The organism is Neorhizobium sp. P1_A6 (assembly GCF_056406795.1).
Genome location: NZ_JBFTZM010000022.1, coordinates 1 through 53,452, shown reverse-complemented (window position 1 = coordinate 53,452; position 53,452 = coordinate 1). Strand labels below are relative to the sequence as shown.

The window sequence follows — 53,452 nt, the reverse complement described above, 5'->3', positions numbered from 1 at the left end:
AGCCTTGCTGCGCGGAAGGCACCCTCGTCCCGTGGGCCACGCCTGTCGCGGCCGTCGAGCAGGCCGAGGTCGCGTTGCCAGGATTGCGGCATTTCCTCGAGATCGAGACTGTTGCGGCGGACAGCCAGGCGGCGGCGTATGGCGGCGGCAATGCCGAGCTTCGGGAGAAACTGCTCGAACGGCCGGTTGAGGATCGAAAACATCTCTTGCCTCCAACGGGATACCCCGTTTTCATTTGATGATTGTGGGGGTAGATTGCGCGCCAAAGCCTCGGTAATCCAATCGAATTACCGTCTGCACGGATCAAGAGACCTTATCCATGAAGATGTCGAAACAGTTTCCTCTGAATGCGCTTCGGGTGTTCGAGGCCGCCGCGCGGCTGATGAGCTTCACCCGGGCCGGCGAGGAGCTCGGGCTGACCCAGACGGCCGTGAGCTACCAGATCAAGCTGCTCGAGGACACGCTCGGTGAGCAGCTCTTCCTGCGCCGGCCCCGGCAGGTTTCGTTGACGGAAGCAGGCGAGCGGCTGGCGCCGAGGATCGCGGAAGCCTTCGCGATCATGGGCGATGCGCTCTCCACCCTGCACGATGCATCGGAGGGCACGCTGACCATCCATTCGACGGCGACCTTCGCCTCGCGCTGGCTGGCGCGCCATCTCGGCACCTTTCAGCTCGAAAATCCCGGCATTGCCGTCAGGCTGGAAACATCGCAGGAGATGATCGATTTTTCGCGCTCCCAGGCGGACATCGCGATCCGCAGCGGCAAGGGCGAATGGCCGGGCTTGCGCCGGCATTTTCTGATGCGAAATCATTTCACGCCGATGCTGAGCCCGGATCTGGCCGCCACGATCGGCGGCGTAAAGACGCCGGAAGACATCCTGAAGCTCAGGATCATCGATCCCGGCGATCCATGGTGGCCGTTCTGGTTTGCCGCAGCCGGGGTGCCGGATGTCAACCTCAGCGGCCGGCCGGTGAGCAGAATGGGCGCGCAGGCCTTCGAAGCCGCCGCCGCGATCGCCAGCCAGGGGGTCGGAATTCTGCAGCCGGAATTTTATGCGGACGACATCGCGCTCGGGCGGCTGGTCCAGCCATTCGACATCCTCGGCTATGACAAGAGCGACTATTGGCTGGTCTATCCGGAGGCTCGCAGGAATTCCAAGAAAATCCGTGCCTTCCGCGACTTCATGCGGAAAACCATGCCGACATTCAGGGACTAGGGTCAGGACCCTTCAGTCGGTTTTCTATCCGCCGCTTTGCTGGACGGAAAACCGGCTGGACATGTTACTTCTGGCCGCTGGCGGCCTCTAGTAGCTCATATCCGGCGCGTAGAAGCAGCGCAGCGTATCTTCAGTCGGATAGAGACAGAGATGGTATTCCTCGTCCTGGCTTCTCCTCGCCTGGCTCTGCGGCAGTTTGAAATCATGCGGGCGCGTGATCAGCCGATGATCGCCCGGACCCAGAATGATCTCGTAGCCGCCATCGATGATCTTGACGTTCTTGGTCGCGATCATCTGGCAGTCGCCTGTATGGTTGTCGCCGTTGCAGCAGAAACCGTCATATTTCCAGGTCACGCCGGTCGAACTGTGCGCCTCGTGGGCACTGGCCGAACCGATCTGGATGCAGGACGCGTACGCAATCATCACACCTGTCAGAATACCACGCATGAGCTTAGTCTCCGTTGATGAATGCCCCCATCACCGGCTCGAACCGCACGCATTACCAAGCTTTCGCCGGCTGACTTGCAACTGTTACAATACGTGAGTCGATCTGACCAATTAACCCTTACTTATCGCGATGCACAATTAAGAACATTCTACTATTGCCAATCCGGGGATCGCGCGAAGGGAACTCGAAGCTGCCGGTCCCGGTTCCGTGGCGGAACAAAAAGTGTTCGCCGCAGCGCCCTCTTCCCTTGGCCAGGTTTTTTCCCCAAAGTGACGAGTCGGGGGGCAAAAAGGGGAAGTCTGAATGTATGAATATGCCGTCGCCTGGGAATGGCTGAGTTTCGCCGCCCGCTGGTTTCATGTCATCACGGCGATCGCCTGGATCGGCTCGTCGTTCTATTTCATCGCGCTCGATCTGGGGCTGACGAAGCGCCCGAACATGCCCGCCGGCGTCTATGGCGAGGAATGGCAGGTGCATGGCGGCGGTTTCTACCACGTCCAGAAATACCTGGTGGCGCCGGCACAGATGCCCGAACACCTGACCTGGTTCAAATACGAGAGCTATTTCACCTGGCTCTCCGGTTTCCTGATGCTCTGCATCGTCTATTACGGCGGCGCCGACCTGTTCCTGATCGATCGCACGGTGATGGCGCTCGCGCCCTGGCAGGCAATCCTGTTGTCGCTCGCATCGCTGTCGATCGGCTGGATCATCTACGACCTGCTCTGCAAGTCACCGCTCGGAAAGAACACCTGGGGGCTGATGGGGCTGCTCTTCCTGGTGCTGATCGCCATGGCCTGGGGGTATACGCAGATATTCTCCGGCCGCGCCGCCTTCCTGCACCTTGGCGCGTTCACCGCGACGATCATGTCCGCCAACGTCTTCTTCATCATCATCCCCAACCAGAAGATCGTCGTCGCCGACCTGATCGCGGGGCGCACGCCCGACCCTAAATACGGCATGATCGCCAAGCAGCGTTCGCTGCACAACAACTACCTGACGCTGCCCGTCATCTTCTTCATGCTCTCCAACCATTATCCGCTGGCGTTTGCGACCCATTTCAACTGGGTGATCGCCGCACTCGTCTTCCTGATGGGCGTGACGGTCAGGCACTGGTTCAACACCACCCACGCCCGCAAGGGCAAGCCGACCTGGACCTGGCTGGTGACGGTTCTGCTCTTCATCGTCATCATGTGGCTCTCGACCGTGCCGAAGGTTCTGACCGGCGAGACCGAGACCTCGATGACCCCGGTCGCCCAGAAATTTGCAGCCAATGCCCATTTCGGTGCAGCAAGGGACGTCGTGCAGGCGCGCTGTTCCATGTGCCACGCGGCTGAACCCGTTTATGAAGGCGTCAATTTCACCCCGAAATCCGTCAGACTGGAGACTGACGCAGAGATTGCCGCCCACGCGCGGGAGATCTATATCCAGGCGGGCCGCAGTCACGCCATGCCGCCCGGCAATGTCACCGCCATCTCGCCGGACGAACGCCGGCTGCTGACGGCCTGGTACGAAAGCACGATATCCCAATGACCCAGATGCTGATCCGCGGACGGCTGCTCTCCTTCAAGCGCGCTCCGCACTCGCTGACCGACACGGACAGTTACGCCTATGAGAGCGACGGCGCATTGCTGATCGACGGGAACAGGATTTCGCTTGCCGGCAGCTACGGAACGGTCAAGGCGATTGCGCCCGAAGGGATAGAGGAGATCGACCACCGCCCGCATCTGATCCTGCCGGGCTTCATCGACATGCACCTGCATTTCCCGCAGATGCAGGTGATCGCCTCCTATGCCGCCAATCTGCTCGAATGGCTGAACACCTACACCTTCCCGGAGGAATGCCGATTCGTCGAGAGCGAGCATGCGGCCCGCATCGCCACGCATTTCTATGACGAGTTGCTGCGCCACGGCACCACCACGGCGGTCGCCTACTGCTCCGTTCACAAGACCTCGGCCGATGCCTTCTTTGCCGAAGCCCTGAAGCGCGGCATGTGCATGGTCGGCGGCAAGGTGATGATGGACCGCAACGCCCCGCAGGGTCTGCTCGACACGCCACAGATGGGGTATGACGAAACGAGAGCTGTGATCGCCGACTGGCATGGCAAGGGCCGCTGCCACGTCGCCATCACCCCGCGCTTCGCGATCACCTCGACGCCCGGCCAGATGAAGGCCGCCCAGGCGCTGGCGCAGGAGTTTCCCGACCTGCATATCCAGACGCACCTCTCCGAGAACCACGAGGAGATCCGCTACACGGGCGAGCTTTATCCGGACGCCAGGGACTATACCGACATCTACGCCCATTACGGCCTTCTCGGGCCCAAGACCTTGCTCGGCCACGCGATCCATCTTTCCGACCGCGAAGCCGATGTGTTGTCGGAGGCAGGCGCCGTCGCAGTCCACTGCCCGACCTCCAACCTCTTCCTCGGCTCCGGCCTGTTTCCGATGAAATCGCTGATGCGGCGGGAAAAGCCGGTCAGGGTGGCAGTCGCCACCGATATCGGCGGCGGATCGAGCTATTCGATGCTGCGGACGATGGACGAGGCCTACAAGATCCAGCAGCTCCTCGGCGAGCGTCTGAACCCGCTCGAAAGCTTCTACCTGATGACCAGAGGCAATGCCGAGGCGCTGTCTATGGCGGAACGTATCGGCACCCTGGAGCCCGGCACCGATGCCGACCTCGTGGTGCTGAACGCCGCCTCGACGCCGGCCATGCGGCTACGGATGGAAACGGTGAAGACGCTGGGGGAAGAACTCTTCCTTCTTCAGACCATGGGCGACGACCGCGCCGTGGTCGAGACCTATGTGGCGGGCAAGGCAATGAAGAGCGAATTCGACGTAAGCCAGGTCAGGACCTAGCCGCCCGCCTTCCGCCGAGCGCCCTCCTTGATCGCGTCCATGACAGCGCGGACAATCGGCACGTCGCGGATATCCGAATGGACGACGAGCCAGATGTCGCGCGTCACGGGTTCGTCCTCCACCAGCGCGACGGCGAGCCCGTCGCCGGCGCTGACGAAGAAATCGGGCAGGATGGCGACCCCGCCGCCCGCCCGGGCCATTGCGCGCTGGAATTCCAGCGTCGAGGCCCTCAGGCCGACACGCCGCCCTCTCGCGATATCGAGAAGCCGCCGATGCTGCGGCGAAGTCTCCATGTCCTCGCCGTAAGCGATAAAGCTCCATTCCTCCTGTGGCGTCTCGGCAAGGTAGGACGGCGACGCATAGAAATCGAACCGAACGCTGCCGATCCGCGTGACTGTAAGATCCCCCTGTTCGGGACGGGCCAGACGCATCGCAATGTCCGCCTCTCGACGGTTGAGGGAAGCGTAGCGCTTTTCGCCGGCAACGACGATTTCGATCTCGGGGTGACGTCGGCGAAGCATAGCGATTGGCTCCGGCAACAGCAGGTCCGAAAGGGCCGGAGGTGCGCTGATGCGCACCGTGCCGGCCAGCCGATCCTGTTTGAGCCTCGCCTGATCGGTGGCGAGAGCCTGTTCCTCCATCCGCCGTGCCAGTTCGGCAATGCGTTCGCCCTCGACAGTCAGTGTGACCTTCCGGCCGCGGCGATCGACCAATCTTGCCTGCAACTGCTCCTCCAGAAGCGCCACGCGGCGGCTGACGGTCGCGTGTTCCACGCCGAGTATCCGGGCGGCGCCGAGCAACGTTCCGCTGTTCGAGAGCGCCAGAAAGTAACGGAGGTTTTCCCAGTCGAGCATTGTCAAATTTTTCCCATCGATTGTCCACGAATAGGGAATTTTCAAACAATAAGCAAAGGCCCATCCTGACCCAGCCTCAAACATGGAGAATGACGATGGCGAATATCCTGGTGAGCCTGACCTCCCCCGGCGGGTTGGAAAACCTGCAGATTCTGGAACAGCCTCAACTAACGCCCAAGGAGGACGAAATTATCGTGCGGCACGACGCGATCGGCATGAACTTCGTCGATATCTATCACCGCAGGGGGATCTACGCGCTGCCATCCTATCCCGCCGTGATCGGTGTCGAGGCGGCCGGCACGGTGGAAGCCGTCGGCTCCGCGATCGCCGGTCTGAAGATCGGCGATCGGATCGCCTATTGTGGCGTCCCGGCCGGAGCCTATGCGACGCGCCGGGCGCTGGCGGCACAGCGGGCCATCCTTCTTCCGCCGCAGATCGACGCGGCGACGGCGGCCTCCTCGCTGCTGAAAGCGATGACGGCCTATATGCTGCTTTACAAGACTTATCCGGTCGGCACCGGCACCACCGTCCTGGTTCACGCGGCCGCAGGCGGTCTCGGTGCGATCCTGGTCAAATGGGCCAAGGAACTCGGTGCGACGGTGATCGGAACCGTAAGCTCGGAGGAAAAGGCGGAACTGGCCCGCAGCTACGGCGCCGATCACTTGATCGTCGGGCGCGATGCGGATCTGGTGGGTGAGGTCAAGTTCCGGACGAACGGACGCGGCGTCGATGTCGGCTATGACGGAATTGGCGGTTCGGTGCTTGCCAAGACGATCGACAGCGTCCGACCGTTCGGCACCGTGGTGACCATAGGCCAGGCCGCCGGCCCGATCCCGCCGGTCAACGTCGATCAGCTAAGGCCGGGCAAGGTCCTGTCGCATCCCAGCATCCTTGCCTTCATCATCGACCAGGCCAATTATCGCGAGGCGGCGAACGCGGCGATTGCCGCAATGGAGAACGGCATCACCGCGGTCGTCGCGGGAAAGTATCCGCTAGAAGAGGCAGCCAGGGCGCAGGAATTCCTGGAAAGCGGCCGTGCAGCCGGCAGCCTGCTGCTTATCCCCGAGTGACGGCAGGCGATATCGCGCAGGACCCCACGCCCAGGAGATAAACTGGGGAGAAACAGCGCGCGATATCGCTCGACATTCCTCTGGCAGTGCGGCGAAGATATGCTACTCGTCTGCTAGCATCCGGAGGAAGAATATCGATGTCCAAACCGCTGACCATCGCAGACCTGAAAATCCTTGCCCGCCGTCGGGTGCCGAAGATGTTCTTCGACTATGCCGACAGCGGCGCCTGGACAGAGGGAACGTATCGGGCGAACGAGGAAGACTATTCCAGGATCAAGCTGCGCCAGCGCGTCCTGGTCGACATGACCAACCGCACGCTCGAAACCACGATGATCGGCGAAAAGGCCGCGATGCCCGTGGCGCTGGCGCCGACCGGCATGACCGGCATGCAGCATGCGGACGGCGAAATGCTGGCCGCCAAGGCGGCGGAAGAATTCGGCGTGCCCTTCACGCTCTCGACCATGAGCATCTGCTCGATCGAGGACGTCGCCTCGGTGACCACGAAACCCTTCTGGTTCCAGCTCTACGTGATGAAGGACCGCGGTTTCGTCGAACGGCTGATCGGCCGCGCCAAGGCGGCGAAATGTTCGGCGCTGGTCGTCACCGCCGACCTGCAGATCCTCGGCCAGCGCCACAAGGACCTGCGCAACGGCCTTGCCGCTCCGCCGAAGCCGACGCTCAACGCGGCCCTGCAACTCGTGACGCGCCCGAGATGGTGCCTGGAAATGCTGGCAACCAAGCGCCGCGGTTTCGGCAATATCGTCGGCCATGCGAGCAATGTTTCGGACCTCTCCTCGCTCGGCGCCTGGACGGCGGAACAATTCGACCCACGGCTGTCCTGGGACGATATCCGCTGGATCAAGGACCTCTGGGGCGGCAAGATGATCATCAAGGGCATCCTCGACGAAGAGGACGCACGCGCCGCCGCCGACACCGGCGCGGATGCGATCATCGTCTCCAACCACGGCGGCCGCCAGCTCGACGGCGCCCCCTCATCGATCAGCATGCTGCCGAAAATCGTCGAGGCGGTCGGCGACCGGATCGAAGTGCATGTGGACGGCGGCATTCGGTCGGGCCAGGACGTGCTCAAGGCCGTGGCGCTCGGCGCCCGCGGCACCTATATCGGCCGGCCTTTCCTCTACGGCCTCGGCGCCATGGGCAAGGAGGGCGTCACCACGACGCTCGAGATCATCCGCAAGGAACTCGACATCACCATGGCGCTTTGCGGCAAGCGGGATATCCAGCATATCGACCGCAACATCCTCGCCAACATGCCGTTCTGACGACCGGGCGAAGGCGGAGGAGCTGCTATCTCAGCACCAGCCGCCCTTGCCGACGCCCGGCCGCTTGGCCAGGCCCTCGTTGACGAGGACATCGGCGAGCGAGCGGCCATTGCGGGTGACTTCGCGCAGCTTGTGGCCTTCGACCTCGTCCTCGTTGCCCTGCCAGGTGACAAGTTCGAACGGACCGGAATCGAGGAAAGCCCTCACCCGCAGCTCCGCATCGCTCGCCTTGATCCGCTCCGCCTCGCAGCGCGGCTTCTTGATGTCGGGCACCTCGATGCCGACGAGGCGGATCTTCTGGCCGTGGAATACGAAACGGTCGGCCGCAGTGACGCAGTCGTCCTGCTTGGCCGATCCGCACAGATAGAATTTCGCCTCATAGGCGCCGGCAAGGTTCTCGTTGCTCTTCGGCGCCTCGGCAGCCTTCTGGATCTCCTCGAGAATCGGCTTGCCGATCGGCGCCGGCGGGATGATCGCGGCAGTGTGGCTCTGGTCGGGAGCGACCGCAGGCTTTGGCGTGACGGGTCGGTGCGACGGGCCGGAACTTGCCGCGACCTGGAGCGGTTTTCCCGAAGTCAGGCCAGCAACAAAACGCCTCGTTGCCGCGGAATTCTCGTAAAGCGCAATCCCGCCGGCCACCAGCGCTAGCACTCCGAGCCAAGGCCAGAGCGACGAACCGGAGCTCGACGACCGCTTGGGCGCGCTCCTGCGCCGAGAACCGGATTTGCCGCGCGTTTGAGCCATGACGATCTCTCCTGTCGAATCGGAGAAAGTATCGTGGGGAAGGATTGCCGAAAGGTTTCGGAAAGAGCGGTCAGTAGTGGAAACGGCATTGGAGGATGATCAGCCGTGGCTGATCGCTGCTGTTCTCCACTCGGTAAACGAGGCGGTGTTCCTGAGTAATCCGGCGCGACCACTGCCCTTTGAGCTGATTGCGCAAAGGCTCAGGCTTACCGATGCCCTCGAAGGGGTGACGCAATATGTCCCTGATCAACTCGTTGATCCGACCGACCATTTTGGGATCGGTCTCCTGCCAGGAAACATACTCGCGCCAGCCCTCCGGCTCCCAGACGAGCAGGTAGGCTTTCCCTGAAGGCATCAATCGACCTTCTTGTTGGGGATATAGTCTTCAGGTTCGATAAGGTCGTGCACGATCAGCTTCGAGCCGTCATTGACGTTGGCGATCGCCTCCATCAGCCGCGTCGCATTGGCGGGCGTCGACATCAGATGCAGCGTCTCCAGCATACCCTCGTATTCATCCTTGTCGATCAGAATGGCCGATGGCTTGTCGCGGCGCATGATCTCGATCGGCGCACGGTCGTTCGAGACCTCGTCCAGGAGGCTGGCCAGTTCTTGTCGGGCTTGGGAAAACATGACGGTGCGCATGAATGGCTCCTCAATTACTTGTACAACAAATAGTACATGTCCCAGTCGAAGTCAATTTGAGCTACCCCGCCCGGCCCGTCGCCAGCGCCACCGCCCAGTCGGCGCGGCCGTTTTCGGCGGCGAGGCGCGACATCGCCAGGTGATCGTAGGACACGTTGCGGAATTGCGGTGTCCAGCCGGCGGAGGTCTTTTCCAGGATCGCGTAGGACGCCATGGTGTGGCCGGTTTCCACCTTGTGGAAATGCGGCGTGTCGTCGTCATAGGCCGGACAGCCGACGCTGCCGGGATTGACGATCAACCGGCCGTCGGACAATTGCACCGCCCGCGGAATATGGCTGTGGCCGCAGAGGATCAAAGGCTGCTCGATGCCCTCCGCCAGCACCTCGATCTCCTCCAGCGGCTTCAGGAAGACATGGCCTTGGCTGGACACTTGCTCCAGCCAATAAACGTTGTCCGACTGCGGCGTCGCGTGGCAAAGGTAGGCCTCATCCCGATAGACGGCGCTGAACGGCAGCTTGCGCAGCCATTGCAGGTGGCGCGGCGCCAGTTGCGAAAAGGCGTGCACTTCCCAGGAAGGCATCGCATCCGCCGGGTTTTCGATCAGGTAGCGATCGTGATTGCCGCGCACCGTCAGCGTCGCCATCGTATCGAGAAGGAGCAGCAGATCAGCGGTGCGCCCGGCTTCGAGGGGGCCGCTCAGGCAATCGCCGAGATTGACGATCTCGGTGATGCCTTGCCCGTGAATATCGGCAAGCACCGCTTCGAGCGCTGCGCAATTCCCGTGGATGTCGGCGATCGCGGCAAAGCGCATCAGCTCCCCCGATAGGTGGAATAACCGTAGGGCGAAAGCAGCAGCGGCACGTGATAGTGCGCCGTCGTGTCGGAAATGCCGAAACGGATCGGGATCACGTCGAGAAAGGGCGGCTCGGTCAAGGCAACGCCGCGGGCTCGAAGGTAGGCGCCGGCATGGAAAACCAGTTCGTATTCGCCGGCAAGAAAGGTCTCGCCGATCAGGATCGGCCCGCCATCGACGCGGCCGTCGCTATTGGTGACGATAGTCTGCAGTTTTTCGCGAGCCTCACCGTTCAGCCGGTAGAGATCGATCGAAAGCCCCTCCGCAGGCGTACCGCTGGCGGTGTCGAGGACATGGGTGGTGAGGCCTGTCATAGGCTTGGCTCCGCGATGAGATACGGGGTCTCGAAGAACGCTTCCTCGTAGTTCGCGGAGGTATTATCCCTGTCCACCACCAGGAAATCGCTGACGGCGCCGATCGCCATCAGCGGATGATGCCACGAATTGGGGAAATAATTGACGCCCTGATGCGGCTGCACGAGAAAGACCTGCGGTTTGCCCGGCCGACCGCCTTCGTCATCCGAAACAGCGATCAGGAACGGCTGGCCGGAGATCGGCGAAAAGCTCTGGCTGGCGAAAGGATGCCGCTCCATCATGGTGATCGCGTAAGGGAACTGCCGCGGCTTGCTGCGGAAGATACTGAAGATCAGCCGCTCCGGCTCGCCGATCACGACTGGCTCGGCGAGCGCATGATAGCGTTCGGTCGTGCCGCCGTTGATCAGCCGCATGGTCGCCGGATCGGCCTCGATGACATCGCCGAAAGGCGCGAAGGCCTGCTTTGTGAGGGGCAGGATTTCCAGATATTCGGTCAATTCATTCGCCTTCGATCATTCTGCTTCAGTCATTCACCCTGAGCACGCCAGTTGCGCAGGGAGTCGAGCTGGGAGAGAAGTTCCGGGATCATCCGATCGACGGTCAACCAGACCGTGCCGATATCCAGGTGAAAATACTGATGTGCGATGCGGTTGCGCATGTCGCGGATGTCTCTCCACGGGATCTCCGGATGCTCGACGACGAAATCCGGAAAACGCTCCATGATCTTGGTCGCGCATTCGCCGATCGCCATGATGTTGGCGATCACCGCATCCTGCTTGATTTCATCAAGCCGAAAGGCCTCGCGATCCAGGCCAGAGACATATCTGACGGCCTTGTTTCCAGTGACGACCATCCGATCAAGATAGGCTTCGAGACGCTCTGCACTCATATCGCCAACGCTTCCGCGACGATGCGTTCGCGGATCTTGGGCGGAAAATCCCCCGGAACCTTGACATCCACCGGAACGCCCAACGCTTCTTCGAGATCTCCCTGAAGTCCGCCGAGCGTGAACAGGGACGTGGTCGGCGACGGGTCGACCAGGATATCGAGATCGCTGTCGGGTCGGTCTTCGCCGCGCAGCACTGAGCCATAGACGCGAGGATTGGAGACCTGCCGGCGGGCAACGATCTCCCGGATGACATCCCGGTTCTTCTCCAGCACTTCCGACGGTCTCATGGCGTCACTCCTGATATCGCCAATATAAGCGACGGAAAGGATCGAGGAAAGAAGCGTCCAAGGCCTCAATGTCCCGGAAGCAGCGATTGCAGACGCAGGAGCGCGATCTTTTCCACCTGGGTGGTGGCGGTGTCGAACTCCTCTTCGGCCGAGTTGTGAATGCGCTTCTCGAAGGCCGCAAGGATATCGTCCTTCGTGAGGCCCTTGACCGCGATGATGAAAGGGAAGCCGAATTTTTGCGTATAGGCGGTATTGAGCTCGGTAAACCGGGCGTGTTCGGCGGCACTCAGGCGGTCCAGCCCGGCGCCGGTCTGTTCTTTTTTGCTGTCCTCGGTCAGTTCGCCGGCGATCGCCAGCTTGCCCGCAAGGTCGGGATGGGCACGCAGCACGCCGAGGCGTTCCTCGCGGCTTGCCCGGCGGAAGATTGAGGTCAGCGCGTCATGCACGCTCTTGGACGTCAGCGGCACCAGCATCAGACCGGCGTCATAGGCGCGTTCGGCGATGAAGGGCGAATGTTCGAACACGCCGCCGAACATCTGGATGAAGTCGCCGCGGGCGGTCATAGGGCGCCAGCCGGCTTGTGATGCTCGTGCCAGTGCCTGGCAATCTCGATACGCTGCGGGATCCAGACCTTGTCGTGGCTGAGCACATATTCGATGAAACGCTTCAACGCGGCGGCGCGGCCGGGCCGCCCGACGAGGCGGCAGTGGAGGCCGACCGACATCATCTTCGGCGCGCCTTCCCTGCCCTCCTGGTAAAGCACGTCGAAGGCATCCTTGAGGTAGGTGAAGAACTGGTCGCCGGTGTTGAAGCCCTGCGGTGTCGCAAACCGCATGTCGTTGGTCTCCAGCGTATATGGGATGATCAGGAAGGGCTTCTGGTCGAGCCCGTTGACCCAGTAAGGCAGATCGTCTGCGTAACTGTCGGAGGAATAGAGAAAACCGCCCTCTTCCATCACCAGTTTCAGCGTGTTGTCGGAGGGCTTGCCCTGGTACATGCCGTAGGGCCGCTCGCCGACGAGTTCGGTGTGCAGCCGCACAGCCTCGAGGATGTGCTCGCGCTCCTTTGCCTCCGGGAAATCCTTATATTCCAGCCAGCGGTAGCCGTGGCTGGCGATCTCCCAGCCGGCTTCCTTCATGGCGGAGACCGCTTCCGGATTGCGGGCCATGGCGAGCGTCACGCCGTAGACGGTGGTCTGCACCTTGAGTTCGGTAAACATCCGAAACAGCCGCCAGAAGCCGGCGCGCGAGCCGTATTCGTAGATCGATTCCATGTTGAGGTTGCGCTGGCCCGGCCAGGGCGCGGCACCGACGATTTCCGACAGCAGGTTCTCCGAGGCCGGATCGCCGTCCATGATCGAGCTCTCGCCACCCTCCTCGTAATTGATCACGAACTGCACGGCGACGTGAGCGCCGCCTGGCCATTTCGGATCGGGGGTGGAACGGCCGTAGCCGACGAGTTCGCGCGGATAGTCTTTTGCCTGCATGGATCACCTTCGACGAATGAGGCCGGACGGTAGCGCACCCTTTCCGGCCATGTCGAGATGGAAATGACGCTTAGAGGCCGAGCGCCCGAAGGATCGCGACTGAGGCGACCCCGAGTGCCACGGAAACGAGCATCGGCAGGCGAAGTGCCGCAAAAGCAGTCACGGCGCAGGCCAAGGTTTCGGCAATCCCGGTCGCAAAAGCGGTCGGCGCGACGACAGCCATCAGAACTGCCGGCGGGATCGATTCGATCGCCTTGCGGCGGCCGCCTTCGAGCGAGACGTGGCGGATGAGCACGAGGCCGCTCAACCGCGTAAGCGCGGTCGCAGCCGCCATGGCGAGGATGGCAATAAGGGTGGCGATATCGACGGTCATGGCGTCACCTCTACCTTACCGTTTTTGCCGGTCACCATGGCGGCCGAAAGGCCGGCGATAGCACCGGCAGCGATATACCAGACGCCCGGCACGAAATGTTGGGTGGCGACGGCGGCCGCGCCGCTCGCGAGCAGCACGGCGCCGGTTTCAGGCCCTTTCCAGAAACCCATGACCAGCACGATGAAGACGGCTGGAAAGGCAAAGTCGAGCCCGAGCACCACCGGGTCGCCGAGAAAGGCGCCGAGGGCGGCACCAGCCAGCCCCGAGAGTACCCAGGCGAGATAGAAGGGCATGGCGAGGCCGGCGAACCAGGCGGGCGTCAGCCGCGCCACCTTGGCCCGGAACTCTGCCATCGCCCAAATCTCGTCGGCGAGGAACAGCATCGAGAGATGGCGCGCCGGTTGGCCGAAACCATCCATTCTGATACCGAGCGAGGCGCTCATCAGCACGTGGCGGATGTTAACGAGCAGGGCTGCAAACCCGACACCGGTCCAGGAGGCCGGATGGGTCCAGATATCCATCGCTACGAACTGCGAGCCGCCGGCGAATACCAGCGCGCTCATCAACCCCGCCTCGGCCGGCGACAGGCCTTTCGTGGCCGCAACCGCGCCGAAAACGAGGCCGATCGGAATGACTGCGGCGATCAGTGGCGAGATCGCCCGCATGCCCCCGAGGAAGTCTTGAAACCTTGCATTGCCATTCACGTCAAAAACCTCCGTTGGAAGCGGAGGTCTTAAAGATCAAGTGGATAGCCGTCTTGAACGAAAGTGATCAGCGAGCCCGGTATTGCCCCGGCGTCAGCCCCGTGCGGGCCTTGAAGTGCCGGGTGAAATGCGCCTGGTCGGCAAAACCGCATTCGAGCGCGATCTCGGCCGGCTGGCCGCCTTCCCTCAAGCGCTTGCGGGCCGCTCGGATGCGGATGTCGGTGAGGAAGGAATGCGGCGTGATGTGGAATTCCTTGCGGAACGCGCGGATGAGGTGAGCGCGGCTGAGACCCGCGACGGTCGCAAGTTCCTCCAGCCCGACATCGGAGGCAAAATTCTCGGTGAGGTAGTCGCGGGCCTGGCGCACGGCGGTGCGCTCCGTCGTATCGGCCGGTACGATGATCGAACCGCCGTGACGGCGGAACATCGCGTCGAGCACTAGGAACATCGCCTGGCTGGTTTCGAGCGCGCCGGAGCCTTCTTCCAGCGTCCGGTGCGCCTGGTGGAAAGCGTCGGCGAGCGCCTGGTCGTGGAGGAGCTGGATGCCGAAGGCGGGCGTGCCCTGGAAGGGTTTGCCGGTGACGTCTTCGAGTATCTCGCGAAGCAGTGCGACATCCGGATAGATCATCCGGTAGCGATACCCGCCGCCCCGCGGCGCACCGTCATGTGTCTCGCCCGGATTGATCAGGTAGAGCCCGCCCGGCCCGGCGCTTTCACGGCTGCCCTTGATGGTGCAAACCTGCATGCCCTGCTCGATCGCACCTATACTGAACGTATCATGCGCATGCGGCGCGAATTCGTGGGTGAGAAACGTCGCGCGCAGGCATTCCATGCCGCCAAAGCGATCGTCCCGCCAAAAACGGGTCACCTCTGCCGGCATGAGCGGCATGTGGTCGGTGGCCTGTTCCTGCGAGATATTCTCCATGGAAAAAGTATAGCAGATCGGCGACCATCGCTCTTGAACAAAAGTGACGCCGGAAGCCAGGCGGCACTTGAACGTCAGGCGATCTTGCGCGCCGCCACGCGGCCCATCGGATGCAGCGAATGCACCAGGAAGGGCGCGCCGGGCTCCTCCTCGATGAACAGCGCCAGATTGGCGATCTCGACCGGCTTTTTCAGATAGGGTTCGAAATAATCGCGCAGCGCCAGGTCGAAACGCGGCATCTCGACCAGCGACAGCGGGCCGGTCAGGGTCATGTGGAAACGGAACTCGTCCATCACATAAGGGTGGCCCCAGCGATGCAGGTTGGCGAATTGCGGCGCCGAGAGATCGCCAGAATCGCTGCGCTCCAGCTCGGCTTCCGACAATGGCGTGCGGAAATTGTCGAACTCCTGGACCACGGAAGCAGCCAGGAACCGGACGGTATCGCAAGGAACGACCGGCGCCAGGCCGAAGAAATTGCCGAGCCGCACGGCTTCGAGCTTCGGCAGTTCGAAAGGGCTGTGGGTGCCGGCAAACCGCATCAGATGGCGCAGCAGCATCGGTTCGGTCACGTCGGGTGCCAAGCGGAACGGCGCCTTCAGCGTCGCGTGGAAACCGTAGCGGCGTGGCAGCGCGGTGTTGAAAGCAATGTCGTGAATGCCGATGCCACGGATTGCCGGCGGCTCCGTCGCTTCGCCTGAAAAGGCGTTGCGGCCGAGCCACTGGGCGGCAGCGACCGTTAGCGGATCATGCGCCGGAGGCGTGAAATGAATGGCATAGCGCATGCGTCACCTTCTGAACGTCCTTTTCAGCAACCCCGTGTTTTACGCATTGCTCAACAATCCCTGCCGTGGGGGTTAAGTGATTTGCATGACAGAATAACGACGCGGAGGACCGAAAACTCGCGTTTAACGCGAGGCGACGGCAAGATGACTGGCGAGCGTAAATGACGTCGGAAGCCGCATTTCCCGGCCATTCACGGCATTGAGCGCCGCATCCGCCAACCTATGCGCGATACCGAAACTCACCTTAAAACCACCTGTGAGCGCGATCACTCGGGCGTGATCGGGATGCGCGCCGACCATCGGATCGCGGCCGATCGCCTTCGGCCGCAATCCCGCCCAGCGCTCGACGACGGGGGCCTGCGCCAGGGCCGGCACGAGCGACCGGGCGCGCAAGACGAGGTCGTCGAGCTGCCTGTCGGTCGACGACGGGTCTTCGAACACATCCTCGCTGGTGCTGCCGACCGCCACGTGACCGCCCTCATGGGCGACCAGATAGAGGCCGTTCAGGAAGATCACCGGCAGAGACGGATCGATATTGGCCTTGAGCAGCGCCGCCTGCCCCTTGACCGGCTGGCCGATCGGATGTTTCAGCGGCGGCGAGACGCCTTGAAGCAGAGAAAAGGATCGGTGGCCGGCCGAGACGATGCAGTGTCCGAAGGCGACGCTTTCGCCGCCGCGGAATATAATCCTATTAGCGGCTGGATCTACCGTTTCGGCCTCCAGGCCTTCGACGATTCGGACATTGCCGGCCCTACGCAGGAAGGCCGCGAGAGCCGATACGAGACCCCGCGGCGAAACCCGGGCGGCAAACGTGTCATGCACCAGTCCGGCAGCTGCGAAGGAGGCATCCGGCCAGCCTTTTTGCGGCGGGCGGTCGAGCACATGCCAATGGAAACGACGGTCACCGCGCCGCCAGCAGGCTTCCGCATCGGCCGAATGGCCGAGCGCGATCTTGCGTAAGTGCGGCTTCGGCAGCGGAATCAGCCGGCCGGAGCGGCGGTAGCCACAGGCCATGCCCGTCTCGGCTTCGAGCTCAGCGATTTCGTCTTCCAGCGACAGAAGCGCATCGAACTGGAACTGCTTCTTGTCGTCCCACTTATCGGGCATATACGGCATCAGGGCGCCCAAGAGCCCGCCGCTTGTCCCCTGCCCCAACGAGCCGGCATCGACAAGCAGGGTGCGGATGCCGAGTCGCTCGGCCTTGACCGCCGCCCAGAGGCCCATGATGCCGCCGCCCAGGATGACGAGATCGGCGGATGCGGGAAGGACATGAGATTGACCGCCGAAGCCGGCAGGATTATCCGCATCTCCCATGAGCGACCGTGATCCTGAAATTCGTGTGACCGAAAGCCAGACCCTGGACTGGCATGACGGCGATATGCCCTATTCGCAAAAGTTTGGCGATCACTTTTATTGCCGCACCGACGGCCGGCTGGAGTGTGGCCACACGTTTCTGGCCGGCAATGGCCTGCCGGAGCGCTGGGGCCTGCCGGAGCGCTGGAAAAGTCACCGGACTTTCCGGATCGGCGAACTCGGTTTCGGCACCGGCCTGAATTTCTGCGAGACCTGGCGGCAATGGAAGCTTTTTCGCCCCGCAGGCGCGAAGCTTCATTTCACCTCTTTCGAACTCTATCCGATGCAGCGCGACGAAATCGACCGGGCGCTCACCCGCTGGCCGGAGATCGCGGCGGAACGGCAGGCAGTGGTCAAAGCTTGGCCGGACGAGCCTGCCGGGCATATCGTGATCGACGCCGACGCCCAGACACGTCTGACAGTCGTCTGCGGCCCGGCACTCGAAGGCGTCTCCGCGGCCAGCGCGGATTTCGACGCGTGGTTCCTCGACGGCTTTGCGCCGTCGCGCAATCCGGACATGTGGTCGCCGGATATCATGCAGGCGCTCCATGACAAGACCTTACCTGGCGGCACGTTCGGCACTTATGCGGCAGCCGGCTTCGTACGGCGAAACCTGCAGGCGGCCGGTTTTACCGTCGAACGGCGGCCGGGATTTGCTGGCAAACGCGAGATGTTGTGCGGCATCAAACCGGCGCCCTGACCCAAGGTCGCCCCAAGACCGCCCAACATAAAACAGCCGGCCCTGAGACCGGCTGCCATCCATCACATCGCATGCCACCTACTGGCAGACGCGCAGGCTTTCCATATGCCATCCGCCGTCATAGGCGTTGCGGACGCGGCGGTCCTCGAACCAGCAGCGCGGCCGAGGCGGCGGTGGCGGATCGATGTAACGCGGCCCGCTGTCATTGGCGAGAGCCCCGCCGATCAGACCGCCGATGACGCCCGCGGCCAAACCTCCGGCAATCAGCGCGCCATCGTTGTTATGACGCCTGCGCGGCGGGTCACGGCGATCGTATCGATCATATCGATCATATCGGTCGTAGTGTCTGTCCCACTGCTGGGCCGAGGCTTCACCGGCCGGCAACAGGACGCTGGTGCAGGTAGCGGCCAGAATCAGCGCCGAGACAATCATCTTCTTCATCACAAGCGTCTCCGTTTCCACCGAGCTGCGCCTGAAAGCGGCAAAAGGGGCTCGGGTATTGCCGGACAATGCCGGTGCCGAGCTTAACGGTCCCTGAACGGAAAACCTGTCGCTCGCACCCTGCCGAAATTACGAAAACCGTATAAGACCGTATTTCTCGCCACTCATTGTTGGTCCCTCCCGCGCGCGTCCCGCTTTCATACTTTTGCGTGAAAATAATTTTCACATACACGGAATCAGAGCATCAGATGAACTTCACGGGCTCCCACCATATCCATATCATTGGCGGCCAATATGCGGTGTCGGCCGATCCCGATACCGTGCTGATGACCGTTCTCGGATCCTGCGTCTCGGCCTGCATCTACGACACCACCACCAACATCGGGGGGATGAACCATTTCATCCTGCCTGCGAGCGGCGGACTGGAGATCACCCAGCACCCGGAACGCTACGGCGATCTGGCCATGCGTGCGCTTGTCGACGACCTGTGCAGTCTCGGCGCGGAACGCCGGAACCTTCGCGCCAAACTGTTTGGCGGCCGCACCCGCAAATGCAGCGGCTACGATCCCGGATTGCTGAACGCCGCGTTCGCCAGGCGCTTCCTTCAGGCGGAAGGCATCAAGCTTGTCGATTCCAGCCTCGGCGATGACCTGGCGCGCTGGATCGCGTTTCACCCGACGACAGGCAGCGTACAGATGCGGATCACTGCGGCCACGGTGCCCGCTCCGTCAACTTCCCGCATCGCCGACGCAACCGCCAGGGCAGCGCGATACTGACCGCCCGCTACGTTCTGCCGCCGCGTCAGCAGTATTGCCAGTTCTTCGGAGCAGGGATGTGCGCCGACATTGCCGAGGTGAGAGCGTTGAGAGCCGGAAACGCCGGCTCAGTTCGACACCGAACTCACGATCGCACCGCCAAGCCAGTTGCGGACTTTGGTTTCCAATGCCTCCGGACTGATCGGCTTGGAGAGGTAATCGTCCATGCCGACCTGGAAGCAGAGTTCGCGGTCGCTTTCGAGCGCATGCGCCGTGACGCCGATGATCGGCGTATGGGTGCCGGTCTCCTGTTCGAGCTCGCGGATTTTCTGGGTCGCCTGATGGCCGTTCATGACCGGCATCGAAACGTCCATGATGATGACCGCCGGATCGTGCTTTTTCCACGCTTCGACCGCTTCCGCACCGTTCTTGACGATCTGGAACAGCCAGCCGGTGGTCTGCAGGATCTGGGTAAAGACGATCTGGTTGACTTCGTTGTCCTCGGCGACCAGCACGTCGAGCGTCGGCGCCGCCTGCATGGGCGGCGTGGAGACCGGGACCACCGGCTGTTCGGCAATCACTGGCGCCGAAGCAACCAGCTTGGGTGCTGCAACCGGCGCCAGGGGCCGCACGGCCGTCTGAGTCCGACCGGCCGCTTGCTCCGCTTCGACTGCCCGGCGCTTGGTGCGGATCGAGCGGACGACGTCGATGATCGTGCTGCGCAGCAGGTTGGCGCGTGCCGGCTTCATCAGATGCGCCTGGATGTTGAGGGCGGCGAACATGCTGTCGTCGCCGGCCATGTCCATCGAGGTCAGGAAAACCACGCCGGTTCCGTCGAAGCGCGGATCACGCCGGAGCTGCTTGGCGAAATCCAGGCCGTTCATCTCCGGCATGTGGTAGTCGAGCACGATAGCATCGACAGTGACGCCGATACGGGCGGCCTCGCTGAGGATCGCCAGACCCTCGGCGCCGCCGTCGGCTGCAACCGTGTCGAACCCCCACATGGTGAGCTGTTCGGTGAGGATGCGGCGGTTGACGGCATTGTCGTCGACGACGAGGATGCGTGCGCCGCTAGTGTTGATCGGCAAGGCCGTCAGGACGTTGCGTTCGCTGACCACCTGGAACGGCAGGTGCACGGTGAAGACCGAGCCGCGACCGACTTCGCTCGTCACGTCGATATAGCCGCCGAAGAGCTCGGTGAGGCCCGCGGTGATCGCCAGTCCGAGACCGGTGCCTTCGTGGCGGCGCGTCGAGGACGTATCGACCTGCGAGAATTTCTCGAACACCGATTTCAGTTTCTCTTCGGGAATGCCGAGGCCGGTATCCTCGATGCGGATCGACAGCAACATCTCGCCGGGGCCCCTCGCCTCCGATCTCAGATCGATGAAGACGTGCCCCTTTTCGGTGAATTTCACCGCATTGCCGACCAGATTCGTTATGATCTGACGGAAACGCCCCGCGTCGCCCATCACCGTCTCGCGGATCGAGACGTCGCCGCGCACGATGAGTTCGATATCCTTCTCGGCAGCGGACGAGGACAAAAGCGTCGCCACGTCCTCGATCGCCTCGACCGGGTCGAACGGCGCCTTGCGCAGCGTCATCTGCCCGGCATCGATCTTGGAAAAGTCGAGGATGTCGTTGATGATCGTCAGGAGCGCATTGCCCGACTTGACGATGATGTCGATGAAGGTCTTCTGGCGGGTGTCGAGATTGGACTTGGCCAGCAGTTCGGCCATGCCGAGCACGCCGTTCATCGGCGTGCGGATCTCGTGGCTCATATTGGCGAGGAATTCAGACTTCGCCCGGTCGGCAGCCTCGGCGCGCTGCAGGAGGCGGGTCAGTTCTTCCTCGCGGCTCTTCATCTCCGTGACGTCTGTGAAGACGGCCAGCCAATGGTCGCTGCCGGTCAGCTTTGCCTCGACCTGGATCCACTTGCGGCCCTCGACGCGGAAGGCGGCAAACACCGGCTTGCCGGCTGCGACGTTGTCTTCCCAGGCCTGCAGCGTCGCCGCCGCTTCCTCGGACGTGCCGAGATCGCCGCGCTCGACGCAATAGCGGAAGAGATCGCGCCACAGGCCTCCGGCACCCACCATCTCGGCCGGCATGTCGAGCATGGCCGGCAGCGCGTCATTGGAGAAGATGATCTCGCCGTCATGCAGGATGAGCAGCCCTTGCGACATGGCGCTCGTCGCGTCGCGCATCAGCGCGCCGTGGGTTTCGAGCGCCGCACGGGCCTCCTGGATCTCCTGCTCGCGCTTGCGGACAGCCGTGATGTCCATGTAGCTCAGCAGGATCTTGCCGCCGGAAAGCTGAGTGCCGGAAATGACGATCACCAGGCCGCTGCGGCTTTTCACCTCGATCGGCGGTCGCTCCTGACCGTCGGTCAAGGCGGCGATGCGCTCCCGGTAGATCTCCTCGAAGCTTTGCGTCGAGCCGCTATAGATGCCGTGGTCGAAATTGACCTTGAGGAAGTCCCGATAGGAACGCCCGGGCAGATCGAACTGCTCACCGGCATCCCAGAAGGAATAGAAGGCCGGGTTGGCGTATTCGAACAGGAACTGCTCGTCGAGGATCGCCACGCCGACGGGCATGGTGTGCAGGATCGTCTGCAGATCCTTGCCCATCTTCTCCGCCTTGTTCTGCGCCTCCTTGATGCGGGAGACGTCCATGCGCGAGCCGACGAGGTTGTGCGCGCCGTCATTGGTGGTCACCCGGCGCAGGTGCGTGATGACCGGGACAACCGATCCGTCGGGAAAGGTAATATCCTCCGATTTCTCGATGTCCTCGCCTGTCATTACCTGGTCGTTTTCAATCCGGAAGCGATCGGCCGCGTCAGGGAACATTTCCGTTTCGGTCTTGCCGAGGAAATGGCTTCTCGGCTTGCCGAGCATCGCCTCGTAGGCGGCATTGGCATAGGTGAGCTGGCGGTCGCTGTTGCGCACGAACACGGGCACCGGCAGGTCTTCGAGGACGGCGCGAAACAGGTCCGTCTCCGAGACATGGGTGCGCAGGAGCATTTCCTGCTCCTTGAAATCGGTCACGTCGTGACGGATGGCGATCAGCAGGCCGTTTTCGAGACGCTTGTTGATGCTCCGCAGCCAGCGTCCGTCGGAAAGCTGGTCGATGCTTTCGGAATAGGGAAGATCGAACGGTTTCATCCGCTCGGCTATCCAAGCGTCCTTGTTCGGCACATCGGAACCAAAGCTCGCCGGCGACACGCGCTGGCGGCGATCATACGCAAATCCGAGAATATCGTTGAGCGTGATCCCCGGCTGGATATCGATCGAGATCGATGAAAAATGATTGATGAGCTGTGAATTGCAGTAGAGCAGAACGTTGTGCTTGTCATAGATGCCGATACCCATTTCGAGCATGTCGAGGGCATCGTCGAGAAGCGCGTTGTTGAAAGGCGAAAACGGCGCGATCGGCTTTGCAGCGTTGGCCGTAGCACCACTGGCCGGGGCACCGGGGGGCGGGACGACGGCGCGTGATGCAACGGCAAGCGGGGCAACGTTGCTCGGCTCTGAAATGGCGGCAACGCCCGGCACCGCCGCAAACGTGCCGAACAGATAGGTATGGTCGTCTTCCGTCAGGAAACGCTCGATATGAATTTCATGGCGGACGACGCCGGAGCGGTCGAAACACAGCGCCGTCTCGTCGGTACCGAAAACGATCGCCCGGCATTCCTTTTCCTTGCGGTCGGCATCGTCCAGCGCGCCTGCAAGGCCACGGCTGGTATTGCCGGCGAATTCGCTCGGATGCATGCCGAAAAGGCGTGCATAGGCAGCATTCACCGCCACGTAGCTAAGGGCGCTGTCCTTGATGAACGCGGGTTCGGCAAGATCATTGATCCGCTCGCACGCCGTTTTCAAGAGTTCGCTTTCCGTGTCCACCTTCCCCGCTCCTCGTGCCGGCCGATATCCGGCTCGATTCGTTTGTCTCCCAATCGACTGATAACACCATAGCGAGTGTTAACATCGTGTTGTTGAAACAGTACGACTTATCATTTCTGGCATTTGTCAACCGGAAGCGCCTATATATGGGCGCCAATACAGCCTGTGATTGATCGTGACGGACATCGACATCCGCAGACATCCAACCGCATGGCGTAAGTGATCCGAGCTAATCCGAAAGCAACTCGGAGAAAGTCCCGATTTCCGCCGCCAAATCTTCTCCATGTTATAGCCACGATCCGGCCATAATCGACATTGGCAATTGCTGAGGCTTGATAAAAATCAACCGCAGGCGGCATGAAGCTGAACGTTCGTTCAGACTATCGGGAAATCGTCTTCATCAATCCGCCGCCTTTGGGCGCGACCATTTCTTCACCCCTTGAGGACAAAAAGGGAAAGGAAAAGAACATGTCGGCACTGAAAAAGACGATATCACTCGGCCTCGCCGCACTGTCCGTAGCGGGCGCCCTGACGGCGACGGCTCCGGCGGCAGAAGCCCGCGACCGCCATCGCAATGTCTGGCCGGGCGTGGCAGCAGGCCTTGCTGGCGGCATCATCGGCGGCGCAATCATCGCAGGGTCGCAGCGGCCGGCTTACGCCGAGCCAGAATATGTGGAGCCGGAATACGACTACGCTCCCCCGCCTCCGCCGCCTGTCTATTACCGCCGCGCCTATTATCGCGATTACCCACCGGTCTGCGAACTCGAATGGCGCCGCAACCGCTATGGCGAGCCCTATCGCGTCGAAGTCTGCTCGCGCTGATCGGCAGAGCAATCGCATTGAGGAGCCTGTTTCCGCCGCCGGCGGATGCAGGCTTTTTGTTGTCCTGCAGGCGCACCGAGCTCTGTTACGGACACGGCCGGGAAGCCACGCCATTTCGCGAGTGCGAAACATCTGCTTGACTTTTGCCCGGAAAACCACCAAATGCGCTTCAGCTTTCACCTTCCGGCCGCCGCGTGAGTTGGCCCCGCGTCATTAAAGACACCGCGAAGAAGGAACAAGGCGCAAAGATAGATCGCCCTCGATCCCGGAGGGTTTAAGCGCTGGAGAGCAATTTCCAACTTGCAAGTTCCCACTTCACGCGGGGTTCTTGACGCCAAAGGCAGACCGGACGGCATGGTGCCAGTCCGGCGATACGCTTTTGGCGCCCCGAAAAGGTATTCGACTTGACGAATTTCCACGAGCTTGGTCTGTCCAAGCAGACCGTAGCCACTCTTTTTGCGCTCGGTTACGAAACACCGACCCCGATCCAGGCCCAGGCGATCCCCCAGCTTCTCGAAGGCCGCGACATGATCGGCCTTGCCCAGACTGGCACCGGCAAGACCGCCGCATTCGGCCTCCCGATCATCGAAATGCTTGCCAAGGATCCGAAGCGTCCTGACAATCGCACCACCCGTACGCTCATCCTCGCTCCGACCCGCGAACTGGTCAACCAGATTGCGGCCAGCCTGAAGAGCTACGTGCGCGGTACCCCGATGAAGATCAACGCCGTTGTCGGCGGCGCCTCGATCAACAAGCAGCAGCTGCAGCTCGAAAAGGGTACCGACATTCTCGTCGCGACCCCGGGCCGCCTGCTCGACCTGATCGCCCGCCGTGCCATCGGCCTGACCGCAGTTCGCTACCTCGTTCTCGACGAAGCCGACCAGATGCTCGATCTCGGCTTCATCCACGATCTGCGCAAGATTTCCAAAATGGTGCCGAACAGGCGTCAGACCCTGCTCTTCTCGGCCACCATGCCGAAGGCGATCGCCGATCTTGCCTCCGACTTCCTCAAGGATCCGGTCCAGGTTTCGGTCACGCCTCCGGGCAAGGCCGCCGACAAGGTCGAACAGTTCGTCCACTTCGTGGTCGGCAAGAACGACAAGACGGACCTTCTCAAGAAGTCGCTCGAAGAAAACCCGACCGGCCGCGCCATGGTTTTCCTGCGCACCAAGCACGGCGCCGAGAAGCTCTCCAAGCATCTCGAGCATATCGGCTTCAAGGTCGCTTCGATCCACGGCAACAAGAGCCAGGGCCAGCGCGAACGCGCCCTCAAGGCCTTCCGTGACAACGAGATCCGTGTTCTGGTCGCCACCGACGTTGCTGCCCGCGGCATCGACATCCCTGGCGTCACCCACGTCTTCAACTACGACCTGCCGGAAGTACCTGACGCCTACGTTCACCGCATCGGCCGTACCGCGCGTGCCGGCCGCGACGGCATTGCGATCGCCTTTTGCGCTCCCGATGAAGCCCGCCTGCTGCGCGACATCGAGCGCCTGATGAACATCGAAATCACCACCGCATCCGGCGAACGCCCCGAAGGCGGCCGCCAGCCACGCGGCGGTGCCGGCAACAACAACCGTGGCGGCGCTGCCAATCGCGGCCGTGGCGGCAACGGCAACGGCCAGGCACGCGGCAACGGCGAAGGCCGTCCCGAGCGCCGCGAACGTCCGGCCCGCAAGCCGTTCTTCGCAGCGGAAGGCGCCGAGGGCGGTGATCGTCCCCAGCGTCCGGCCCGCGCCAATGGCGATCGTCCCCATGGTGACCGCCCACAGCGCGACAATCGTCGCAACGACGATTTCCGCGGCCAGCGTCGCGGCGAGAACACTCCGCGCCCGGACGTCGACAACGACCTCTCGACCACGTCGGATTTCCGCCCGGCCAAAAAGCAGTTCGGTCCCCAGGATGGGATGAAGAACGGCGAAGGCCGTCCGGCGCGCACCGAGCCCCGCAAGGAACACCGCAAGGGCGGCAATGGGGCTCCGAACCCGCATGCTGCACACGGCGCCCATGAACCCGCTGCCCAGCGCAACAACCGCGGCCCGCGCGTCGAAGCCGCCCGGCCGGCCGCTGGCGGCAACGCAGGTCCGGTCAAGTTCGGCAACGACAACCGCTCCGGCCAGCAGGGCCGTACACGCCGCCCGGCGTAAGGACGCCCTGCGTAAGAAAACAAAGCCAAGAGGCCGCTCACGCGGCCTCTTTTTTTGTCATTTGACCGCAGCGTTCCCGCCGTCCGCATAAAGCGCAGACCCTGCCACGAAGCTCGCCATCGGGCTCGCCAGGAAAAGTGCGGCCCGGGCGATTTCCTCGGGCTGGGCGATCCGCTTGAGGGCATGCAGGCCCGCCGCCCATTCCTTTTGCGCCGCGTCGCCGGCCATCGGGGTGTCCGTGCCGCCGGGCAGCAGCGCATTGGCGCGTATGCCGCGCGCTCCGTAGTCGGCCGTAATCCCTTTCACCAAACCCATGATCCCGGCCTTCGATGCGCCATAAGTCCCCATGCCGGGGATGCCGACGCTGGTGCCGACGAAGGTGGAGGTGAAGATGATCGATCCGCCGCCGCGTTCGAGCATCGCCGGGATTTGCGAGCGGGCGCCGAGGAAGGCGCTCGTGAGGTTCATGGCCAGGGTATGCTGCCATTCCTCCAGCATCACCTCGCCGAGCGGCTTGTAAGGTCCGACCGTGCCGGCATTGTTCAAGGCGATGTCGAGACCGCCGAATCGGCCAAGCGCTACTTCGAGCAATGCCCGGTGGGTCTCCTCCTCCGCGACATCGCCTGCCACGGCAACCGCACGGCCGCCGGCCGCCTCGATTTCGGAAATGAGTTTTTGCAATTCCGCCTCGCCCCGCGCGTTGGCAACAACGGCAGCCCCTTCCCGGGCGAAAAGAAGGGCAGCGGCCCGGCCGATGCCGCTTGATGCGCCGGTGACGATGGCAACTTTGTCGGTTAGCATGATGTACCTCCTGTTGGGTCTACATCCGCTGTCTAAGGCTGCCCAGCTCCGCTCGACACCCGATTCCTGACCGAATGAAAAACTCCCTCAAGCCTTGCGGTTCACCATATAGACGCCCGCCACCACGATCACCGTGCCGACGATCATCGGCAGGGTCAGGGGCTCCCCGAACAGGATCGCCGCCTCGATCGCCACGACCGGCGGCATCAGGTAGATGAGCGAGGCGGCGCGGGACACCTGGCCACGGCGGATAAGATAGAGCAGCAAGCCGACCGCGCCCATGGACAGGCCGAGGACAGACCAGGCCATTGCGAAGATCGCCTCATACGTCCAATCGAAGCGCAGGCTTTCAAGGCTGAGCGCCAACGGGATGGTGACGATCAGCGCGCCGACGAATTGCAGCGTGGCGATCGAGAACAGGTCGCCCTCCTGCAGGTGCCGCTTCTGGTAGAGCGTGCCGTAGGTGACCGACGCCATGGCGACGATGTTGATCAGCACCGGAACCGCGAGTCCCGCCAGCCCGCGCTCGAAGAGGTCGAGAAGCTGCGGGGAGATCGCGATCAGAATGCCGGCAAAACCAAGCGCCAGGCCGACCTTCTGCAAGGGCTTGAGGCGCTCTCCGAGGAAGAGCGGCGCGACCATGGCGGTCAGCAGCGGCTGCAGCCCGGCGATAATGCCCGAAAGACCGGCAGGCACGCCCTGCGCAATCGCATACCAGACGCCCGCAAGATAAAGTCCGTGCAGGAAGACGCCCGAGAACATCGCATGGCCGACCTGGGCACGGCTCTTCGGCCATTTTGCCTTTGTGACCAGGCAGACCACGAAAAACGCCGCGGCGGCGAGTGCGTGTCGCCCGGCCAGAAACGTCAAGGGATCGGCGTGCTTCGCCGCGTATTTCGCGACGAGCCAGCCCGTGGACCAGAGGAGGACAAAGAGGGCCGGAGCCAGGCGGTCGAGCATGATGGGGATGTCCGGCGGAGATTTCGGCAGCGGCCGCTTTCATGGAAGCCGCCTGCTTATTCCCACCTCGTTTCATCGTCAAAGCAGAAAAACTGATGATTGCGATGAACGCCGATTGAGAGAAGGGAGATCCTCACGCGGCAAGCGGATCCTGCCCCATCAGCCCATGCCCGATGAAGGCCGACTCTCGCACCACGCCGAAACCGTAACTGGCCATCTCCCGCTCGTAGGCAGTAAGCGCCAGGGCAAGGCCGACCTCGCCGCGTTCCACGGCAATAATTGCGTGTCCGAGCAGCGCCGCATCGCGCATTGCGACGTTTGCCCCACGTCCGAGCGTCGGCGTCATCGCATGGATGGCGTCGCCGAGAAGCGTCACCCGAAAAGTCTCTCCGAGATCGCAGGGAACGCTCGTATGCATCTCGATCGAGAAAAAGGAGGAAGGGTCTCCCCGAGCCGGAATGGCCCCGGCAGCCGCCGGCCACTCCTCCAGCATCCTGATCGCAAGGGCCTGAAGCGCCGGGCTGCCGGCCTGTCGCAGCATCGCGTCGTCGCCGGGGAAATATTCGCGGCGGCCACCGACGATGCAGACGACATAGTCGTCCTGGCCGAAAAGCCCTGCCTCCGGCGCGATCCTGTCGGAAGCTGCGTCCGGACGGGCCGGGAAAATCACCGGCCCCAGTCCGAGGAACACCCGCCGGTCGTCGGAGGCGACGGTGAAGACGTCGGCAAGAACGTGTTCGGGCAGATGGTGGCGAGCCTTTTCGATCGGAATACGGCCGTAGATGGCGCGCACTCCGGTATCCATAATGCGCGCCTCGGGCAGTCGCTGCCGGCGCACCGCGGAGCGGATCCCGTCGGCACCGACCAGAATGTCGCCTCGTGCGGTGCTGCCGTCGGCAAACACCGCGGTTACCCCTTCGGCATCCGTTTCATAGCGCAGCATTCGGGCGCCGAATCGGCAAACGTCCTGCAGGCCGGTCAGAAGGATATGCCGCAAGGTGGCGCGATTGACGTTGATATGCTGCGGACCGCCATCAGCAAGCCAATGCCGCGGCGTCCTGTCGTGCCCGCCGCTCGGTATCCGCCGCAATTCCTTGAGGGTCGTATCGACAATCGTGGTGTACGGCAGTGGCCGCATCGCGGTCGCTTCGAAAAGCCGATACAGATTTGCAGGCAGGACTTCCCTGAGGGCGTTTACCCCATCCCGGTCGATATGCAGGCGATAGCCCTGAGGGCGATCCCAGGGACTGGAATCGCTTTCGAAGATTTCCACCTCGACATCGGCGCGACGCAGTATTTGCGCAAGGCAAAGCCCGCCGAGACCGGCACCGGCAATAATAACTTTAAGTTTAGACATAGGACGCTCCTCTTCCGTGATCGGAAAAGGACGTACAGGATGTGCCCGCTCCCCATGAGCGAACCCTTATACGAACGCAAAGCGTCACCCGGACTACCGACCGGGCCGTGACTTTTGCACGTCCGGCTTCCTTATGCGAAATGGCCGAAACTCTGTCAACCAGCAGAATTGGGGAAACCGACCTCGCGATCACTCGCAAACTTGAGCTCAATCGACGCAAGCTGGACAGCATTTGATCAGCGCTTAGGCAGCTGATGTTTTTCAAGGCAGGAGATTTATTCACCTCCTTCTAAAGTAGGGAGCTTGCCGAGCACCGGAATCAGCGCATTTACTGGTCGGGGAGCATCGAAACTGTATTTTTCTGATGCGCGGAATTCTTTTCCCGCCAATTGCGCACAGTTCTTGCATTGCCCTCACCGTTGTATTCTTATGGCCAAAAAAGGGGAATGCGCCTTTGGCATTTGATGAAATGTTGACTGCGGAAAACCTTCCGCGACCGCCATACAAGACCTATCACGAATGGTATGCCAGTCAGGATGCTGCACACCTGATCCGCAAGACCCAGGATGCGGAAAACATATTCAGAAGGACGGGCATCACATTCGCGGTCTACGGACACGCGGACAGTTCCGAAAAGCTCATCCCCTTCGATATCATTCCCCGCATCATCTCCGCCCGTGAATGGCGCAAGCTGGCTCAGGGCATCGAGCAGCGGGTTCTGGCGCTCAACGCCTTCCTCGACGACATCTACCACAAGCAGGAGATCATCAAGGCCGGCCGCATTCCCCGCGCGCTGATCGAGAGGAACGTCACCTTCCTCCCCGAAATGATCGGCTTCAAGCCGCCCGGCGGCGTCTACACCCACATCGTCGGCACCGATATCGTGCGTACCGGCGAGGACCAGTTCTACGTGTTGGAGGACAATGCCCGCACGCCGTCCGGGGTTTCCTACATGCTGGAAAACCGGGAAACCATGATGCAGATGTTCCCGGAACTGTTTGCGCTGAACAAGGTGCAGCGGGTCGAGGACTATCCGCGGCTGCTGCGCCAGTCGCTCGCCTCGCTTGCCCCTCCCGGCTGCAACGGCCGGCCCCGCGTCGCGGTACTGACGCCCGGCATCTTCAACTCGGCCTATTACGAACACTCGTTCCTTGCCGACCAGATGGGCGTCGAACTCGTCGAGGGCGGCGACCTGCGCGTCATCGACGGCCGCGTCAAGATGCGCACCACCCGCGGCTACGAGGCCATCGACGTCCTCTACCGCCGCGTCGACGACGATTTCCTCGATCCGATGACTTTTCGCGCGGATTCGGCGCTCGGCATTCCCGGCATCATGGACGTGTACCGTGCCGGCAACATCACCATCGCCAATGCACCCGGCACCGGCATCTGCGACGACAAGGCGATCTATTCCTACATGCCCGAGATCGTCGAATTTTATACGGGCCGCAAGGCGCTGCTCGAAAACGTGCCAACCTGGCGCTGTTCCGAGCCTGACAGCCTCAGATACGTGCTGGAGCACATCGAGGAACTGGTCATCAAGGAGGTGCACGGGTCCGGCGGCTACGGCATGCTGGTCGGCCCGACGGCAAGCAAGAAGGAGCGCACCGACTTCGCCGAGAAGCTGGCGGCCAGGCCCGATAACTACATCGCCCAGCCGACGCTGGCGCTGTCCACCGTGCCGATCTTCGTCAACAAGGGGATTGCTCCCCGCCACGTCGACCTGCGTCCCTATGTGCTCGTTTCCGACAAGGTGAAGATCATCCCCGGCGGCTTGACCCGCGTGGCCCTGAAACAGGGGTCGCTGGTGGTCAATTCCAGCCAGGGCGGCGGCACCAAGGACACCTGGGTACTGGAAGATTGAGGTCGTAGAGACATGCTCGGAAGAACTGCAAACGGCCTTTACTGGATGTTCCGTTACATCGAGCGGGCAGAAAACATCGCCCGCCTCGTCGATGCCGGCCTGCGCGTGTCGCTGACCCGCGCCGGCTCCTCCGACGAGGACTGGCACGGCGTGCTCGAAAGTGCGGGCGTGCGCGAAGCCTATTCGGAAGTGCACACCGAACTGACGGCGGCCGACGCCATCGATTACCTGCTGCGCGACCAGGCCAACCCGTCGAGCGTCATGTCCTGCATCGAATTCGGACGCAACAATGCCCGCATGGTGCGCACGGCGCTGACCCGCGAGACCTGGGAGGCGACCAACGAATGCTGGATCGACCTCAAAGCCCGGCTCGCCCGCAAGCAGAAGGCGACCGACCTGCCCGAACTGATCGACGTCATCAAGCACCGCTGCGGCCTGATCCGCGGCGCCTTCCACGGTTCGATGCTGAGAAACGACCTCTACAATTTCTCGCGCATCGGCACCTTCATCGAACGCGCCGACAACACCAGCCGCATTCTCGACGTGAAATATTACGTGCTGTTGCCGGCGATCAGCCAGGTCGGCTCGAAGCTCGACAACTACCAATGGGAATCGATACTGCGCTCGGTCTCGGCCCATCGTTCCTACGGCTGGGTCTATGACGGCGAATATCAATCTGCCAACATCGCCGATTTCCTGATCCTGAAAGTCCAGATGCCGCGCTCGCTGGCTTACTGCTACGAGAAGATCACCAACAATCTCGATTATCTGGCGCAAACCTACGATGAACGACTGAAGGCGCATGAGACCGCGGCGGCAATCCGCTCGACCCTGAAGCGCGGCTCGATCTCCGACATCATGGACCAGGGCCTGCACGAATTCCTGGAGGATTTCGTCAGCCGCAACAACCAGCTCAGCGCCGAAATCTCCGACGGCTACCGTTTTTACCAGTAAAGCCAACAGGCACAGGATTTACCGCACATGCGGCTGAAGATTTCCCATACGACCGAATATCTTTACGACGAGCCGGTGCCTTATTCGCTGCAGCGGCTCAGGCTGACGCCGATCGACGGGCCCGGCCAGAAAGTCATCAACTGGTCGATCACTGTCGATGGTGCCAAGATCGAGGCGGGTTATGCCGACCAGTTCGGCAACCGCGTCGAACTGGTCTCCACCGAAGGCACCGAGCACACGATCCGCATCACCGCGTCCGGCGAGGTGGAGACCCAGGACCGCGCCGGCGTCTTCGGTCCGCACCAGGGTTTCTGTCCGCTCTGGCTGTTCCTGCGCGAGACGGCGCTGACCAAACCTGGCAAGCTCATCCACGAGCTTACCAAAAGCCTCGAGGGCGACAGCGAGCTTGCAAGGATGCACGCGCTGATGGAGAAGATCCACGAGACCGTTGCCTATGTTCCGGGCGCAACCGGCACCGAGACGACCGCCGAACAGGCTCTGGAGGCAAGGACCGGCGTCTGCCAGGACCACACTCATATATTCATCGCTGCCGCCCGGCTGCTGGATATCCCGGCGCGCTACATTTCCGGCTACCTGCTGATGGAAGGCGAGACCGAACAGGCCGCTACCCATGCGTGGGCGGAAGTGCATCTGCCGGGCCTCGGCTGGGTCGGTTTCGACACGTCTAACAAGATCTGCCCGAACGACAGCTACGTGCGGGTCGCCTCCGGCCTCTGCTACCGCGACTGCGCACCCGTCTCCGGCATGCGCCTCGGTCCGGCCAGCGAAAACCTCAAGGTTTCGTTGACGGTGGCGCAAAGCCAAAGCCAGCAGGGCCAGACGCAGTCCCAGGAGTGACAAACGCGCCAAGCCGGGGGACGCCGTCCGGCATGGCAGTCGTCCTCGGCAGGCCGTAAGATCACCGATTCAGCCCGTCCTGCGGCACAACGGTTTGTTAACCGTGGACGGCGTTCCCGATTTCACAAGCAGTTCAAGGGTTGAAGATCCGGAAGGCGGCAATCTATGCTGCATTGCGGTATGGACTATTGCTGCCTACATTGCGCGGGGCTGCGGGTTACCGAAACGCATGGCAATGCCATGCCTGAATGAGGATACCAGATGCTTGAGACGTCCAAAACCAAGCCGCAGGATCTCGAATCCATCGCGCGCCATGGCGGAACTTTCCGGCGAATGGCCGCACGCCTGCCCACCTATTTCACCGACCTGCGGGAAAACCCGGCTTGGCTTCCCATGTTCCTTTTGGCCCGGACAATTCCGTTCAGGCGAGCCCATTGGCTGACTGCCCGGCGCGTCTCGAAATCTGCGCCGGTGGCGCCGTCGATGTTCGGCGATATCGAAGCCGACATGGTCGCCGACGAACTCAGACGAAGCGGGATCTTCACCGGACTCATCCTTCCCGATCCGATTCGGCAGGAGATCGCCCGTTTTGCATCCGAAACCCCTTGCTTCGGCAACTTCGAGCGGAAACTCGAATTCCGGGCGGACGAACACGCGGAAGCGGAACGCCGATTCGGTCGAGCGATCCTGAGCGGCCACCATTTCGAAAGGATCGCCAGTTGCGAGGCGGCGGTCGCGGTGCAGCAGGATCCTCTTCTTCTGGATATTGCACGGCATTACCTGGGCGGTGAAGCCAAGCTGATCACCACCCGGACGTGGTGGAGCTTTCCCACTCAATCCGCTTCGGAGGCCGACCTCAGCCGTGCGTCGTTCAAGTTTCATTTCGATCTCGACGACTGGCGGATGCTGAAATTCTTTTTCTATCTGTCGAATGTCGATGAGGATGCGGGACCGCATGTCTATATGCGCTGCAGCCATAACAAGCGCCGCCTCAAGCACCAGTTGACCCTGCTCGTGGGGCATCCGGCGGAAGAAGTGCTCGAATTTTACGGAGAGGAGAGCGCCGTCACCCTGACCGGCAAGGCGGGCTACGGGTTCGTCGAAGATCCCTTCGGCTTCCACATGGGGACGGTCGCAAAATATCACCCTCGGCTCATGATGGAAGTCGGGTTCGGCGTATCGAAACCCTCGAAGCGCAGATATCACGGCGAACCCGTCGTGCGCTGAGCGACCCTTCCGGCTCGATGAGCCCCGACGGGGCTCATCCCATCACACATCAATATGTCCGCAAGCTCGACGCCATCTCCGCATGGTCTAGTCCCGCCCCATAAAAGAGGTGGCGCATGCTGTTTGGGCAATCGGTCTTCCAGTCGGTGCTGACGCGGCTGAAGCAGGAGCACGGCGAAGACGACAGCGAAGAGGCAGGCACGGGCTTCCGCATCAAGGGGCTCGGCATGGGTTTCGTCGCACCGACGGATGACGGTCCGGTAGTGACAGCAACCGGGACCGAAGCCTATTTCGCCTTCCTTCCCGATGTCGCCGAGATCGAAATCGAATCGATGCGGGCGGAAGATGAGCCGCAAGAGCAGCCGGCGCCGCCGATCATTCCCGCCCATCTGCTGCGGCTGACAACCGAGGAAATCGCTGCGGAGCTAGCCATCACGGCTGCCGATACGGAAGCGACGCTTGCCGAGAAACGGCGGCATTTCGCCAAGGCCAACCATCCGGACGGCGTCGCCCCGGAATTCCGGGAAAATGCCAATACCCGCATGAAGACTGCCAATTTCCTGATCGACACCGCGATCAAGGGGCTCTTCTGGCGCTAGGAAAAAAGTTTAGTCCTGCGGGTCGTCGGCGGGCTTCTCGACCGGCGGCTTTCTCTTTTCGATGAACAGCTTGTAGCCGGCGTAAGCGCCCATGGCGCCGACGATGATCGCCCAGAAGGGTTCTCCGGCGACCAGTTCGAAAATCGCCCAGGCGGCACAGACCGCCGGGATCAGCACCCGGCGCCAGAGCGGCTCGTAAAAGGGATGGTTCGGATCGATCATGGTCTTCACTCCCGGCCAGTCGTTTTGCCACCAGTCACTCGCAATCGGTCATTCCCCGGCGGCCTGCATGCTCTGGCGCGAACCGATGATATCCTGGTCGACGATCGAAAATGCAAGGTTGAGATGCCCCTCGAATACCAGGGAGGGTTCGTCCGGCACGACGGTCAAGCCCGGCATGCCGCCGAGCCGCACCACATGCGTCTGCGCCAGCCCCTCCTCGATGCCCGCCTGCAGCAGATCCTGATAGCGGGTGCCGGGACCGGTGATGAAGACCGGCATATGGCCATGCAGGCTGAGCAGCCGCGAGAGACCGAAGCCCAGCGCAGCGCCCGCGTGGCGGAATGCGAGCTGCGCCATGCGATTGCCTTGCCGGGCCCGCGCGGCGATCTTGTCGATTTCGGCGACCGGCACGAATTTCGCGGGGATCGTATCCACCGGCACCTCGAAGGCGGCGCGCAGGATGGCGTAGAAACCGGCATAGGCCTCGACGCAGCCGCGCGCGCCGCAGCGACAAAGCCCGCCGTTCGGCATATGCAGCATGTGCCCGAAATTGGGCGCTGAGATTTCTGGAACCCCGCCGGCCACACGGCGTGCGATCCCGAGCCCGATACTGTGCCCGAGCGAGAGCGCCGCGAGAACCGGCTCACCGCCGCCTTGCGTCTTCACCTGGCGTTCGAGCAGTGCGCTCGCCACCAGCAGCGTCTCGTTGTTGAGAATGACCTTGGCCTGCCAACCGTCTTTGAGCGCCGCAGCAAAATCGACGGGCTGGGAACCGAAGACGGGCGACCAGACAAGCACCGGATCGCTCGGATGCGCCAGTCCCTTGCTGCTGACCGAAACGAGCAGAACGCTGCCGCGATCGATGCGGGAGCGTTCGACGGCCCGTTCGAGCCCCGCCGAGATGGCCGCGAGAAAGGCCGCCGTGCCGCCCTCCCCGCGCGGTTCGCTGAACCGGTCGAGCAACGTTCCGGCATAATCGACCAGCGAATACTGGATCATGTCCGACGAGATGATGACGGTGATGAGATAGCCGCAATTGCGCCGCTGGCTGAACAGCACGCGCGGCCGCCCACGGCCGACAGTCGCCTGCTGCTCGCTCTTTTCGATGATGCGGGCGCGTTCCAGATCGGCGGTGATCGAGGAGATCGTCGCCGACGCCAGCCCGGTGGCATCCGAGATTTCCGTGTGCGCGAGCCGGCCGTGGCGACGCAGCGCAGACAGCACGAGCGCGCTGTTCTGCTGCCGGACCAGTTCCGTGCTCGATTTCGCCAGCATTCCGCCTGCCGCCTCCCTCACTCCATCTGTCGATACGGCAGTGCCTCGCCCTCCACAAGTGCCGATTGACAGCCCACGGAATCTCTGACATCTAATTTCTCGACTGTCGAGAAAAAAGCTTGGACGCTTTCTCCGGCAGATTATCTGGCGGGGGGAGAGCACGGAGGCTAGCGCCCATCCGCCGTCACTCGGGAGGACATTATGAGATCATTCGTAAAGCTGATGGCCGGCGCGGCCATCCTCGTTTCCATGCATTCCGCCACCATGGCGGCCAATCTCGTCGTCGGCGTTTCCTGGTCGAACTTCCAGGAAGAACGCTGGAAGACCGACGAAGCCGCGATCAAGAAGGCTCTTGAAGCCGCCGGCGCAAAATACATCTCGGCCGACGCCCAGTCGTCTGCCGCAAAGCAGCTTACCGACGTCGAATCGCTGATCTCCCAGGGTGCCAATGCCCTGATCGTTCTGGCGCAGGATTCGAGCGCCATCGGCCCTGCCGTCGAAAAGGCTGCAGCCGAAGGCATTCCGGTCGTCGGTTACGACCGCCTGATCGAAAACCCGGCCGCGTTCTACATCACCTTCGACAACAAGGAAGTCGGCCGCCTGCAGGCGCAGGGCGTCTTCAAGGCAAAGCCTGAAGGCAACTATGTCTTCATCAAGGGCTCTTCTTCCGATCCGAACGCCGACTTCCTGTTTGCCGGCCAGATGGAAGTGCTGAAGGCTGCAGTCGACGGCGGCAAGATCAAGAATGTCGGCGAAGCCTATACCGACGGCTGGAAGCCCGAAAACGCCCAGAAGAACATGGAACAGTTCCTGACCAAGAACAACAACAAGGTCGACGCGGTCGTCGCATCCAACGACGGCACTGCCGGCGGTGCGATCGCAGCGCTCGACGCTCAGGGGTTGGCAGGTTCGGTTCCGGTCTCCGGCCAGGACGCCGACAAGGCGGCTCTGAACCGCGTGGCTCTCGGCACCCAGACGGTATCCGTCTGGAAGGACAGCCGAGAACTCGGCAAGAACGCCGCTGAAATCGCTCTGGCGCTTGCCGGTGGCAAGAAGCTGACCGAGATCAAGGGCGTCCAGACCTTCGAAGGCGGTCCGAAGAAGGTGAAGATGCAGTCGGTCTTCCTGAAGCCGCAGGCTATCACCAAAGACAACCTCAACGTCGTCATCGAAGCAGGCTGGATCAGCAAGGCTGAAGCCTGCCAGGGCGTCAAGGCCGGCGCAGTGGCTGCCTGCAAGTAACGCATGGCTGTCCGCAGACGATAAACTCACCGACGCCGCAGCACTTCTGCCGCGGCGTCGGTTTTCGGCGTAAGATGGCGCGGCCGCACGAAGGATTACCCGGCGGCTGAACGTCGCGCAGGCGCGGTCCGGCTCGATTTTTTCGAACCGCAGCGCCTCGCAAAAGTGGGGAACGGCAAAAAATGGCCGAGACGATACAGTCCACAACGAATTCCAAGACATCGGGAGCGGCAGGACAGGCGGAAGGCAGTTTCGTTGCCCGCTTCTTCCGCGCGACCGAGATCGACACACGCATGCTCGGCATGATTGGCGCGCTGCTGATCATCTGGGTCGGGTTCCATATCCTGACGGGCGGCCTTTTCCTGACGCCGCGCAATCTCTGGAACCTCTCGGTGCAGACCGCCTCGGTCGCCGTCATGGCGACCGGCATGGTGCTTGTCATCGTCACCCGCAACATCGACCTTTCGGTCGGCTCGATCCTCGGATTCACCGGCATGGTCATGGGGGTGCTGCAGGCAAGGCTTCTGCCGGAGCTGTTCGGCTTCAACCACCCGGCGATCTGGATCATCACCCTGGCCGGCGGCATCGCCATCGGAGCGCTGATCGGTACGCTGCAGGGCTCCATCATCGCCTTTCTCGGCGTGCCCTCGTTCATCGTCACGCTCGGCGGCCTGCTCATCTGGCGTGGCGCCACCTGGTTTGTGACGAGCGGCCAGACCGTTGCGCCGATGGACGTCAACTTCCGCCTGATGGGCGGCGGCACGGAAGGCTCGATCGGCGCCACCTGGAGCTGGATCGTCGGCATCCTCGCCTGTCTTGCCATCATCGCGGCGATCATCAATGCCCGCCGCCAGCGCAAGCGGTTCTCCTTCCCGCGCCGGCCGGTCTGGGCGGAATACGTGCTCGTCGCACTCGGCTGCATCATCGTGCTCGGCGCGGTTTCCATCGCCAACAACTATTTCTGGCCGATCAACATCGCCCGCCGTTATGCCGAGGCGAACAACATCGCCTGGCCGGAAGGTGGCCTATTCATTTCGCAGGGGATCGCCATTCCGGTGCTGATGGCGATCGCGGTCGGCATCGTCATGACCTTCATCGCCACCCGCCTGCGGTTCGGCCGCTACGTCTTCGCGATCGGCGGCAATCCAGAGGCAGCCGAACTCGCCGGCATCAAGACCCGCTGGGTGACGGTCAAGATCTTCGCGCTGATGGGCATGCTCTGCGCCATCGCCGCAGCGATCTCGACTGCCCGCCTCAACGCCGCCACCAATGCGCAAGGGGAACTCGACGAGCTTTATACGATCGCTGCCGCCGTCATCGGCGGCACCTCGCTTGCCGGCGGCATGGGGTCGATCGCCGGCGCCATGCTCGGCGCGCTCGTCATGCAGTCGCTTCAGTCCGGCATGGTGCTGCTCGGCATCGACTCGCCGTTCCAGCGCATCGTCGTCGGCATGGTGCTCGTCACCGCCGTCTGGCTCGACACCGTCTATCGTTCTCGCGCCAAATAACAGGAGTTTTCATCGTGACGGAACAAACCACTCCGCTCGTGGAAATGAAGAACATTTCCATCTCCTTCGGCGGGATCCACGCAGTCGAGAATGCCTCGGTCGATCTTTTCCCCGGCGAGGTCGTGGCGCTGCTTGGCCATAACGGCGCCGGAAAATCGACGCTGATCAAGGTCCTGTCGGGCGCCTACAAGCGTGACAACGGCGACATCATGATCAACGGCGAGACCGCCGATATCCGCAACCCGCGCGACGCCAAGAAATACGGCATCGAGACGATCTACCAGACGCTTGCTGTCGCCGACAATGTCGATGCCGCCGCCAATCTCTATCTCGGCCGCGAGCTGCAGACCAAGTGGGGCACGCTCGACGACGTCGCCATGGAGGCCAGCACCCGCGAGGTGATGGGCCGCCTCAACCCCAACTTCAAGCGCTTCAAGGAGCCGGTGAAGGCGCTGTCCGGCGGCCAGCGGCAATCGGTGGCGATCGCCCGCGCCATCCTGTTCGACGCCCGCATCCTGATCATGGACGAGCCGACGGCAGCGCTTGGGCCCCAGGAAACGGCGCAGGTGGGCGATCTCATCAAGCAGCTGAAGCGCGAAGGCATCGGCATCTTCCTGATCAGCCACGACATCCACGACGTCTTCGACCTCGCCGACCGCGTCTTCGTGATGAAGAACGGCAAGGTGGTCGGTCATGCCCGCACCGAAGACGTCACCAAGGACGAAGTGCTCGGCATGATCATCCTCGGCAAGGTGCCGCCGGGCGCCACGCCCGGCCCCGGCGCCATGAAGGTGGTGTGACCCCAAGACGATAGCGCCCTCCCTTTTAGGTCCGCCGCTGAAGAAGGGTGGCGCAGCGGCGGAACCGGGCCTCTCCCCCGGTTCCGCCTTATGTTTTCTTCAAGGCAGATCACGCTCCGAGAGATCCGCAGGCCATCGATCGGCAACGGCATCCCGGCGATCGGCGCAATCCGGAACTCCTATCCTCACTCGGCGTTGGCCTTCTGAAACCCAAACGTCGGAGTACCAGATGGCTGAAGACAGGACTGCGCAGGAGACCGTCGAGCACACGGAAAAGCCCATGAAAACGGCAAACCATCCGCCGGCCGGGCCGCACGCCAAGGAGCATCTGATCGACAGGGACAAGACGCCCGGCGCCGGTTCTCTGCCCGAACCCGATGCGAAAGAAGTGGATGCGGGATCGGAGTGACGATCCCTCCTCAAATGGTCCTGAACGAAAGCGGGGCCGCGCGACAAGAAAAGCCGCTGTTCTCTGCGACGCCGTGGCGCCTTGCCCGCTGATGCGCGGATCGCTAACACCGCTTGAACGATCAGAACGAGCGGACCGGGCATGGCGGACGAAACCATCACACTTTACGAGGCGATTGGCGGTGACGCGACGGTGCGGGCGCTGGTGAAACGCTTTTACGAACTGATGGACACCCTGCCGGAAGCCGCGCGTTGCCGCGCCGTCCATCCGCCGAGCCTCGAAGGCAGCGAGGAAAAGCTCTACGACTACCTAACCGGTTATCTCGGCGGTCCGCCCGTCTATGTGGAAAAACATGGCCACCCGCGGCTACGCTCGCGCCATTTCGGCGCGGCGATCGGCCCGCTGGAACGGGACGAATGGATGCTCTGCTTCCGCCTCGCCATGGAAGAAACGATCGAAAACCCGAAACTGCGCGACATCATCTGGCCGCCGATCGAGCGGCTGGCCTTCCACATGCAGAACAAGGAATAGGCCGTTGGGAAGACTCCATAATTTGCGGCCGTTGATTCTGTTTGTGAGCGGCCTGATGGGAGCCGCGGGCGTGGCTCTCGCGGCAGCGGCCAGCCATGGCGGCGATACCGCTTTCCTCGGCTCCGCCTCGACCATGTGCCTGGCGCATGCGCCGGTCCTGCTGGGCCTCTATCTCGGTTACCGGTATTTTCGCACGGCCACGCTTGCCGCAGTCGTGCTGGGTCTCGGCACGATCACTTTCGCCGGCGATCTCGTCTCGCGCCACTATCTCGGCGACCGGCTGTTTCCGATGGCGGCACCGGTCGGCGGGACAGGGATGATGCTGGGCTGGCTGATCGTGGCCGCGGGAGCGTTTTTGAAGGTGCGGGAGGTTTAGGGACCTCTCGGGCCTGAGCGGTTCTCTCCTCCACAAGGGGGATAAGGAAGAGGCGCGCTATCCGCGTACTCCCTCTTCTCCCCAGCGGGGAGAAGTGCCGAGCGAATGCGAGGCGATGAGGGGGCCACGCATTCGGCGCCGACGATATGGCTTCGCCCCCCTCATCCGACCCTTCGGGCCACCTTCTCCCCGCTGGGGAGAAGAGGGAGCGCCCATTGTCCCTACCGCCTAAAAGCCAGAACCTTTGCGCTTTCAATTTCGGCAACATCCACCGAGCGCGGCCGCTCAGCCCTCGGCATCACCACCACATTGGTCATATCCGCGGCCGCCTCGGCGCGGGCCGTCAGCAGCGCGTAAAGTTCCGGCACCAGCCCATCGCCATTCTGTTCGGCGAGTTTGTGCAGGCCGATGAAAAGGCTGGCGTCACGACGTTCTTCGTTCATCATTGCGTTCCTTCATGGTCTGGAGTGCCCGCTCCAGACTGGATTTCGAGCCGTTGCGCAGGGGCACGAAGGCGACGCCGAACTTCTTGCAGCCGGTCTTCACCCTCAGACACGCATCGTGGCTGATACAGTCGATGGGGCAGAAGACGCAGTCGACAGAAGGCAGCACCGTATCGATGCGGGAGACCGCCTCGCGAAGTCCGCCGTCGTGGTGGATCAGTTCGGCACCGAAATTGCTGGCAATCTCCCTCAGGTGGGCCACCTGACAGTCACGACCACCGACATAGAGAAAGCTGCGGACGTCGGTCGCTGCCGGTCCCCGCGTTTCCGCGCCTTTTGCCTCCCCGCTGGAATTGCCGTGTCTGTTCTTCTGCTTCTTGGCCATATGCCCCTCGCCGCCGATTCTGCTGACGCTTCGGTTCCTCAATGGCGGCACCATATTAAAGTTGATTTTCAGAGTAAAGATTAAAGTGGACTATTTTTATCATGATATAACGGGCACCCTGATAAAGACCCGCCCGCCAAAAATTTACCGTTTGATAAATTTTTTGGCTGTGGTACCTTTTGCCCAATAGTTGTCCATGAATCCATAAAAGAGGGAACTTAGGATGGAACGACTGGGAAACGGTCCGAAGGCCGGCATTGAAGCCGGTCGTCTTTCACCGGCGGAGTATGAGGCGAATTTCGCCGATCTCCACCCGCGTCTCGACAGGCACGAAGCGCTGGTCGCGGCCGATCGCTGTTATTTCTGCTACGACGCGCCGTGCATGACGGCCTGTCCCACCTCCATCGATATACCGCTGTTCATCCGGCAGATATCGACGGGCAATCCGCTGGGGTCGGCGAAGACCATCTTCGACCAGAATATCCTGGGCGGCATGTGCGCCCGCGTCTGTCCCACCGAAACGCTCTGCGAACAGGCCTGCGTGCGCAACACGGCCGAGGACAAGCCGGTCGAGATCGGCAAGCTGCAGCGTTATTCCACCGATATCGCCATGGAACAGGGCCGGCATTTCTACAGCCGCAAGACCCCGACCGGAAAGACGGTCGCGGTGGTCGGCGCCGGTCCAGCCGGCCTTGCCGCCGCGCACCGGCTTGCCATGCACGGCCATTCGGTCACCATTCTCGAAGCCCGCGAAAAGGCCGGCGGCCTCAACGAGTACGGCATCGCCACCTACAAGGCGGTCGATGATTTCGCCGCCCGCGAAGTCGATTACGTCACCGCCATCGGCGGTATCGAGATCGTCAACGGCCAGGCGCTTGGCCGGGATTTCTCGCTGTCCGACCTCTCCGCCAAATATGACGCCGTTTTCCTCGGCATGGGCTTGGCCGGCGTCAACGGCCTCGGCATCGAGGGTGAGGCGCTTGCAGGCGTCGAGGATGCGGTGGATTTCATCGCCGCCCTTCGCCAGGCAAAGGACAAGAGCGTGCTGCCGATCGGCCGGCGCGTCGTCGTCCTCGGCGGCGGCATGACCGCGATCGACGCCGCGATCCAGTCAAAACTGCTCGGCGCCGAAGAGGTGACAATCTGCTACCGCCGCGGCAAGGAAAACATGAACGCCTCGCCCTACGAACAGGATCTGGCGACCGCCAATGGCGTCATCATCCGCCACTGGCTGGCGCCAAAATCGATCATCGGCAAGGACGGCCCCAATGGCGCTCATGTCGCCGGCATCGAGGTGGAATATACGGCGATACGCGACGGCAAGCTCATCGGCACCGGCGAGACCGGCGTCATCGCCGCCGACCAGATCTTCAAGGCGATCGGCCAGACCTTCTCGGCCTCGGGCCTCGGCGCACTGCAGTTCGAAAAGGGCAAGATCGTCGTGGATCCGGAAGGCCGCACGTCGCTCGAAGGCGTCTGGGCCGGCGGCGACTGCATCGGGTCAGGTGAGGACCTGACCGTTTCAGCGGTCGCTCAAGGGCGCGATGCGGCTGAAAGCATCGCAAAAGCTCTGGCCGCCGCAGCGCAGCCGGCAACCGCAGTGGCTTGAGGGGAGAACGAGACAATGGCTGATATCCGCAACAATTTCATCGGCATCAAATCCCCCAACCCGTTCTGGCTCGCGTCCGCGCCGCCGACCGACAAGGCCTACAATGTCGAGCGCGCCTTCAAGGCGGGCTGGGGCGGCGTGGTCTGGAAGACGCTCGGCGAGGAAGGCCCGCCGGTCGTCAATGTCAACGGACCGCGCTACGGTGCGATCTGGGGCGCCGACCGCCGCCTGCTTGGCCTGAACAATATCGAGCTGATCACCGACCGCGATCTCTACACCAACCTTCGCGAAATGAAGGAAGTGAAGAAGAACTGGCCGGACCGGGCGATCGTCGCCTCGATCATGGTCCCTTGCGAGGAACAGGCCTGGAAGGCGATCCTGCCGCTGGTCGAAGAGACCGAAGTCGACGGCATCGAGCTCAATTTCGGCTGTCCGCACGGCATGTCAGAGCGCGGCATGGGCTCCGCGGTCGGGCAGGTGCCGGAATATATCGAAATGGTGGTGCGCTGGTGCAAGCAGTATACCCGCATGCCCGTCATCACCAAGCTGACGCCGAACATCAGCGACATCCGCCACCCTGCCCGCGCGGCCAAGCGCGGCGGCACCGACGCAGTCTCGCTGATCAACACCATCTCGTCGATCATCTCCGTCGATCTCGACAGCTTCTCGCCCAACCCGTCGGTCGGCGGCAAGGGCAGCCATGGCGGTTATTGCGGCCCGGCGGTCAAGCCCATCGCGCTCAACATGGTCGCCGAGATCGCCCGCGATCCGGAAACCTACGGCCTGCCGATCTCCGGCATCGGCGGCGTCACCACCTGGCGTGATGCGGCCGAATTCCTGGCGCTCGGGGCCGGCAACGTGCAGGTCTGCACCGCGGCGATGACCTACGGCTTCAAGATCGTCGAGGAAATGATCACCGGTCTCTCCGACTGGATGGACGAAAAGGGCCATCGGTCGCTGGACGACATTATCTGTCGCGCGGTCCCCAACGTCACCGACTGGCAGTATCTGAACCTCAACTACATCGCCAAGGCGCATATCGACCAGGATGCCTGCATCAAGTGCGGCCGCTGCCACATCGCCTGCGAAGACACCTCCCACCAGGCGATCACCAGCATGGTCGATGGCGTGCGTCATTTCGAGGTGATGGAAGAGGAATGCGTCGGCTGCAATCTCTGCGTCAACGTCTGTCCCGTCGAGAACTGCATCACCATGGAAGCGCTGCCAGCCGGCGACCTCGACAAGCGCACCGGCAAGGTGGTCGATCCGACCTACGCCAACTGGACCCAGCATCCGAACAACCCGATGGCAAGGCAGGCCGCGGAGTAGAATGGCAGGGAGACAGGAGGGCGGCCCGGCCGCCTTCCCTTTTACGCCACTTCTGAAAACTGATCCCAGGCGCGCAACGTGTCGGCTGCATACATCAGCGCGGGCCCGCCGCCCATATAGGCGCCCATCGCCGCCACCTCGGCAATCTCCTGCCGCGTAGCACCGAGTCCGCGTAACGCCTTGGTATGGAAGCCGATACAGCCATCGCACCGCTGGGTGATACCGATCGCGAGCGCAATCAGTTCCTTCGTCTTCCTGTCCAGCGCGCCATCGGCACCGGCCCCCTTCGACAAAGCGTAGAACCCTTGCATCGCGTCGGGCGTCAGCTTCCGCATCTCGGCGGTGTAAGCGGATATGTCCCTGGTGATCTGGCGATAGTCTTTCGTCATTCAGGTCTCCTGCAATCTTTACAGTTCATGTTTTTATGATATAAGAAAAACATGAACTGTAAAGGCCACCCATGGACCTGACTGACGAAATGCCCGTGAAGGCCGAGGAGGTGGCGAACTTCCTCAAGGGCCTGGCCAATTCCCACCGGCTGCTGGTGCTCTGTGCGCTGGCGGAGGGCGAGCGCAATGTCGCTCAGCTGATCGAGGCGACCGGCATCGCGCCAACCTCGATGTCACAGCATCTGGCCAAGCTGAAGGAAGAAGGCATCGTCGACTTCCGGCGGGAACACCGCACGCTTTTCTATTTCATCGTCCATCCGGCCGTCAGCGAACTGATGGGCATCCTCTACCGGCATTTCTGCAAGGGAAAATAAGATGAGCACCGAAACCACGAAGACCGTATCCGCAACGCAGGCCGCCGACTGGCTAGCCGCGGGCGATGCGATCCTGATCGACGTGCGCGAGCCGGACGAGTTCCGGGCCGAGCATATCGCCGCGGCCGCCTCGCTGCCTCTTGGTACCGTGGGCGACCTGCGGCAGAACCTGAAGGTCCCGGAAAACCGAAGGATCGTTGTGCATTGCCTGAAAGGCGGACGCGGCGAACAGGCCTGCCGTAAACTCGAGGATATCTTGCCGGCTCACCGGATCTACAATCTCGAAGGCGGCATCACCGCATGGAAACAGGCAGGTTTGCCCGTCGTCGGGCCTGCCACAGGTAAAGGTGGGCCATCGATCTTTCGCCAGGTGCAGATGATCGTCGGGAGCCTCGTGCTGCTTTCCGTGGCTCTTGGCTTTCTTGGCCTGACGCCTGCCTTTGCGCTGGCCGGATTTTTCGGCTTCATGCTTGCCTTTGCGGGCTTCAGCGGCTGGTGCGGCCTCGCCCTCCTGCTTCAGCGCATGCCTTGGAACCGGACGACCTAACGCGAACCGGGAAGAGGCGGAGTGCTTCTCGGCGTTCTGGTTCTGGCGCTCCTGATCAGCAAGGCCATGCGATCGCGCGCCAGGGCGGCCTTGTCCAGCTTGAGGTGTTCGCTGAATTCCACCGGGCCATGTTCCGGCGTCTTCAGAAGGCAGCGGTAGTGCATGCCTCCCTCGCCGTCGCTTTCCGCGTCGATGGTCGGAGCCGGCAGGCGATCGGGATCGATGCGCTCCTCGTCATGGGTCCAGGGCCAGCGGCGAATGACGATCCAGCTGCCGTCGCTCTTCTGCCGGACCGAGACGATCGGCCGTGTCAGTGCTCCGAATGCCAGCCAGCAGCCGAGGCCCCAGAAAAAAGCGATAGTGAGAGCCCTGAACGGTTCCTGGGAGATGCCGCTGTCACGGAGGAAAACCCAGGTCATCAGCACAAGAATAGCAAACCAGGCGACAATGAAGAGCCAGCCATACAGTGGTCGCAGGTTCCTAAAAAGCAGTCTCTCCATGGGTTTCATCTCCCAAGACTTCTTTCGGTCCACAATTATAACACAACGCCTGCAATATGCGAACTATCTAAAGAATGAGTACGGAAACAAAGAGGCCCGGCGGGTTGGCCGGGCCTTCTTCGTACTGGATGCCTGCAATGAGTTCAGGGCGATCAGTTCGGGCGGTTTGCGCCGTCGAAATAGTCGCCGCTGTTGACGTCGGCCTGAACGTTGGCCTTCCGGGCTTCGGCCTTCTGGCCGATGCTGCCGGTCTGGACCTGGTCGACGGTTGCGGAAGCCTTGGAAACGCCTTCGTAATAGTCGCCTTCAGCGAGAGCGGCGGAAGCGAAGGAAGCCGAAGCGATGAGAGCTGCAGCGATTGCGGAAGTGATCCTGGTCATTGTGGTAGTCCTTTCAGAGTGTTCCGCGGCTCACGAGTTTGCGACCTGGCCTGCGGATTGTTTGTTTCGGTATCTTGAGTGAGCTGCAGTTAGTTCGGGCGGTTGGCGCCGTCGAAATAGTCGCCATTGTTGATGTCGGCCTGGAGCTTTTCGTTCCGGCCGATGCTGCCGGTGCTGATGCGGTCAACGGCGGCCGAGGCGGCGGGAGCGTTCTTCTGGACGCCCTGGTAATAGTCGCCTTCGGCAAGAGCGGCAGAAGCGAACGAAGCCGAAGCGATCAGGGCTGCGGCGATGGCGGAGGAAATTCTGTTCATTGTCTTCTTCCTTGATGTGGTGGAGCCGAGTTTCTCGAAGCCCCTATCCGTGTTTGATCTTGTCTTTCGAAGCTCGTTGCCGCGCTTCTGATGCTTAAGATGGTGCAAGTCGGCCGCCGGGAATAGACAGCAAGTTGCAGACGTATTGTTCGCAAATACTGAACGATTTAAATTTTATCGTTCACACAAAGCGCGCACTTACGTGGGGATCTGGCCGGGGATCAGCGGGAGCTGTCTTCAGCCGGCTCGTTCAATAGGTCGAGCATGGCGCGCAGCGCCCGGGTGACGTGCCGCTCGCCATGGAAGATCGCCGAGAACTGACGGAGCGGCATCGGGAAATCGGCAATGTGAAGCCGGCCGGAAAAGGAGTGGGACGATGCTGCCCGGCTTGAAAGCACCGTGGCGCTCAACCCCGCCTCCACCGCCGCCATCGCCGCCTCGTTCGACGGCATTTCAAGAACAACGGACAATGACTGCGGCTCGATGCCGAGATTGAAGAGCTGCGCCTCGAAGGCCGAGCGTGTGCCGGATCCCTGTTCGCGCATGATCCAGTTGGTTTCGAGAAGATCGCTCGAGCGGATCTTGCGACCGTCCGCCCAGGGGTGGCGGCTGCCGACCACCAGGACCAGCCGGTCCTCCGCCACCTTGCGGCGTTTGAGCCCCGCCAGAAACACCTCGCCTTCAACGACCGCGAGTTCCGCCGCCCCGGTCAGCACGGCTTCGGCAGCACTCTGGGTGTTGCCGACGGTAAGCCTCACGTCAACGCGCGGGAACCGCTCGTGATAACTGACGAGGCGAGCCGGCAGCCAGTAGCTCGCCACCGTCTGGCTGGCATGCACACGCAGGATGCCCGACGCGGACCCGCCGAGATCGGCCAGCACATGCTCGGCGGTTTGGGCCCGCTCCAGAACGGCGCGCGCCTCCGGCACGAACAGTTTTCCCGCTTCGGTGAGCTCGATCCGCCGCCCGACCCGGTTGAACAGGATCACGGCATGGCGCGCCTCCAGCGCCGAGATCGCCGCACTCACCGCCGACTGCGTGAGGTTCAGCACCTCCGCCGCACGGGTCACATGTTCGCGCGTAGCGACTTCCAGAAAAATTCGAAGCTGATCGAGGGTCATCGTCCAAAACCATTCGCCTTTATCGAACGATATCAGAAAACTTATCAATTGGATTTGTGTTTCTACAGAAGAGAGAATAATTTTCGACGAATAGAGACTCTCGTGGAAAAATCATGAAGCCGATTCAGCCGACTGCGGAACAGCGCGCCCTTCCCGCCTCGCCCCACTGGCCGGCATTTCTCCAGCTTCTTCCCGGACTTCTTCTAACCGCCGCGATCGCCACGGCCGCCCTCACCGTCCGCAATCTGACCGGATGGATGGCGCTGAGCCCGCTCATCCTGTCGATCGTTTTCGGCATGCTGATCCGCAATCTGGCCCCTGTCCCGGTGGCCGTCGAGCCCGGCATCGGCTTTTCGCTAAAGCGGATCCTGCGCTTCGGCATCGTGCTGCTCGGCCTGCAGGTGACGGCCGGCCAGATTCTCTCGCTCGGCGGCGCCGGTCTTGCCATGGTGGCCCTGACACTGGTGACCACCTTCGTGGCGATCCGCTTGGTCGGCCGGGCCATGGGTGTCGACCGGTCGCTGACCGACCTGATCGCCGCCGGGACTTCGGTCTGCGGCGCCTCGGCCGTCATCGCCGCCAATACGGTAGTGCGTGGCAAGCAGGAACATGTCGCCTATGCGATCGCCTGCGTCACGCTGTTCGGGTCGCTGTCGATGCTTGTCTATCCACTGCTCGCCGCCCCGCTCGGGCTCGACGCCCGCGGTTATGGCCTGTGGACCGGCTCGACCATCCATGAAGTCGCGCAGGTGGTGGCCGCCGCCTTCCAGGGCGGCGATGTCGCCGGGCAGTTCGGCACCATTTCCAAGCTCGCCCGCGTCGTCATGCTGGCGCCGCTGATCATGACGCTGGCGCTCGCCATGCGCTCCGGCGCGGAAGGCCCCTCGAAGGCTTCGGCGCCGATGCCGTGGTTCGTGCTCGGTTTTATCGGGATGATGCTCTTCAACAGCGCAGTCACCATTCCGGCAGGCGTGAGCCAGACGCTCGTGACGTCGACGAGTTTCCTGCTGTCAATGGCGCTTGCGGCCATGGGACTGCAGACCGATATCCGCAAGCTGAAGGCGGAAGGCTGGCGGCCGCTCGCGCTCGGCGCATTCGGCTGGCTGTTCATCGCGGTCTTCGGCTACGCGATGTTGAAACTGTTCGCATTCTGAAGGAAAAGGGATCGAACGAATGCGGGGCCGCGTCATCCAATGGCGCGGCCTTTTTGTCATCTATGGATCAGCAGGGCTTCGGCTGGTCGTTCTTGGGCTCTGAATCCCGCACTGCTTCGTCGTGATACCAGCAATTGGTATCGACAACACTCAACGCAACCTCATGGATCCCGGTCGGCACGGTCCGGCCATCCTCCAGCCGCCGTCTCGGGCGGACCGGAAACTGATAGATCGTTGCTGACTCACGATGGATGTGAATTGCCATCCTATCGTCTCCTAACTTCAAAAGTGCATCCAAACCCGCACAGAGCACAAATCTGCACATTTTTTGTGCTTATTGCATGATTTTATATCATTTTTCCGACTCGCGCTAGGCGCTAATTTAGCGGCAGCGCGGTTCCGGCGATCTATTTTGCTCGCAGGAACCTCCAGCGGGGAAACGTGTGCCAACCGGACCCGGTTCCGGGCAATCTTGATAGAACCTTTAAAACTCGGAGATTTCATGAGACCGTGCTGATTTACAGGACCTTTAGTCCCTATCAGCGCTCCGCTCGCGACCCTTCGTTCACACTTTTTTAATCCAAAACCGTCGCTCCGATGCAAACTGGCACGGGAAATGCGTTCTTCTGGTTACCCCGGAGGCGCGGTATCGTCGCGATGCCGCTTCCTCAGGATGGCTCAACCATGAACGTCACGGCCTGAGAGATAAAATATGACCAAGTATAAGCTCGAGTACATCTGGCTCGACGGGTACACCCCGGTACCGAACCTGCGTGGCAAGACGCAGATCAAGGAATTCGACACCTTCCCGACGCTCGAACAGCTGCCGCTGTGGGGCTTCGACGGTTCGTCGACCATGCAGGCCGAAGGCCGCTCGTCCGATTGCGTGCTGAAGCCGGTTGCTCTTTATCCCGATCCGGCCCGCACCAACGGCGCGCTGGTCATGTGCGAAGTCATGATGCCGGACGGCGTCACCCCGCATGCGACCAACGCCCGCGCGACCATTCTCGACGACGAGGATGCCTGGTTCGGTTTCGAGCAGGAATACTTCTTCTACCAGAACGGCCGCCCGCTCGGCTTCCCGGAACAGGGTTACCCCGCTCCGCAGGGTCCGTATTACACCGGCGTCGGTTACTCGAACGTTGGTGACGTCGCCCGCGAAATCGTCGAAGAGCATCTCGACCTCTGCCTGGAAGCCGGCATCAACCACGAAGGCATCAATGCCGAAGTGGCCAAGGGCCAGTGGGAATTCCAGGTTTTCGGCAAGGGCTCCAAGAAGGCCGCCGACCAGATCTGGATGGCACGCTACCTGCTGCAGCGCCTGACTGAAAAGTACGGCATCGACATCGAATATCACTGCAAGCCGCTCGGCGACACCGACTGGAACGGCTCGGGCATGCACTGCAACTTCTCGACCAAGTACATGCGCGAAGTCGGCGGCAAGGACTATTTCGAAGCGCTGATGGCTGCTTTCGACAAGAACCTGATGGACCACATCGCCGTCTACGGTCCGGACAACGACAAGCGCCTGACCGGCAAGCACGAAACGGCTCCGTGGAACAAGTTCTCCTACGGCGTTGCCGACCGCGGCGCTTCGATCCGCGTGCCGCACTCGTTCGTCAAGAACGACTACAAGGGCTATCTGGAAGATCGCCGTCCGAACTCCCAGGGCGACCCCTACCAGATCGCTTCCCAGGTTCTGAAGACGATCGCCGAGGTCCCGACCAACCGGGCTTCCGCCGCCGCCTGATAGAAGGCTCGGCAATCGGTAGATGAGAAGACGCCGGCCTCAGTGCCGGCGTTTTTCGTTTTCGGATTAGGAAGGAAGTTCAGGCGCGCGCCCGCAGCCCGTCTATGAAGAGCTGTTCCAAGAATCGCGCCGCATCCTCGAAACGCCCTTCACCCGCATAGTCCTGGCCGAGCACGGCGCGCACCTGCACGTCGAAGTCGGCATAATGCTGGGTCGTCGACCAGATCGAGAAGATCAGGTGATAGGGATCGCATTTGGCGATCTTGCCCGACCGCGCCCAGGCGCGGATCACCTCCGCCTTTTCGTCGACCAGCGCCTTCAAAGGGCCTTTCAGCTCATCCTCGATATGCGGCGCGCCCTGCAGCACCTCGTTGGCGAAGAGCCGGCTCTCGCGCGGGAAATCGCGGGCCATCTCGAGCTTGCGGCGGATATAGGAACGGATTTCCGATTCCGGATTGCCCTCCGCGTCGAAGGCGCGCAGCGGCTCCAGCCAGGTGAACAGGACCCGGTCGATCAGGTGACGGTGGATCGCCTCCTTGGTGCGGAAATAATAGAGCAGATTGGGTTTGGACATACCGGCGGCCTCGGCGATCTGATCGATCGTGGCGCCGCGGAAACCATTCTGGGAAAATACGTCGAGCGCGGCTTCAAGGATGCGCTCCTCCTTCTCTTCCTGGATGCGGGTGCGTCTCTGCGTCTTCGCCGCCCTCGGGATGGCCATGCGTGTCCCTGCCCTCTTCCGCGTCCACCCGCGCTTTAGAAATTCCGCTGGATTTTTCTTGATTTTCGTCTTGAGTGGCGCGGCGGAAATAGTAATGTTTTACCAAGCGGTCAAATTATCGGCGACAAGCAGAATAAACGCAATGCCGATCTTCGCATGCCTCGTTTCAAAGCGGGCGCGCGGAGGACCATGGGAACGAAAAGCATGCCGCCCGCACGGGTGGCCGTGAAAACAGGCGAGGACTGAAAAATGGTGGCAGCACCCGGCGAGAACTTGCGCATCAACGGCGATCGTCTCTGGGACATGCTCATGGACATGGCGAAGATCGGCCCCGGCATTGCCGGTGGCAACAATCGCCAGACGCTGACGGATGCGGACGGCGAAGGCCGCCATCTCTTCAAGACATGGTGCGAGGCCGAAGGAATGACGGTCGGCGTCGACAGGATGGGCACGATGTTTGCCACCCGCGCCGGAACCGATCCGGACGCCCTGCCGGTCTATGTCGGCAGTCATCTCGACACCCAGCCGACCGGCGGCAAATATGACGGCGTTCTCGGCGTCCTCGGCGCGCTGGAAGTGGTCCGCACCATGAATGACCTCGGGATCAGGACGAAACATCCGATCGTCGTCACCAACTGGGCGAACGAGGAAGGCGCGCGTTTCGCCCCCGCCATGCTGGCGTCGGGCGTCTTTGCCGGCGTTCACTCGATCGATTACGCCTACGGCCGCAAGGATCCGGACGGCAAGACCTACGGCGACGAGTTGAAGCGCATCGGCTGGCTCGGCGAAGAAGAGGTCGGCGCCAGAAAGATGCATGCCTATTTCGAATATCATATTGAACAGGGGCCGATCCTCGAGGCCGAGGAGAAGCAGATCGGCGTCGTCACCCACTGTCAGGGCCTATGGTGGCTGGAATTCACACTGACCGGTCGCGAAGCACATACCGGCTCGACGCCGATGAACCTGCGCGTCAACGCAGGCCTTGCCTTCGGCCGCATCCTCGAAATGGTGCAGGCGGTGGCGATGTCCGAACAGCCGGGCGCCGTGGGCGGCGTCGGCCAGGTGTTCTTCTCGCCCAACTCCCGCAACGTGCTGCCGGGCAAGGTGGTCTTCACCGTCGACATCCGCACGCCGTCCCAGGAAAAGCTCGACCGCATGCGGGCGACGATCGAGAAACAGGCCACTGAAATCTCCGAGCCGCTCGGCGTCGGCTGTTCGGTCGAGGCGGTCGGCCATTTCGATCCGGTGACCTTCGATCCGGTCCTGGTCGGCCGTGTCCGAGAAGCGGCAGAAAAGCTCGGCTACAGCCATATGAACATCATCTCCGGCGCCGGCCACGACGCGTGCTGGGCCGCCAAGGTGGCGCCCGCGACGATGATCATGTGCCCCTGCGTCGGCGGGCTTTCGCACAACGAGGCGGAAGAGATTTCCAGGGAATGGGCGGCAGCCGGCGCGGATGTGCTGTTCCATGCCGTGCTGGAGACGGCGGAGATTGTGGAGTGAGCTGATGCGTTTGTCGGTGAACACGTCCGCATCCTTGATGGACAGCGGCTCATCTTCGATGAGCACCCCCTCATCCGACCCTTCGGGCCACCTTCTCCCCGCCGGGGAGAAGAG

General features: G+C 62.1%; 61 protein-coding genes (1 of these 61 cut by a window edge). 27 read left to right on the top strand and 34 right to left on the bottom strand.

Features of this window, described 5'->3' with window-relative positions:
- Window positions 1-203: the 5' portion of a hypothetical protein gene (locus tag AC1D3C_RS27565; protein ID WP_477485115.1), read on the bottom strand. The gene continues 25 nt to the left of window position 1, outside the view; 203 of the gene's 228 nt are visible here — the first part of the coding sequence; the start codon lies at window positions 201-203; the stop codon falls past the left edge of the window.
- Between the two features lie 116 nt (window positions 204-319).
- Between AC1D3C_RS27565 and AC1D3C_RS27560 the strand changes: the two genes are divergently transcribed.
- Window positions 320-1,216 carry a LysR substrate-binding domain-containing protein gene (locus tag AC1D3C_RS27560; RefSeq protein ID WP_477485114.1) on the top strand — a complete coding sequence of 299 codons (897 nt, stop codon included), beginning with the start codon at window positions 320-322 and terminating at the stop codon, window positions 1,214-1,216.
- Window positions 1,217-1,303: 87 nt separating this feature from the next.
- Here the strand turns inward: AC1D3C_RS27560 and AC1D3C_RS27555 are convergent, their stop codons facing one another.
- Complete coding sequence (locus AC1D3C_RS27555) at window positions 1,304-1,663, bottom strand: hypothetical protein (protein WP_038544430.1); 360 nt, start codon at window positions 1,661-1,663, stop codon at window positions 1,304-1,306.
- A gap of 304 nt (window positions 1,664-1,967) precedes the next feature.
- Between AC1D3C_RS27555 and puuD the strand changes: the two genes are divergently transcribed.
- Window positions 1,968-3,194 (top strand): urate hydroxylase PuuD, encoded by a 1,227-nt coding sequence (puuD, locus tag AC1D3C_RS27550; RefSeq protein ID WP_477485113.1) that lies wholly within the window; start codon window positions 1,968-1,970, stop codon window positions 3,192-3,194.
- On the top strand, window positions 3,191-4,519 hold the full coding sequence (gene guaD / locus AC1D3C_RS27545; RefSeq protein WP_477485112.1) for a guanine deaminase: 1,329 nt from the start codon (window positions 3,191-3,193) through the stop codon (window positions 4,517-4,519). The genes puuD and guaD overlap by 4 nt, the downstream gene beginning before the upstream one ends.
- Here the strand turns inward: guaD and AC1D3C_RS27540 are convergent.
- On the bottom strand, window positions 4,516-5,373 hold the full coding sequence (locus AC1D3C_RS27540; RefSeq protein ID WP_477485111.1) for a LysR family transcriptional regulator: 858 nt from the start codon (window positions 5,371-5,373) through the stop codon (window positions 4,516-4,518). The two genes, guaD and AC1D3C_RS27540, sit on opposite strands and share 4 nt — an antisense overlap.
- A 95-nt stretch (window positions 5,374-5,468) precedes the next feature.
- Between AC1D3C_RS27540 and AC1D3C_RS27535 the strand changes: the two genes are divergently transcribed.
- Together AC1D3C_RS27535 and AC1D3C_RS27530 are read left to right on the top strand one after the other, a co-directional pair.
- Window positions 5,469-6,443 (top strand): quinone oxidoreductase family protein, encoded by a 975-nt coding sequence (locus AC1D3C_RS27535; protein ID WP_247037229.1) that lies wholly within the window; start codon window positions 5,469-5,471, stop codon window positions 6,441-6,443.
- 137 nt (window positions 6,444-6,580) lie between these two features.
- A complete protein-coding gene (locus tag AC1D3C_RS27530; protein WP_477485110.1) occupies window positions 6,581-7,726 on the top strand; it encodes an alpha-hydroxy acid oxidase in 1,146 nt (381 codons plus the stop codon).
- A gap of 30 nt (window positions 7,727-7,756) precedes the next feature.
- Here the strand turns inward: AC1D3C_RS27530 and AC1D3C_RS27525 are convergent, their stop codons facing one another.
- From AC1D3C_RS27525 to AC1D3C_RS27455, 15 genes are all read right to left on the bottom strand, one after another.
- On the bottom strand, window positions 7,757-8,470 hold the full coding sequence (locus AC1D3C_RS27525; RefSeq protein WP_477485109.1) for a hypothetical protein: 714 nt from the start codon (window positions 8,468-8,470) through the stop codon (window positions 7,757-7,759).
- Between the two features lie 70 nt (window positions 8,471-8,540).
- The gene (locus AC1D3C_RS27520) at window positions 8,541-8,825 is read right to left on the bottom strand and encodes a Txe/YoeB family addiction module toxin (RefSeq protein WP_477485108.1); all 285 of its coding nucleotides are present in this window, start codon (window positions 8,823-8,825) and stop codon (window positions 8,541-8,543) included.
- The gene (locus tag AC1D3C_RS27515) at window positions 8,825-9,112 is read right to left on the bottom strand and encodes a type II toxin-antitoxin system Phd/YefM family antitoxin (RefSeq protein WP_477485107.1); all 288 of its coding nucleotides are present in this window, start codon (window positions 9,110-9,112) and stop codon (window positions 8,825-8,827) included. The genes AC1D3C_RS27520 and AC1D3C_RS27515 overlap by 1 nt, the downstream gene beginning before the upstream one ends.
- 61 nt (window positions 9,113-9,173) lie before the next feature.
- Window positions 9,174-9,923 (bottom strand): metallophosphoesterase family protein, encoded by a 750-nt coding sequence (locus AC1D3C_RS27510; RefSeq protein ID WP_477485106.1) that lies wholly within the window; start codon window positions 9,921-9,923, stop codon window positions 9,174-9,176.
- Complete coding sequence (uraH, locus tag AC1D3C_RS27505; RefSeq protein ID WP_477485105.1) at window positions 9,923-10,279, bottom strand: hydroxyisourate hydrolase; 357 nt, start codon at window positions 10,277-10,279, stop codon at window positions 9,923-9,925. Before uraH ends, AC1D3C_RS27510 begins: the two co-directional genes overlap by 1 nt.
- Window positions 10,276-10,776: an ureidoglycolate lyase gene (locus AC1D3C_RS27500; RefSeq protein WP_247037225.1), complete on the bottom strand. Its 501-nt coding sequence runs from the start codon at window positions 10,774-10,776 to the stop codon at window positions 10,276-10,278. Before AC1D3C_RS27500 ends, uraH begins: the two co-directional genes overlap by 4 nt.
- 29 nt (window positions 10,777-10,805) lie before the next feature.
- A complete protein-coding gene (locus tag AC1D3C_RS27495) occupies window positions 10,806-11,168 on the bottom strand; it encodes a HepT-like ribonuclease domain-containing protein (RefSeq protein ID WP_038544453.1) in 363 nt (120 codons plus the stop codon).
- Window positions 11,165-11,455 carry a nucleotidyltransferase family protein gene (locus AC1D3C_RS27490; protein WP_038544454.1) on the bottom strand — a complete coding sequence of 97 codons (291 nt, stop codon included), beginning with the start codon at window positions 11,453-11,455 and terminating at the stop codon, window positions 11,165-11,167. The genes AC1D3C_RS27495 and AC1D3C_RS27490 overlap by 4 nt, the downstream gene beginning before the upstream one ends.
- 65 nt (window positions 11,456-11,520) lie before the next feature.
- Window positions 11,521-12,018 (bottom strand): 2-oxo-4-hydroxy-4-carboxy-5-ureidoimidazoline decarboxylase, encoded by a 498-nt coding sequence (gene uraD / locus AC1D3C_RS27485; protein ID WP_477485104.1) that lies wholly within the window; start codon window positions 12,016-12,018, stop codon window positions 11,521-11,523.
- The gene (puuE, locus tag AC1D3C_RS27480; RefSeq protein WP_477485103.1) at window positions 12,015-12,941 is read right to left on the bottom strand and encodes an allantoinase PuuE; all 927 of its coding nucleotides are present in this window, start codon (window positions 12,939-12,941) and stop codon (window positions 12,015-12,017) included. Before puuE ends, uraD begins: the two co-directional genes overlap by 4 nt.
- 70 nt (window positions 12,942-13,011) lie before the next feature.
- The gene (locus tag AC1D3C_RS27475; RefSeq protein WP_477485102.1) at window positions 13,012-13,314 is read right to left on the bottom strand and encodes an AzlD family protein; all 303 of its coding nucleotides are present in this window, start codon (window positions 13,312-13,314) and stop codon (window positions 13,012-13,014) included.
- Window positions 13,311-13,979 carry an AzlC family ABC transporter permease gene (locus AC1D3C_RS27470; protein ID WP_477485132.1) on the bottom strand — a complete coding sequence of 223 codons (669 nt, stop codon included), beginning with the start codon at window positions 13,977-13,979 and terminating at the stop codon, window positions 13,311-13,313. The genes AC1D3C_RS27475 and AC1D3C_RS27470 overlap by 4 nt, the downstream gene beginning before the upstream one ends.
- A 106-nt stretch (window positions 13,980-14,085) precedes the next feature.
- A complete protein-coding gene (locus AC1D3C_RS27465) occupies window positions 14,086-14,943 on the bottom strand; it encodes an AraC family transcriptional regulator (protein ID WP_477485101.1) in 858 nt (285 codons plus the stop codon).
- A gap of 74 nt (window positions 14,944-15,017) precedes the next feature.
- On the bottom strand, window positions 15,018-15,725 hold the full coding sequence (locus AC1D3C_RS27460) for a DUF1045 domain-containing protein (RefSeq protein ID WP_477485100.1): 708 nt from the start codon (window positions 15,723-15,725) through the stop codon (window positions 15,018-15,020).
- A gap of 123 nt (window positions 15,726-15,848) precedes the next feature.
- A complete protein-coding gene (locus AC1D3C_RS27455) occupies window positions 15,849-17,039 on the bottom strand; it encodes an NAD(P)/FAD-dependent oxidoreductase (RefSeq protein WP_477485099.1) in 1,191 nt (396 codons plus the stop codon).
- On the opposite strand from AC1D3C_RS27455, the gene mnmC2 reads away from it, so the two are divergent.
- Complete coding sequence (gene mnmC2 / locus AC1D3C_RS27450; RefSeq protein ID WP_038544469.1) at window positions 17,038-17,778, top strand: tRNA (5-methylaminomethyl-2-thiouridine)(34)-methyltransferase MnmC2; 741 nt, start codon at window positions 17,038-17,040, stop codon at window positions 17,776-17,778. The genes AC1D3C_RS27455 and mnmC2 overlap by 2 nt on opposite strands.
- Window positions 17,779-17,856: 78 nt before the next feature.
- Here the strand turns inward: mnmC2 and AC1D3C_RS27445 are convergent, their stop codons facing one another.
- Window positions 17,857-18,219 carry a hypothetical protein gene (locus tag AC1D3C_RS27445; protein ID WP_477485098.1) on the bottom strand — a complete coding sequence of 121 codons (363 nt, stop codon included), beginning with the start codon at window positions 18,217-18,219 and terminating at the stop codon, window positions 17,857-17,859.
- A gap of 248 nt (window positions 18,220-18,467) precedes the next feature.
- On the opposite strand from AC1D3C_RS27445, the gene AC1D3C_RS27440 reads away from it, so the two are divergent.
- On the top strand, window positions 18,468-18,995 hold the full coding sequence (locus AC1D3C_RS27440; RefSeq protein WP_477485097.1) for a chemotaxis protein CheD: 528 nt from the start codon (window positions 18,468-18,470) through the stop codon (window positions 18,993-18,995).
- Window positions 18,996-19,102: 107 nt separating this feature from the next.
- Here the strand turns inward: AC1D3C_RS27440 and AC1D3C_RS27435 are convergent, their stop codons facing one another.
- Window positions 19,103-22,867 carry a response regulator gene (locus AC1D3C_RS27435; protein WP_477485096.1) on the bottom strand — a complete coding sequence of 1,255 codons (3,765 nt, stop codon included), beginning with the start codon at window positions 22,865-22,867 and terminating at the stop codon, window positions 19,103-19,105.
- 468 nt (window positions 22,868-23,335) lie between these two features.
- Between AC1D3C_RS27435 and AC1D3C_RS27430 the strand changes: the two genes are divergently transcribed.
- Together AC1D3C_RS27430 and AC1D3C_RS27425 are read left to right on the top strand one after the other, a co-directional pair.
- A complete protein-coding gene (locus tag AC1D3C_RS27430) occupies window positions 23,336-23,689 on the top strand; it encodes a hypothetical protein (protein ID WP_038593768.1) in 354 nt (117 codons plus the stop codon).
- A 404-nt stretch (window positions 23,690-24,093) separates the two neighbouring features.
- A complete protein-coding gene (locus AC1D3C_RS27425; RefSeq protein WP_477485095.1) occupies window positions 24,094-25,836 on the top strand; it encodes a DEAD/DEAH box helicase in 1,743 nt (580 codons plus the stop codon).
- Window positions 25,837-25,893: 57 nt separating this feature from the next.
- On the opposite strand, the gene AC1D3C_RS27420 is transcribed toward AC1D3C_RS27425, so the two are convergent.
- The 3 genes from AC1D3C_RS27420 to AC1D3C_RS27410 all read right to left on the bottom strand — a co-directional run bounded on the left by AC1D3C_RS27420 (window position 25,894) and on the right by AC1D3C_RS27410 (window position 28,954).
- Window positions 25,894-26,637 (bottom strand): SDR family oxidoreductase, encoded by a 744-nt coding sequence (locus tag AC1D3C_RS27420; protein ID WP_477485094.1) that lies wholly within the window; start codon window positions 26,635-26,637, stop codon window positions 25,894-25,896.
- A gap of 87 nt (window positions 26,638-26,724) precedes the next feature.
- Window positions 26,725-27,600, bottom strand: a complete 876-nt coding sequence (locus AC1D3C_RS27415) for a DMT family transporter (protein ID WP_477485131.1) — start codon at window positions 27,598-27,600, stop codon at window positions 26,725-26,727.
- Between the two features lie 130 nt (window positions 27,601-27,730).
- Window positions 27,731-28,954: an FAD-dependent oxidoreductase gene (locus AC1D3C_RS27410; protein ID WP_477485093.1), complete on the bottom strand. Its 1,224-nt coding sequence runs from the start codon at window positions 28,952-28,954 to the stop codon at window positions 27,731-27,733.
- A gap of 454 nt (window positions 28,955-29,408) precedes the next feature.
- On the opposite strand from AC1D3C_RS27410, the gene AC1D3C_RS27405 reads away from it, so the two are divergent.
- The 5 genes from AC1D3C_RS27405 to AC1D3C_RS27385 all read left to right on the top strand — a co-directional run bounded on the left by AC1D3C_RS27405 (window position 29,409) and on the right by AC1D3C_RS27385 (window position 34,456).
- Window positions 29,409-30,818, top strand: a complete 1,410-nt coding sequence (locus AC1D3C_RS27405; RefSeq protein WP_038544483.1) for a circularly permuted type 2 ATP-grasp protein — start codon at window positions 29,409-29,411, stop codon at window positions 30,816-30,818.
- Window positions 30,819-30,830: 12 nt separating this feature from the next.
- On the top strand, window positions 30,831-31,772 hold the full coding sequence (locus tag AC1D3C_RS27400; protein ID WP_038544485.1) for an alpha-E domain-containing protein: 942 nt from the start codon (window positions 30,831-30,833) through the stop codon (window positions 31,770-31,772).
- Window positions 31,773-31,799: 27 nt separating this feature from the next.
- Complete coding sequence (locus AC1D3C_RS27395; protein WP_477485092.1) at window positions 31,800-32,630, top strand: transglutaminase family protein; 831 nt, start codon at window positions 31,800-31,802, stop codon at window positions 32,628-32,630.
- 261 nt (window positions 32,631-32,891) lie between these two features.
- Complete coding sequence (locus AC1D3C_RS27390) at window positions 32,892-33,857, top strand: hypothetical protein (protein ID WP_477485091.1); 966 nt, start codon at window positions 32,892-32,894, stop codon at window positions 33,855-33,857.
- Window positions 33,858-33,973: 116 nt separating this feature from the next.
- On the top strand, window positions 33,974-34,456 hold the full coding sequence (locus AC1D3C_RS27385) for a hypothetical protein (RefSeq protein WP_477485090.1): 483 nt from the start codon (window positions 33,974-33,976) through the stop codon (window positions 34,454-34,456).
- A 9-nt stretch (window positions 34,457-34,465) separates the two neighbouring features.
- Here the strand turns inward: AC1D3C_RS27385 and AC1D3C_RS27380 are convergent, their stop codons facing one another.
- Together AC1D3C_RS27380 and AC1D3C_RS27375 are read right to left on the bottom strand one after the other, a co-directional pair.
- On the bottom strand, window positions 34,466-34,678 hold the full coding sequence (locus tag AC1D3C_RS27380) for a hypothetical protein (RefSeq protein ID WP_046600953.1): 213 nt from the start codon (window positions 34,676-34,678) through the stop codon (window positions 34,466-34,468).
- Window positions 34,679-34,726: 48 nt separating this feature from the next.
- The gene (locus AC1D3C_RS27375) at window positions 34,727-35,953 is read right to left on the bottom strand and encodes an ROK family transcriptional regulator (RefSeq protein ID WP_477485089.1); all 1,227 of its coding nucleotides are present in this window, start codon (window positions 35,951-35,953) and stop codon (window positions 34,727-34,729) included.
- Between the two features lie 201 nt (window positions 35,954-36,154).
- Between AC1D3C_RS27375 and xylF the strand changes: the two genes are divergently transcribed.
- The 6 genes from xylF (at window position 36,155) to AC1D3C_RS27345 (ending at window position 40,819) form a co-directional block, all read left to right on the top strand.
- Window positions 36,155-37,195, top strand: coding sequence for a D-xylose ABC transporter substrate-binding protein (gene xylF, locus AC1D3C_RS27370; protein ID WP_038544498.1), 1,041 nt, complete (start codon window positions 36,155-36,157; stop codon window positions 37,193-37,195).
- 182 nt (window positions 37,196-37,377) lie between these two features.
- Window positions 37,378-38,703, top strand: a complete 1,326-nt coding sequence (locus AC1D3C_RS27365) for a sugar ABC transporter permease (protein ID WP_477485088.1) — start codon at window positions 37,378-37,380, stop codon at window positions 38,701-38,703.
- A gap of 14 nt (window positions 38,704-38,717) precedes the next feature.
- Window positions 38,718-39,503: an ATP-binding cassette domain-containing protein gene (locus AC1D3C_RS27360; RefSeq protein ID WP_436253732.1), complete on the top strand. Its 786-nt coding sequence runs from the start codon at window positions 38,718-38,720 to the stop codon at window positions 39,501-39,503.
- A gap of 229 nt (window positions 39,504-39,732) precedes the next feature.
- Window positions 39,733-39,912, top strand: coding sequence for a hypothetical protein (locus AC1D3C_RS27355; protein ID WP_477485087.1), 180 nt, complete (start codon window positions 39,733-39,735; stop codon window positions 39,910-39,912).
- A gap of 141 nt (window positions 39,913-40,053) precedes the next feature.
- Window positions 40,054-40,443, top strand: a complete 390-nt coding sequence (locus tag AC1D3C_RS27350; RefSeq protein WP_477485086.1) for a group II truncated hemoglobin — start codon at window positions 40,054-40,056, stop codon at window positions 40,441-40,443.
- Window positions 40,444-40,498: 55 nt separating this feature from the next.
- Window positions 40,499-40,819 carry a DUF423 domain-containing protein gene (locus tag AC1D3C_RS27345; RefSeq protein ID WP_477485085.1) on the top strand — a complete coding sequence of 107 codons (321 nt, stop codon included), beginning with the start codon at window positions 40,499-40,501 and terminating at the stop codon, window positions 40,817-40,819.
- Between the two features lie 221 nt (window positions 40,820-41,040).
- Here AC1D3C_RS27345 and AC1D3C_RS27340 read toward each other — a convergent pair whose 3' ends face one another.
- Together AC1D3C_RS27340 and AC1D3C_RS27335 are read right to left on the bottom strand one after the other, a co-directional pair.
- The gene (locus tag AC1D3C_RS27340) at window positions 41,041-41,265 is read right to left on the bottom strand and encodes a hypothetical protein (protein ID WP_477485084.1); all 225 of its coding nucleotides are present in this window, start codon (window positions 41,263-41,265) and stop codon (window positions 41,041-41,043) included.
- A complete protein-coding gene (locus AC1D3C_RS27335; protein WP_477485083.1) occupies window positions 41,243-41,647 on the bottom strand; it encodes a DUF2325 domain-containing protein in 405 nt (134 codons plus the stop codon). Before AC1D3C_RS27335 ends, AC1D3C_RS27340 begins: the two co-directional genes overlap by 23 nt.
- A 223-nt stretch (window positions 41,648-41,870) precedes the next feature.
- Here AC1D3C_RS27335 and AC1D3C_RS27330 point away from each other — a divergent pair, with 223 nt between their 5' ends.
- Both AC1D3C_RS27330 and preA read left to right on the top strand, forming a co-directional pair.
- Window positions 41,871-43,256, top strand: a complete 1,386-nt coding sequence (locus tag AC1D3C_RS27330) for an NAD(P)-dependent oxidoreductase (protein WP_477485082.1) — start codon at window positions 41,871-41,873, stop codon at window positions 43,254-43,256.
- A 15-nt stretch (window positions 43,257-43,271) separates the two neighbouring features.
- Window positions 43,272-44,585 carry an NAD-dependent dihydropyrimidine dehydrogenase subunit PreA gene (gene preA / locus AC1D3C_RS27325; protein ID WP_477485081.1) on the top strand — a complete coding sequence of 438 codons (1,314 nt, stop codon included), beginning with the start codon at window positions 43,272-43,274 and terminating at the stop codon, window positions 44,583-44,585.
- Window positions 44,586-44,626: 41 nt separating this feature from the next.
- Here the strand turns inward: preA and AC1D3C_RS27320 are convergent, their stop codons facing one another.
- Window positions 44,627-44,974, bottom strand: a complete 348-nt coding sequence (locus tag AC1D3C_RS27320) for a carboxymuconolactone decarboxylase family protein (RefSeq protein WP_477485080.1) — start codon at window positions 44,972-44,974, stop codon at window positions 44,627-44,629.
- A gap of 71 nt (window positions 44,975-45,045) precedes the next feature.
- Here AC1D3C_RS27320 and AC1D3C_RS27315 point away from each other — a divergent pair, with 71 nt between their 5' ends.
- Together AC1D3C_RS27315 and AC1D3C_RS27310 are read left to right on the top strand one after the other, a co-directional pair.
- Window positions 45,046-45,348, top strand: coding sequence for an ArsR/SmtB family transcription factor (locus tag AC1D3C_RS27315; RefSeq protein WP_038544516.1), 303 nt, complete (start codon window positions 45,046-45,048; stop codon window positions 45,346-45,348).
- Between the two features lies 1 nt (window position 45,349).
- Window positions 45,350-45,895 (top strand): rhodanese-like domain-containing protein, encoded by a 546-nt coding sequence (locus AC1D3C_RS27310; RefSeq protein ID WP_477485079.1) that lies wholly within the window; start codon window positions 45,350-45,352, stop codon window positions 45,893-45,895.
- On the opposite strand, the gene AC1D3C_RS27305 is transcribed toward AC1D3C_RS27310, so the two are convergent.
- The 4 genes from AC1D3C_RS27305 to AC1D3C_RS27290 all read right to left on the bottom strand — a co-directional run bounded on the left by AC1D3C_RS27305 (window position 45,892) and on the right by AC1D3C_RS27290 (window position 48,210).
- Window positions 45,892-46,395 carry a hypothetical protein gene (locus AC1D3C_RS27305; RefSeq protein ID WP_477485078.1) on the bottom strand — a complete coding sequence of 168 codons (504 nt, stop codon included), beginning with the start codon at window positions 46,393-46,395 and terminating at the stop codon, window positions 45,892-45,894. The genes AC1D3C_RS27310 and AC1D3C_RS27305 overlap by 4 nt on opposite strands.
- A gap of 152 nt (window positions 46,396-46,547) precedes the next feature.
- Complete coding sequence (locus tag AC1D3C_RS27300) at window positions 46,548-46,775, bottom strand: hypothetical protein (RefSeq protein WP_477485077.1); 228 nt, start codon at window positions 46,773-46,775, stop codon at window positions 46,548-46,550.
- A gap of 89 nt (window positions 46,776-46,864) precedes the next feature.
- Window positions 46,865-47,089 (bottom strand): hypothetical protein, encoded by a 225-nt coding sequence (locus tag AC1D3C_RS27295; RefSeq protein ID WP_477485076.1) that lies wholly within the window; start codon window positions 47,087-47,089, stop codon window positions 46,865-46,867.
- 221 nt (window positions 47,090-47,310) lie between these two features.
- Window positions 47,311-48,210: a LysR substrate-binding domain-containing protein gene (locus tag AC1D3C_RS27290; RefSeq protein WP_477485075.1), complete on the bottom strand. Its 900-nt coding sequence runs from the start codon at window positions 48,208-48,210 to the stop codon at window positions 47,311-47,313.
- 113 nt (window positions 48,211-48,323) lie between these two features.
- Here AC1D3C_RS27290 and AC1D3C_RS27285 point away from each other — a divergent pair, with 113 nt between their 5' ends.
- Window positions 48,324-49,364 carry a YeiH family protein gene (locus AC1D3C_RS27285; protein WP_477485074.1) on the top strand — a complete coding sequence of 347 codons (1,041 nt, stop codon included), beginning with the start codon at window positions 48,324-48,326 and terminating at the stop codon, window positions 49,362-49,364.
- 67 nt (window positions 49,365-49,431) lie between these two features.
- Here AC1D3C_RS27285 and AC1D3C_RS27280 read toward each other — a convergent pair whose 3' ends face one another.
- On the bottom strand, window positions 49,432-49,629 hold the full coding sequence (locus AC1D3C_RS27280) for a DUF2735 domain-containing protein (RefSeq protein ID WP_151043593.1): 198 nt from the start codon (window positions 49,627-49,629) through the stop codon (window positions 49,432-49,434).
- A 447-nt stretch (window positions 49,630-50,076) separates the two neighbouring features.
- Between AC1D3C_RS27280 and AC1D3C_RS27275 the strand changes: the two genes are divergently transcribed.
- Window positions 50,077-51,114 carry a glutamine synthetase beta-grasp domain-containing protein gene (locus tag AC1D3C_RS27275; protein ID WP_038544528.1) on the top strand — a complete coding sequence of 346 codons (1,038 nt, stop codon included), beginning with the start codon at window positions 50,077-50,079 and terminating at the stop codon, window positions 51,112-51,114.
- A gap of 79 nt (window positions 51,115-51,193) precedes the next feature.
- Here the strand turns inward: AC1D3C_RS27275 and rutR are convergent, their stop codons facing one another.
- A complete protein-coding gene (gene rutR / locus AC1D3C_RS27270; RefSeq protein ID WP_038544530.1) occupies window positions 51,194-51,835 on the bottom strand; it encodes an HTH-type transcriptional regulator RutR in 642 nt (213 codons plus the stop codon).
- Between the two features lie 249 nt (window positions 51,836-52,084).
- Here rutR and AC1D3C_RS27265 point away from each other — a divergent pair, with 249 nt between their 5' ends.
- On the top strand, window positions 52,085-53,338 hold the full coding sequence (locus tag AC1D3C_RS27265; RefSeq protein ID WP_477485073.1) for a Zn-dependent hydrolase: 1,254 nt from the start codon (window positions 52,085-52,087) through the stop codon (window positions 53,336-53,338).
- Window positions 53,339-53,452 lie beyond the last annotated feature (114 nt).

What these genes read in the sequence shown, in the direction of transcription:
- AC1D3C_RS27310 (WP_477485079.1), top strand. Translation starts at nt 45,350, where the DNA reads ATGAGCACCGAAACCACGAAGACCGTATCCGCAACGCAGGCCGCCGAC.
- AC1D3C_RS27440 (WP_477485097.1), top strand. Translation starts at nt 18,468, where the DNA reads ATGAACTTCACGGGCTCCCACCATATCCATATCATTGGCGGCCAATAT.
- AC1D3C_RS27395 (WP_477485092.1), top strand. Translation starts at nt 31,800, where the DNA reads ATGCGGCTGAAGATTTCCCATACGACCGAATATCTTTACGACGAGCCG.
- uraD (WP_477485104.1), bottom strand. Translation starts at nt 12,018, where the DNA reads ATGACCGCCCGCGGCGACTTCATCCAGATGTTCGGCGGCGTGTTCGAA.
- AC1D3C_RS27465 (WP_477485101.1), bottom strand. Translation starts at nt 14,943, where the DNA reads ATGGAGAATATCTCGCAGGAACAGGCCACCGACCACATGCCGCTCATG.
- AC1D3C_RS27335 (WP_477485083.1), bottom strand. Translation starts at nt 41,647, where the DNA reads ATGGCCAAGAAGCAGAAGAACAGACACGGCAATTCCAGCGGGGAGGCA.
- AC1D3C_RS27430 (WP_038593768.1), top strand. Translation starts at nt 23,336, where the DNA reads ATGTCGGCACTGAAAAAGACGATATCACTCGGCCTCGCCGCACTGTCC.
- AC1D3C_RS27540 (WP_477485111.1), bottom strand. Translation starts at nt 5,373, where the DNA reads ATGCTCGACTGGGAAAACCTCCGTTACTTTCTGGCGCTCTCGAACAGC.
- uraH (WP_477485105.1), bottom strand. Translation starts at nt 10,279, where the DNA reads ATGACAGGCCTCACCACCCATGTCCTCGACACCGCCAGCGGTACGCCT.
- AC1D3C_RS27285 (WP_477485074.1), top strand. Translation starts at nt 48,324, where the DNA reads ATGAAGCCGATTCAGCCGACTGCGGAACAGCGCGCCCTTCCCGCCTCG.
- AC1D3C_RS27410 (WP_477485093.1), bottom strand. Translation starts at nt 28,954, where the DNA reads ATGTCTAAACTTAAAGTTATTATTGCCGGTGCCGGTCTCGGCGGGCTT.
- AC1D3C_RS27530 (WP_477485110.1), top strand. Translation starts at nt 6,581, where the DNA reads ATGTCCAAACCGCTGACCATCGCAGACCTGAAAATCCTTGCCCGCCGT.
- AC1D3C_RS27265 (WP_477485073.1), top strand. Translation starts at nt 52,085, where the DNA reads ATGGTGGCAGCACCCGGCGAGAACTTGCGCATCAACGGCGATCGTCTC.
- AC1D3C_RS27275 (WP_038544528.1), top strand. Translation starts at nt 50,077, where the DNA reads ATGACCAAGTATAAGCTCGAGTACATCTGGCTCGACGGGTACACCCCG.
- AC1D3C_RS27280 (WP_151043593.1), bottom strand. Translation starts at nt 49,629, where the DNA reads ATGGCAATTCACATCCATCGTGAGTCAGCAACGATCTATCAGTTTCCG.
- AC1D3C_RS27555 (WP_038544430.1), bottom strand. Translation starts at nt 1,663, where the DNA reads ATGCGTGGTATTCTGACAGGTGTGATGATTGCGTACGCGTCCTGCATC.
- AC1D3C_RS27490 (WP_038544454.1), bottom strand. Translation starts at nt 11,455, where the DNA reads ATGAGACCGTCGGAAGTGCTGGAGAAGAACCGGGATGTCATCCGGGAG.
- AC1D3C_RS27400 (WP_038544485.1), top strand. Translation starts at nt 30,831, where the DNA reads ATGCTCGGAAGAACTGCAAACGGCCTTTACTGGATGTTCCGTTACATC.
- AC1D3C_RS27520 (WP_477485108.1), bottom strand. Translation starts at nt 8,825, where the DNA reads ATGCCTTCAGGGAAAGCCTACCTGCTCGTCTGGGAGCCGGAGGGCTGG.
- AC1D3C_RS27510 (WP_477485106.1), bottom strand. Translation starts at nt 9,923, where the DNA reads ATGCGCTTTGCCGCGATCGCCGACATCCACGGGAATTGCGCAGCGCTC.
- AC1D3C_RS27345 (WP_477485085.1), top strand. Translation starts at nt 40,499, where the DNA reads ATGGGAGCCGCGGGCGTGGCTCTCGCGGCAGCGGCCAGCCATGGCGGC.
- mnmC2 (WP_038544469.1), top strand. Translation starts at nt 17,038, where the DNA reads ATGAGCGACCGTGATCCTGAAATTCGTGTGACCGAAAGCCAGACCCTG.
- AC1D3C_RS27475 (WP_477485102.1), bottom strand. Translation starts at nt 13,314, where the DNA reads ATGACCGTCGATATCGCCACCCTTATTGCCATCCTCGCCATGGCGGCT.
- puuE (WP_477485103.1), bottom strand. Translation starts at nt 12,941, where the DNA reads ATGCAGGCAAAAGACTATCCGCGCGAACTCGTCGGCTACGGCCGTTCC.
- puuD (WP_477485113.1), top strand. Translation starts at nt 1,968, where the DNA reads ATGTATGAATATGCCGTCGCCTGGGAATGGCTGAGTTTCGCCGCCCGC.
- AC1D3C_RS27390 (WP_477485091.1), top strand. Translation starts at nt 32,892, where the DNA reads ATGCTTGAGACGTCCAAAACCAAGCCGCAGGATCTCGAATCCATCGCG.
- xylF (WP_038544498.1), top strand. Translation starts at nt 36,155, where the DNA reads ATGAGATCATTCGTAAAGCTGATGGCCGGCGCGGCCATCCTCGTTTCC.
- AC1D3C_RS27300 (WP_477485077.1), bottom strand. Translation starts at nt 46,775, where the DNA reads ATGACCAGGATCACTTCCGCAATCGCTGCAGCTCTCATCGCTTCGGCT.
- AC1D3C_RS27380 (WP_046600953.1), bottom strand. Translation starts at nt 34,678, where the DNA reads ATGATCGATCCGAACCATCCCTTTTACGAGCCGCTCTGGCGCCGGGTG.
- AC1D3C_RS27320 (WP_477485080.1), bottom strand. Translation starts at nt 44,974, where the DNA reads ATGACGAAAGACTATCGCCAGATCACCAGGGACATATCCGCTTACACC.
- AC1D3C_RS27315 (WP_038544516.1), top strand. Translation starts at nt 45,046, where the DNA reads ATGGACCTGACTGACGAAATGCCCGTGAAGGCCGAGGAGGTGGCGAAC.
- AC1D3C_RS27460 (WP_477485100.1), bottom strand. Translation starts at nt 15,725, where the DNA reads ATGCGCTATGCCATTCATTTCACGCCTCCGGCGCATGATCCGCTAACG.
- AC1D3C_RS27525 (WP_477485109.1), bottom strand. Translation starts at nt 8,470, where the DNA reads ATGGCTCAAACGCGCGGCAAATCCGGTTCTCGGCGCAGGAGCGCGCCC.
- AC1D3C_RS27340 (WP_477485084.1), bottom strand. Translation starts at nt 41,265, where the DNA reads ATGATGAACGAAGAACGTCGTGACGCCAGCCTTTTCATCGGCCTGCAC.
- preA (WP_477485081.1), top strand. Translation starts at nt 43,272, where the DNA reads ATGGCTGATATCCGCAACAATTTCATCGGCATCAAATCCCCCAACCCG.
- AC1D3C_RS27355 (WP_477485087.1), top strand. Translation starts at nt 39,733, where the DNA reads ATGGCTGAAGACAGGACTGCGCAGGAGACCGTCGAGCACACGGAAAAG.
- AC1D3C_RS27515 (WP_477485107.1), bottom strand. Translation starts at nt 9,112, where the DNA reads ATGCGCACCGTCATGTTTTCCCAAGCCCGACAAGAACTGGCCAGCCTC.
- AC1D3C_RS27445 (WP_477485098.1), bottom strand. Translation starts at nt 18,219, where the DNA reads ATGAAGAAGATGATTGTCTCGGCGCTGATTCTGGCCGCTACCTGCACC.
- AC1D3C_RS27560 (WP_477485114.1), top strand. Translation starts at nt 320, where the DNA reads ATGAAGATGTCGAAACAGTTTCCTCTGAATGCGCTTCGGGTGTTCGAG.
- rutR (WP_038544530.1), bottom strand. Translation starts at nt 51,835, where the DNA reads ATGGCCATCCCGAGGGCGGCGAAGACGCAGAGACGCACCCGCATCCAG.
- AC1D3C_RS27290 (WP_477485075.1), bottom strand. Translation starts at nt 48,210, where the DNA reads ATGACCCTCGATCAGCTTCGAATTTTTCTGGAAGTCGCTACGCGCGAA.
- AC1D3C_RS27330 (WP_477485082.1), top strand. Translation starts at nt 41,871, where the DNA reads ATGGAACGACTGGGAAACGGTCCGAAGGCCGGCATTGAAGCCGGTCGT.
- AC1D3C_RS27385 (WP_477485090.1), top strand. Translation starts at nt 33,974, where the DNA reads ATGCTGTTTGGGCAATCGGTCTTCCAGTCGGTGCTGACGCGGCTGAAG.
- AC1D3C_RS27295 (WP_477485076.1), bottom strand. Translation starts at nt 47,089, where the DNA reads ATGAACAGAATTTCCTCCGCCATCGCCGCAGCCCTGATCGCTTCGGCT.
- AC1D3C_RS27535 (WP_247037229.1), top strand. Translation starts at nt 5,469, where the DNA reads ATGGCGAATATCCTGGTGAGCCTGACCTCCCCCGGCGGGTTGGAAAAC.
- AC1D3C_RS27365 (WP_477485088.1), top strand. Translation starts at nt 37,378, where the DNA reads ATGGCCGAGACGATACAGTCCACAACGAATTCCAAGACATCGGGAGCG.
- AC1D3C_RS27350 (WP_477485086.1), top strand. Translation starts at nt 40,054, where the DNA reads ATGGCGGACGAAACCATCACACTTTACGAGGCGATTGGCGGTGACGCG.
- AC1D3C_RS27375 (WP_477485089.1), bottom strand. Translation starts at nt 35,953, where the DNA reads ATGCTGGCGAAATCGAGCACGGAACTGGTCCGGCAGCAGAACAGCGCG.
- AC1D3C_RS27470 (WP_477485132.1), bottom strand. Translation starts at nt 13,979, where the DNA reads ATGCGGGCGATCTCGCCACTGATCGCCGCAGTCATTCCGATCGGCCTC.
- AC1D3C_RS27495 (WP_038544453.1), bottom strand. Translation starts at nt 11,168, where the DNA reads ATGAGTGCAGAGCGTCTCGAAGCCTATCTTGATCGGATGGTCGTCACT.
- AC1D3C_RS27305 (WP_477485078.1), bottom strand. Translation starts at nt 46,395, where the DNA reads ATGGAGAGACTGCTTTTTAGGAACCTGCGACCACTGTATGGCTGGCTC.
- AC1D3C_RS27455 (WP_477485099.1), bottom strand. Translation starts at nt 17,039, where the DNA reads ATGGGAGATGCGGATAATCCTGCCGGCTTCGGCGGTCAATCTCATGTC.
- guaD (WP_477485112.1), top strand. Translation starts at nt 3,191, where the DNA reads ATGACCCAGATGCTGATCCGCGGACGGCTGCTCTCCTTCAAGCGCGCT.
- AC1D3C_RS27420 (WP_477485094.1), bottom strand. Translation starts at nt 26,637, where the DNA reads ATGCTAACCGACAAAGTTGCCATCGTCACCGGCGCATCAAGCGGCATC.